At 71.7% G+C, this 56,316-nt stretch carries 48 protein-coding genes (2 of these 48 cut by a window edge); 29 read left to right on the top strand and 19 right to left on the bottom strand.

The window, feature by feature from the left end; all coding sequences use genetic code 11:
- On the bottom strand, window positions 1–847 hold the 5' portion of the coding sequence (locus ACQEU8_RS08120; RefSeq protein ID WP_433098347.1) for an acyl-CoA dehydrogenase family protein. It extends 824 nt beyond the left edge of the window; only the first 847 of its 1,671 coding nucleotides appear in the window; it begins with the start codon at window positions 845–847; the stop codon falls past the left edge of the window.
- A gap of 17 nt (window positions 848–864) precedes the next feature.
- Between ACQEU8_RS08120 and ACQEU8_RS08115 the strand changes: the two genes are divergently transcribed.
- The 4 genes from ACQEU8_RS08115 to ACQEU8_RS08100 all read left to right on the top strand — a co-directional run bounded on the left by ACQEU8_RS08115 (window position 865) and on the right by ACQEU8_RS08100 (window position 6,693).
- Window positions 865–2,058, top strand: a complete 1,194-nt coding sequence (locus tag ACQEU8_RS08115; protein WP_433098345.1) for a YihY/virulence factor BrkB family protein — start codon at window positions 865–867, stop codon at window positions 2,056–2,058.
- A gap of 278 nt (window positions 2,059–2,336) precedes the next feature.
- Window positions 2,337–3,467: a ribosome small subunit-dependent GTPase A gene (gene rsgA, locus ACQEU8_RS08110; protein WP_433098343.1), complete on the top strand. Its 1,131-nt coding sequence runs from the start codon at window positions 2,337–2,339 to the stop codon at window positions 3,465–3,467.
- A gap of 469 nt (window positions 3,468–3,936) precedes the next feature.
- A complete protein-coding gene (locus ACQEU8_RS08105) occupies window positions 3,937–5,115 on the top strand; it encodes an MFS transporter (protein WP_433098341.1) in 1,179 nt (392 codons plus the stop codon).
- Window positions 5,116–5,148: 33 nt separating this feature from the next.
- The gene (locus ACQEU8_RS08100; RefSeq protein ID WP_433098339.1) at window positions 5,149–6,693 is read left to right on the top strand and encodes an Ada metal-binding domain-containing protein; all 1,545 of its coding nucleotides are present in this window, start codon (window positions 5,149–5,151) and stop codon (window positions 6,691–6,693) included.
- Here ACQEU8_RS08100 and ACQEU8_RS08095 read toward each other — a convergent pair.
- On the bottom strand, window positions 6,647–7,066 hold the full coding sequence (locus tag ACQEU8_RS08095; protein WP_433098337.1) for a PPOX class F420-dependent oxidoreductase: 420 nt from the start codon (window positions 7,064–7,066) through the stop codon (window positions 6,647–6,649). The two genes, ACQEU8_RS08100 and ACQEU8_RS08095, sit on opposite strands and share 47 nt — an antisense overlap.
- A 143-nt stretch (window positions 7,067–7,209) precedes the next feature.
- Between ACQEU8_RS08095 and ACQEU8_RS08090 the strand changes: the two genes are divergently transcribed.
- On the top strand, window positions 7,210–8,331 hold the full coding sequence (locus ACQEU8_RS08090; protein WP_433098335.1) for a protein phosphatase 2C domain-containing protein: 1,122 nt from the start codon (window positions 7,210–7,212) through the stop codon (window positions 8,329–8,331).
- 9 nt (window positions 8,332–8,340) lie between these two features.
- On the opposite strand, the gene ACQEU8_RS08085 is transcribed toward ACQEU8_RS08090, so the two are convergent.
- On the bottom strand, window positions 8,341–8,715 hold the full coding sequence (locus tag ACQEU8_RS08085) for a MerR family transcriptional regulator (protein WP_433098333.1): 375 nt from the start codon (window positions 8,713–8,715) through the stop codon (window positions 8,341–8,343).
- Window positions 8,716–8,790: 75 nt separating this feature from the next.
- On the opposite strand from ACQEU8_RS08085, the gene ACQEU8_RS08080 reads away from it, so the two are divergent.
- Complete coding sequence (locus tag ACQEU8_RS08080) at window positions 8,791–10,053, top strand: MFS transporter (RefSeq protein ID WP_433098331.1); 1,263 nt, start codon at window positions 8,791–8,793, stop codon at window positions 10,051–10,053.
- A 127-nt stretch (window positions 10,054–10,180) separates the two neighbouring features.
- Here ACQEU8_RS08080 and ACQEU8_RS08075 read toward each other — a convergent pair whose 3' ends face one another.
- Window positions 10,181–11,287: a DUF2637 domain-containing protein gene (locus ACQEU8_RS08075; protein ID WP_433098329.1), complete on the bottom strand. Its 1,107-nt coding sequence runs from the start codon at window positions 11,285–11,287 to the stop codon at window positions 10,181–10,183.
- A 216-nt stretch (window positions 11,288–11,503) separates the two neighbouring features.
- A complete protein-coding gene (locus ACQEU8_RS08070; protein ID WP_433098327.1) occupies window positions 11,504–12,358 on the bottom strand; it encodes a (2Fe-2S)-binding protein in 855 nt (284 codons plus the stop codon).
- A 142-nt stretch (window positions 12,359–12,500) separates the two neighbouring features.
- On the opposite strand from ACQEU8_RS08070, the gene ACQEU8_RS08065 reads away from it, so the two are divergent.
- Window positions 12,501–13,277 carry a GntR family transcriptional regulator gene (locus ACQEU8_RS08065; RefSeq protein ID WP_433098325.1) on the top strand — a complete coding sequence of 259 codons (777 nt, stop codon included), beginning with the start codon at window positions 12,501–12,503 and terminating at the stop codon, window positions 13,275–13,277.
- 73 nt (window positions 13,278–13,350) lie between these two features.
- Here ACQEU8_RS08065 and ACQEU8_RS08060 read toward each other — a convergent pair whose 3' ends face one another.
- Window positions 13,351–14,229 carry a hypothetical protein gene (locus ACQEU8_RS08060; RefSeq protein WP_433098323.1) on the bottom strand — a complete coding sequence of 293 codons (879 nt, stop codon included), beginning with the start codon at window positions 14,227–14,229 and terminating at the stop codon, window positions 13,351–13,353.
- A 312-nt stretch (window positions 14,230–14,541) separates the two neighbouring features.
- Between ACQEU8_RS08060 and ACQEU8_RS08055 the strand changes: the two genes are divergently transcribed.
- From ACQEU8_RS08055 to ACQEU8_RS08040, 4 genes are read left to right on the top strand one after another with little or no spacing between them, the layout of a single operon-like run.
- Complete coding sequence (locus ACQEU8_RS08055) at window positions 14,542–16,227, top strand: hypothetical protein (protein WP_433102519.1); 1,686 nt, start codon at window positions 14,542–14,544, stop codon at window positions 16,225–16,227.
- Entirely contained in the window at window positions 16,145–17,266 is a 1,122-nt protein-coding gene (locus tag ACQEU8_RS08050) for a glycosyltransferase family 4 protein (RefSeq protein WP_433102227.1), read from the top strand. Before ACQEU8_RS08055 ends, ACQEU8_RS08050 begins: the two co-directional genes overlap by 83 nt.
- Window positions 17,260–19,029 (top strand): sensor histidine kinase, encoded by a 1,770-nt coding sequence (locus tag ACQEU8_RS08045; RefSeq protein WP_433098321.1) that lies wholly within the window; start codon window positions 17,260–17,262, stop codon window positions 19,027–19,029. Before ACQEU8_RS08050 ends, ACQEU8_RS08045 begins: the two co-directional genes overlap by 7 nt.
- 24 nt (window positions 19,030–19,053) lie before the next feature.
- Window positions 19,054–19,710: a response regulator transcription factor gene (locus ACQEU8_RS08040; RefSeq protein WP_433098319.1), complete on the top strand. Its 657-nt coding sequence runs from the start codon at window positions 19,054–19,056 to the stop codon at window positions 19,708–19,710.
- Window positions 19,711–19,803: 93 nt separating this feature from the next.
- Here the strand turns inward: ACQEU8_RS08040 and ACQEU8_RS08035 are convergent, their stop codons facing one another.
- Window positions 19,804–21,570 (bottom strand): PucR family transcriptional regulator, encoded by a 1,767-nt coding sequence (locus ACQEU8_RS08035; protein ID WP_433098317.1) that lies wholly within the window; start codon window positions 21,568–21,570, stop codon window positions 19,804–19,806.
- A 372-nt stretch (window positions 21,571–21,942) separates the two neighbouring features.
- Between ACQEU8_RS08035 and ACQEU8_RS08030 the strand changes: the two genes are divergently transcribed.
- The 5 genes from ACQEU8_RS08030 (at window position 21,943) to ACQEU8_RS08010 (ending at window position 28,741) form a co-directional block, all read left to right on the top strand.
- Window positions 21,943–22,848 carry an FAD binding domain-containing protein gene (locus tag ACQEU8_RS08030; RefSeq protein WP_433098315.1) on the top strand — a complete coding sequence of 302 codons (906 nt, stop codon included), beginning with the start codon at window positions 21,943–21,945 and terminating at the stop codon, window positions 22,846–22,848.
- On the top strand, window positions 22,839–23,354 hold the full coding sequence (locus tag ACQEU8_RS08025) for a (2Fe-2S)-binding protein (protein ID WP_433098313.1): 516 nt from the start codon (window positions 22,839–22,841) through the stop codon (window positions 23,352–23,354). The genes ACQEU8_RS08030 and ACQEU8_RS08025 overlap by 10 nt, the downstream gene beginning before the upstream one ends.
- A gap of 1 nt (window position 23,355) precedes the next feature.
- Window positions 23,356–25,752 carry a xanthine dehydrogenase subunit D gene (gene pucD / locus ACQEU8_RS08020; RefSeq protein WP_433098311.1) on the top strand — a complete coding sequence of 799 codons (2,397 nt, stop codon included), beginning with the start codon at window positions 23,356–23,358 and terminating at the stop codon, window positions 25,750–25,752.
- A gap of 245 nt (window positions 25,753–25,997) precedes the next feature.
- A complete protein-coding gene (locus ACQEU8_RS08015) occupies window positions 25,998–27,479 on the top strand; it encodes an NCS2 family permease (protein WP_433098309.1) in 1,482 nt (493 codons plus the stop codon).
- Window positions 27,480–27,577: 98 nt separating this feature from the next.
- The gene (locus ACQEU8_RS08010; protein ID WP_433098307.1) at window positions 27,578–28,741 is read left to right on the top strand and encodes an XdhC family protein; all 1,164 of its coding nucleotides are present in this window, start codon (window positions 27,578–27,580) and stop codon (window positions 28,739–28,741) included.
- Here the strand turns inward: ACQEU8_RS08010 and ACQEU8_RS08005 are convergent.
- Entirely contained in the window at window positions 28,678–29,727 is a 1,050-nt protein-coding gene (locus ACQEU8_RS08005; protein ID WP_433098305.1) for an ArsR/SmtB family transcription factor, read from the bottom strand. The genes ACQEU8_RS08010 and ACQEU8_RS08005 overlap by 64 nt on opposite strands.
- Before the next feature lie 127 nt (window positions 29,728–29,854).
- Between ACQEU8_RS08005 and ACQEU8_RS08000 the strand changes: the two genes are divergently transcribed.
- On the top strand, window positions 29,855–31,771 hold the full coding sequence (locus ACQEU8_RS08000) for a helix-turn-helix domain-containing protein (protein ID WP_433098303.1): 1,917 nt from the start codon (window positions 29,855–29,857) through the stop codon (window positions 31,769–31,771).
- A gap of 66 nt (window positions 31,772–31,837) precedes the next feature.
- Here the strand turns inward: ACQEU8_RS08000 and ACQEU8_RS07995 are convergent, their stop codons facing one another.
- Window positions 31,838–32,869 carry an endonuclease/exonuclease/phosphatase family protein gene (locus tag ACQEU8_RS07995; RefSeq protein WP_433098301.1) on the bottom strand — a complete coding sequence of 344 codons (1,032 nt, stop codon included), beginning with the start codon at window positions 32,867–32,869 and terminating at the stop codon, window positions 31,838–31,840.
- A 124-nt stretch (window positions 32,870–32,993) separates the two neighbouring features.
- Here ACQEU8_RS07995 and ACQEU8_RS07990 point away from each other — a divergent pair, with 124 nt between their 5' ends.
- On the top strand, window positions 32,994–34,676 hold the full coding sequence (locus ACQEU8_RS07990) for an AMP-binding protein (protein ID WP_433098299.1): 1,683 nt from the start codon (window positions 32,994–32,996) through the stop codon (window positions 34,674–34,676).
- Between the two features lie 94 nt (window positions 34,677–34,770).
- Here ACQEU8_RS07990 and ACQEU8_RS07985 read toward each other — a convergent pair whose 3' ends face one another.
- The 5 genes from ACQEU8_RS07985 to ACQEU8_RS07965 form a co-directional block, all read right to left on the bottom strand.
- Window positions 34,771–35,490 (bottom strand): hypothetical protein, encoded by a 720-nt coding sequence (locus tag ACQEU8_RS07985; protein WP_433098297.1) that lies wholly within the window; start codon window positions 35,488–35,490, stop codon window positions 34,771–34,773.
- 272 nt (window positions 35,491–35,762) lie between these two features.
- Window positions 35,763–37,229 carry a catalase gene (locus ACQEU8_RS07980; protein WP_433098295.1) on the bottom strand — a complete coding sequence of 489 codons (1,467 nt, stop codon included), beginning with the start codon at window positions 37,227–37,229 and terminating at the stop codon, window positions 35,763–35,765.
- Window positions 37,230–37,414: 185 nt separating this feature from the next.
- Entirely contained in the window at window positions 37,415–39,193 is a 1,779-nt protein-coding gene (gene gcl / locus ACQEU8_RS07975; protein ID WP_433098293.1) for a glyoxylate carboligase, read from the bottom strand.
- A 103-nt stretch (window positions 39,194–39,296) separates the two neighbouring features.
- Window positions 39,297–40,205: a 2-hydroxy-3-oxopropionate reductase gene (locus ACQEU8_RS07970; RefSeq protein WP_433098291.1), complete on the bottom strand. Its 909-nt coding sequence runs from the start codon at window positions 40,203–40,205 to the stop codon at window positions 39,297–39,299.
- A 110-nt stretch (window positions 40,206–40,315) separates the two neighbouring features.
- Window positions 40,316–41,131: a TIM barrel protein gene (locus ACQEU8_RS07965; protein ID WP_433098289.1), complete on the bottom strand. Its 816-nt coding sequence runs from the start codon at window positions 41,129–41,131 to the stop codon at window positions 40,316–40,318.
- A 474-nt stretch (window positions 41,132–41,605) separates the two neighbouring features.
- On the opposite strand from ACQEU8_RS07965, the gene ACQEU8_RS07960 reads away from it, so the two are divergent.
- From ACQEU8_RS07960 to ACQEU8_RS07925, 8 genes are all read left to right on the top strand, one after another.
- Entirely contained in the window at window positions 41,606–42,511 is a 906-nt protein-coding gene (locus tag ACQEU8_RS07960) for a helix-turn-helix domain-containing protein (RefSeq protein ID WP_433098287.1), read from the top strand.
- Window positions 42,512–42,549: 38 nt separating this feature from the next.
- Entirely contained in the window at window positions 42,550–42,804 is a 255-nt protein-coding gene (locus ACQEU8_RS07955) for a hypothetical protein (protein WP_433098285.1), read from the top strand.
- Window positions 42,804–43,214 (top strand): helix-turn-helix domain-containing protein, encoded by a 411-nt coding sequence (locus ACQEU8_RS07950; RefSeq protein WP_433098283.1) that lies wholly within the window; start codon window positions 42,804–42,806, stop codon window positions 43,212–43,214. Before ACQEU8_RS07955 ends, ACQEU8_RS07950 begins: the two co-directional genes overlap by 1 nt.
- 192 nt (window positions 43,215–43,406) lie before the next feature.
- On the top strand, window positions 43,407–43,922 hold the full coding sequence (gene uraD, locus ACQEU8_RS07945; protein WP_433098281.1) for a 2-oxo-4-hydroxy-4-carboxy-5-ureidoimidazoline decarboxylase: 516 nt from the start codon (window positions 43,407–43,409) through the stop codon (window positions 43,920–43,922).
- Complete coding sequence (locus ACQEU8_RS07940) at window positions 43,919–44,374, top strand: hydroxyisourate hydrolase (protein WP_433098279.1); 456 nt, start codon at window positions 43,919–43,921, stop codon at window positions 44,372–44,374. The genes uraD and ACQEU8_RS07940 overlap by 4 nt, the downstream gene beginning before the upstream one ends.
- A gap of 4 nt (window positions 44,375–44,378) precedes the next feature.
- Window positions 44,379–45,314: a factor-independent urate hydroxylase gene (pucL, locus tag ACQEU8_RS07935; protein ID WP_433098277.1), complete on the top strand. Its 936-nt coding sequence runs from the start codon at window positions 44,379–44,381 to the stop codon at window positions 45,312–45,314.
- 26 nt (window positions 45,315–45,340) lie between these two features.
- Window positions 45,341–46,735 (top strand): 8-oxoguanine deaminase, encoded by a 1,395-nt coding sequence (locus tag ACQEU8_RS07930; protein WP_433098275.1) that lies wholly within the window; start codon window positions 45,341–45,343, stop codon window positions 46,733–46,735.
- A 202-nt stretch (window positions 46,736–46,937) separates the two neighbouring features.
- Entirely contained in the window at window positions 46,938–48,416 is a 1,479-nt protein-coding gene (locus tag ACQEU8_RS07925) for a nucleobase:cation symporter-2 family protein (RefSeq protein ID WP_433098273.1), read from the top strand.
- A 93-nt stretch (window positions 48,417–48,509) separates the two neighbouring features.
- Here ACQEU8_RS07925 and ACQEU8_RS07920 read toward each other — a convergent pair whose 3' ends face one another.
- Both ACQEU8_RS07920 and ACQEU8_RS07915 read right to left on the bottom strand, forming a co-directional pair.
- Window positions 48,510–49,205 carry a helix-turn-helix domain-containing protein gene (locus ACQEU8_RS07920; protein WP_433098271.1) on the bottom strand — a complete coding sequence of 232 codons (696 nt, stop codon included), beginning with the start codon at window positions 49,203–49,205 and terminating at the stop codon, window positions 48,510–48,512.
- A 90-nt stretch (window positions 49,206–49,295) separates the two neighbouring features.
- The gene (locus ACQEU8_RS07915; protein ID WP_433098269.1) at window positions 49,296–50,183 is read right to left on the bottom strand and encodes an NAD(P)-dependent oxidoreductase; all 888 of its coding nucleotides are present in this window, start codon (window positions 50,181–50,183) and stop codon (window positions 49,296–49,298) included.
- Window positions 50,184–50,295: 112 nt separating this feature from the next.
- Between ACQEU8_RS07915 and ACQEU8_RS07910 the strand changes: the two genes are divergently transcribed.
- Window positions 50,296–50,616: a winged helix-turn-helix transcriptional regulator gene (locus ACQEU8_RS07910; protein ID WP_433098267.1), complete on the top strand. Its 321-nt coding sequence runs from the start codon at window positions 50,296–50,298 to the stop codon at window positions 50,614–50,616.
- A 48-nt stretch (window positions 50,617–50,664) separates the two neighbouring features.
- Here ACQEU8_RS07910 and ACQEU8_RS07905 read toward each other — a convergent pair whose 3' ends face one another.
- The gene (locus ACQEU8_RS07905) at window positions 50,665–51,135 is read right to left on the bottom strand and encodes an N-acetyltransferase family protein (RefSeq protein ID WP_433098265.1); all 471 of its coding nucleotides are present in this window, start codon (window positions 51,133–51,135) and stop codon (window positions 50,665–50,667) included.
- 119 nt (window positions 51,136–51,254) lie between these two features.
- On the opposite strand from ACQEU8_RS07905, the gene ACQEU8_RS07900 reads away from it, so the two are divergent.
- Entirely contained in the window at window positions 51,255–52,778 is a 1,524-nt protein-coding gene (locus ACQEU8_RS07900) for a YfcC family protein (protein WP_433098263.1), read from the top strand.
- A 93-nt stretch (window positions 52,779–52,871) separates the two neighbouring features.
- Complete coding sequence (locus tag ACQEU8_RS07895) at window positions 52,872–53,543, top strand: GOLPH3/VPS74 family protein (protein ID WP_433098261.1); 672 nt, start codon at window positions 52,872–52,874, stop codon at window positions 53,541–53,543.
- 120 nt (window positions 53,544–53,663) lie between these two features.
- On the opposite strand, the gene ACQEU8_RS07890 is transcribed toward ACQEU8_RS07895, so the two are convergent.
- Together ACQEU8_RS07890 and aceB are read right to left on the bottom strand one after the other, a co-directional pair.
- Complete coding sequence (locus ACQEU8_RS07890) at window positions 53,664–54,620, bottom strand: hypothetical protein (protein ID WP_433098259.1); 957 nt, start codon at window positions 54,618–54,620, stop codon at window positions 53,664–53,666.
- A gap of 196 nt (window positions 54,621–54,816) precedes the next feature.
- On the bottom strand, window positions 54,817–56,316 hold the 3' portion of the coding sequence (aceB, locus tag ACQEU8_RS07885; protein WP_433098257.1) for a malate synthase A. Its footprint extends 129 nt past the window's final position; 1,500 of the gene's 1,629 nt are visible here — the last part of the coding sequence; its start codon lies off the right edge, out of view — the gene reads right to left on this strand; it ends in the stop codon at window positions 54,817–54,819.

Raw genomic sequence — 56,316 nt, 5'->3', positions numbered from 1 at the left:
AGGTGGTGCCGTCGAACTCCACCTCGCTGGAGGCGTTGGAGCGGTTGCCCAGCTTGTCCTTGAGCCGCTGGATACGGAACGTGTTACGCGTACCGTCCGGCAGCACCCGGGGCACCAGGAAACAGGTGAGCCCCCCGGGCGCCTGCGCCAGCACCAGGAAGACGTCCGACATCGGCGCCGAGCAGAACCACTTGTGGCCGAGGAGCGTGTACTCCCCCTCGCCGGCGCCCTCGCCCGTCAGCGGGACGGCCTCGGTGGTGTTGGCGCGGACATCGCTGCCGCCCTGCTTCTCCGTCATGCCCATCCCGGCGATCGCCCCCAGCTTGGCGCCCGCCGGCCGGTCCAGGCCGTAGTCGTAGGTGTGCGAGCTCAGCCGCGGCTCCCACTCGGCGGCCAGCTCCGGCTCCTTGCGCAGCGCGGGCACGGCCGCGTGCGACATCGAGACCGGGCAGCTGTGCCCCGCCTCCACCTGCGACCACACGTAGAAGCCCGCGGTACGCCGCAGCTGTCCGTCGGGGCGCGACCAGGCGTCCGTCAGCCCCGCGGCCACCGCGTGCTCCATCAGCCGGTGCCAGGCGGGGTGGAAGTCGACCTCGTCGATCCGGTGCCCGTACCGGTCGTGCGTACGCAGCACCGGCGGGTAGTCGTTGGCCTGCCTGCCCCACTCCTGCGCCTGGGCGGAGCCCGCCACTTTGCCCAGCGCGGCCAGCTCGGCGCGGGCCTCCCCGGCGCGCTCGGGGGCGATGTGCCGGGCCACGCCTTCGGCCAGTGCGGGGTCGGCGGAGAAGACGTCGTAGTCGACCAGCGGCGGAGCCTGGTTGGTCACGGTGTGTGTCGAGGGTGGCATACAGATACGTTAAAGAGGTGCGTGCAGTCGAGGAAACCCCTGAGCAGACCGCCGGACGGGCCCCCCGGTGGGCTCCCCGGCGGTCCCACAGCCAGTTCCGCAGGGCGCGGGTGAAGTATCGCGATGTCCCCAAAAGGAGGATGGCGTGGCTGCTGCTCAAGGACACCGTCAACTCGTGCATGGAGTACCGCGTGCTCGGTCTGGCGGCCGAGGCGGCGTTCTTCACGCTGATCTCCATCCCCCCGCTGCTGCTCGGCGTGATCGGCCTGCTGGGTTATCTGGACTGGATCGGCGCCGACACGATCGAGATGATCCGGCGCAACTTCCTGGACGCCTCCGCCACCGTGCTGTCCGACCGGGGCGTCGAGCAGATCGCCCGGCCGCTCATCGACGATGTGATCAGGGGCGGCGGCCCCGATGTGATCTCGCTCGGTTTCGCGCTGGCACTGTGGTCCGGCTCACGCGCCGTGAACGTCTTCATCGACACCATCACCGTGATGTACGGGCTGGACGGGCGGCGCGGCATCGTCAAGACCCGGCTGCTGGCCTTCTTCCTCTACCTCGTGGCGCTGGTGATCGGCGCGGTGGCGCTGCCGCTGATGGTGGCAGGGCCTGACGCGGTGCTGCGGCTGGTGCCGCAGGCGCAATGGGTGGTCAGCGTCTTCTACTGGCCTGTCGTGCTGCTGCTGTCCATCGTCTTCCTGACCACGCTGTACCACGTCTCCGTACCGGTGCGGTCACCCTGGCGGGAGGACATCCCCGGCGCACTGGTGGCGCTCGTGATGTGGGTGCTCGGCAGCTTCCTGCTGCGGCTGTATCTGACGAACACCGTGGAGGGCCCCACCATCTACGGCTCGCTCGCCGCACCCGTCGCCGTGCTGCTGTGGATCGGCGTGTCGGCGTTCGCCGTGCTGGTGGGCGCCGCCGTGAACGCCGCCATCGACCATGTGTGGCCCTCGGTGGCCACGGCCGCCGCGCGGCGCGCCAATGAGCGGCGCCGCGAGGAGGCGGCGGCCGAGGTCGTCGCCGCCGTCGCCGCGCGGCGCCGCCGCATGACGGAGGACGAGGACGCCGACGCCTTCGACCTGGACGCCCCCGCGGAGTTCCCCGAGCGCTGGACCAAGTTCCTGCCGCCGTCGGATGTCCGGGGCCGCCTGCTGCGGCCCCGCGGACACGAGAGGGACGGCGCCGACGACTCCCGCCGCGACTGACCCCTCCCATAGCCGGGTTCTTTTCCCGCCGCGGCCGACGATGCCGCCCGCGAAAATCGATGGCGGCGCGGCACCCCGCAGGGGTACGGTCCAGGCGATCCGCACGGCGGCAAAGAGCCCGCCGTGCCCCGCGACAAGAACGCAAGAACGGAGGTGTGACCGATGGCTGTCTCCGCGCCGGGCGCTGCCCACATCCAGTCCGTCACATCCACCTCCGTGGCCACCGGCTGACCATCTCCCTTTCCGTGCCGGGGCCACCCTTGTGAAGGGTCAACCCCTTGTCGCAGAGCACTTCGCACACATACGACCAGTCGGCGCTGGCCGCGTACGGCTGGGACGCCGACTGGCAGGCCGAGTACGACCGGGTGCTCGCCGACCCGGCCACCGCGGGTCCCGACCCGCTGCCCGGCAGGGTGGTGCGTGTCGACCGGGGCCAGTGCGATCTGGTCACCCCGGTGGGCACCCTCCGCGCCGACACCGAGTTCGTCGTCCCGCGCGACCCCATGCGGGTCGTGTGCACCGGCGACTGGGCCGTCGTCGACGCGGATGGCGCCCCGCCGTACGTACGGACGCTGCTGCCGCGCCGTACCGCCTTCGTCCGCTCCACCTCCTCCAAGCGCTCGGAGGGGCAGGTCCTCGCCGCCAACGTGGACCACGCGTTGATCGCGATCTCCCTCGGAGCGGAGCTGGATCTGGGCCGTATCGAGCGGTTCATCTCCCTGGCGTGGAGCAGCGGGGCCCAGCCGCTGCTCGTCCTCACCAAAATGGACCTCGTACCCGACGAGGCCACCGTCGCGCATCTGGTCGCGGACGCGGAGACCACGGCGCCCGGCGTCCAGGTGCTGCCCGTCAGCGCGGAGACGGGCGAGGGCATCGACATCCTCGCCGCCGTCCTCGCGGGCGGAACCACGGCGCTGCTCGGCCAGTCCGGCGCGGGCAAGTCCACGCTGGCCAACGCGGTGCTGGGACAGCGGACGCAGACGGTGCGGGCCGTCCGCGACCGGGACGGCAAAGGGCGGCACACCACGACCACCCGCAACCTGCTGCCCCTGCCCGCGGCGACCGGCGGCGGCGTCCTCATCGACACCCCGGGGCTGCGGGGCGTCGGCCTGTGGGACGCCGAGGGCGGGCTCGGCCAGGCGTTCTCCGAGATCGAGGAGTTCGCGGCCGACTGCCGGTTCCAGGACTGTGCCCACCAGTACGAGCCCGGCTGCGCGGTCCTGGCCGCCGTCGAGAGCGGCGCTCTGCCCGAACGGCGGCTGGAGAGCTACCGCAAGCTGCTGCGCGAGAACGCCCGTCTGGCAGCCCGTACGGATGCGCGGCTGCGCGCGGAGCAGCGCAGGGTGTTCAAGCAGCGGCAGGCGCTGGGCCGGCACATGATGGAGCGCAAACGCGGGCCGCGCCGCTAGGGATTGCCGCGCGGACTTGGTGCCCCCTCCCGTTGTTTCCGGTGAGGGGGTGCCCCTGCCCGTCTTCCGCGGGCTGCGGGTTGGTTGTGGCTTGTCGCGCAGTTCCCCGCGCCCCTTACGGGGCGCGGTCCCGTTCCCCTGCGCTGCGCTTGGGCAGTCTGCGCCAGGGGCGCAGGGTGGGCAAGCGCAGACTCCATGCGGGGCACGCAAGATCCGTCGGCACCGTTGACGAGGGCGCGTTCGCCCCGCGCCCGTTTTCGTGAGGGCTCGGCGCCCACCCGGTGGCAGCTCGCTTTCGCAGCCGCCGACGGGGAGGGCGAACGCCATGCTGTGGTGGCGGAGTTCACCTGGGGACTGTTGCAACGGCTCCCCGAGGGGCCGGGGGCACCGTAGGCTGGCCCGTATGAAGCGACATTGACGCTCACGGAGCACTGAAAACCACACAGCGCGGGCACGGCTCGCGCGGACGTTGTGCGCCTACACGTTCCTCCGCGATCTCGTCCTGCTGTACCCGGTCTACGCGCTGCTGTTCGCCGAGCACGGGCTGAGCCCGGCGGAGATCTCCTCCCTGTTCGTCATCTGGTCGGTGACGGCGTTCGCCTTGGAGATTCCCTCCGGACTGTGGGCCGATCTCTTCTCCCGCCGTCTGCTGCTGGTGTGCGCGCCGTTGCTGAGTGCGATGGGCTTCGCCCTGTGGACGTTCGTGCCGTCCTACCCGGCCTTCGCCGCCGGGTTCGTGCTGTGGGGAGCGGACTCCGCGCTGCGGTCGGGCACTTGGCAGGCCCTCACATATGAGCAGCTGGCACGGTGCGGGCAGGCGGAGGCGTATCCGGCACTCGTGGGACGGGCACATGCGATGGGCACCTCGGCCGCGCTGCTGGCCGACGTCCTGGCCGCCCCGGTGCTCGCGGCCGCCGGATACTGGGCGGTCGGTATGGCGAGTGTGGCGGCGTGCGTGGTGACCGCGCTGACAGCCCTCACCTTCCCGTCCCGTCGTACGTCCCAGGGCACCGCCGCTGTTCCGGCCGACGGCCACCCGGAGCCGGCCCCCACGCTCCGTACCGTCGCCGCGAGCGCCCTGGCACAGGCGCGCGGTTCACCCGGTGTGGCCCGCGCGGTGGTGCTGACCGCGGTGGTCACCGGGGTCACGGCGCTGGACGAGTATGTGCCATTGCTCGCGCAGGCGACCGGAGCGGCACCGGTGATGCTGCCGCTGCTGGTGGGGCTCGTCTCCGCGGGAGCCGTGGCCGGGGGCTGGCTGGCCGGGCGGGGGGAGCGGTGGGCGGCACCGGTGCTGGCGGCGGGCGCGCTCCTGCTGACGGCAGCGTCCTGTGCGGCAGCGGTGCGCGTCCCGGCGGGGTTCCTCCCGCTGGCAGCCGCGTTCGCCGCGTTCTACTGGGCCGTGGCCCACACCGAGGCCCGCCTCCAAGAACGCGTCGACGACTCCGCCCGTGCGACCGTCACCTCGGTGGCGGGCTTCGGTTCCGAGGTCGTCGCCGTCGCCGTCTACAGCGGCTATGCGGCGGGCTCGGCAGCCGGCGCGGGACCCGCTCCGCTCTTCGCCTGCGCCGCCGTACCGTTCCTGTGCGCCGCGTACGCGCTGCGCCGCGGGAGCGCCCGGCCGACGGCCATGTCCGAATCCCGCTAGCTCTCGGCTGGGCAGCCTCCCACACTGGGAGACGTGACGACAGAAGACAGCAGGTATGAGGCCGTACGCAGCAGGGATGCCCGGTTCGACGGGGTGTTCTTCCTGGGTGTGCGCACCACCGGCATCTACTGCCGGCCGAGCTGCCCGGCGGTGACCCCGAAACGGGAGAACGTCCGCTTCTACCCCACCGCTGCGGCGGCCCAGGCCGCCGGGTTCCGCGCCTGCCGCAGGTGCCGACCGGACGCGGTGCCCGGCTCGGCGGAGTGGAACGTACGGGCCGACCTGGTGGGCCGCGCGATGCGGATGATCTCCGACGGGGTGGTGGACCGTGAGGGCGTCGCGGGCCTGGCCCAGCGGCTCGGCTACAGCCCCCGCCAGGTGCAGCGCCAGCTCACCGCCGAGCTCGGCGCGGGACCCGTGGCGCTCGCGCGGGCCCAGCGGGCGCACACCGCGCGGGTGCTGCTCCAGACGACACCGCTGCCCGTCACCCAGGTCGCGTTCGCGGCGGGCTTCGCGAGTGTGCGGCAGTTCAACGACACGGTCCGCGAGATCTACGCCCGTACACCGAGCGAGCTGCGCGCCGCCTCCGCGCGGGGCGGGCACGGGCCCGCGGGCCGCCCGGAGGTGCGGGAGGCCGTCGCACATGGCGGCGGGGCCGTCGCCGGGGTGCCGCTGCGGCTGGCGTACCGGGGCGGGTACGCCACCGAGCAGGTCTTCGGCTTCCTGGAGCGCCGCGTCGTACCGGGCGTCGAGGAGGTGCTGGGCACGCCCGGCAGCCGCACCTACCGGCGCACCCTGAACCTCCCCTACGGCACCGGCATCGCCGAGGTCGACGAGTGCCCGGCGCGCAGCGGCAAGGGCTGGCTGGAATGCCGGCTGCACCTGGGCGATCTGCGCGATCTGACGACCGCCGTACAGCGCGTGCGGCGCCTCTTCGACCTGGACGCCGACCCGTACGCGGTCGTCGAGCGGCTCGGCGACGACGACGGGGCGCTGGGGCAGCTGGTCGCCCGCACGTCAGGACTGCGCTCACCCGGCGCCGCCGACGCGCACGAGCTGGCGATCCGCGCGGTGCTCGGCCAGCAGGTCACCGTCGGCGCCGCGCGCACGCTGGGCGGCAGGCTCGTCGCGGCCTACGGCAAACCGCTGGCGGCGCCGGACGGCTCGCTCACCCATCTGTTCCCGGACGCGGACGTGCTCGCCGACGCGCCCCTGGGCGAGCTGGGTATGCCCGAGACCCGCCGCCGCACCATCCGCACCGTCGCCGCGGCGCTCGCGGACGGCACCGTCGTGCTCGACCCGGGCGCCGACCGTGCGGAGACGGAACGCGCTCTGCTGGCACTGCCCGGGGTGGGCCCGTGGACGGCGGGCTATATGCGGATGCGAGCCCTGGGCGATCCGGACGTCTTCCTGCCCGGCGACGCGGGTGTCCGGCACGGGCTGGCGCTGATCGGTGCGAGTGCCGCGGAAGCCGAACAGTGGCGCCCCTGGCGGTCCTACGCGCTGCACCACCTGTGGTACGCGACGGGCCTCACTCCTCCTCCAGCCCCCAACTGTGCACCCAGCGCGGGTGAATGACGATCAGCTCCTCGCTGAAGTGCGGGCCCAGATCGTGCGGTCCCTCACGCAGCTCGGCGACACCCCGGATCTCCACGCCGCGCACCCGCCACGGCTGGAAACTGACGATGTCGTCCACGACGAGGGCGAGCCGGGGCTGGGCACGCAGGTTGCGCCACTTCTTCGTCGTACCGAGTGCGTAGCCGCCCACCACGATGGTGCCGTCGTCCTGCGGGAAGAAGCCGACGGGGTTGTTCTGCGGCTGGCCCTTGGGGTCCACCGTCGCCAGTCGCCCCAGCCGCTGGGACGCCAGGAACTCGCGCTCGGCAGCGGTGAACTCCTTGTCGCCCGGGTCGGCCGCGGCGGCGCCGGAAGCAGCTGTCACATGAGTCATGTCAGACAGCGTCACACGCCCCACTCGGCACCGCATCGGATCCTGGTCGGTCCCCACCCCCGACTCGCGGCCTAGGACCACCGTCCGGTGCCGGATCCCGCGTACGCCCTTCCCGCCCGTTCCCTGCGCGGGACAATGAGCGCATGAGTGGACAGGGGGCACAGGACGGAGACCCGCACGGCGACCAACACCGCGACTGGTGGGCCCAGTTGTACGACCCCCATGCGCCCGACACCGGCCGGGCCGGCGCCCGGGACACGCTCGACGAGCGCTACCGCTCGGTGACGCGCACCCTGACCGACACCCGCGCCCCCGAGCCCGCCGCTGCCGAGCCCATGCCCACACCCGGCCGCGAACCCGCGCCCGGCATCCTGCCCGTGGCCGACCCGGGCTCGCTGGGGGAGTTGGTGCCGGACACGGTGGTGGAGGGGACGCGGTACGGTCGCGCCGCGCTGCGGGCGGTGTCCGTACGCGGGGAGCGGGCGCGACGGGCGGGGGAGTTGCGGACGGATGCGCTGCTGGCCGTACGGATCGGGGCAGGAGAGGAGGGGCTGGTGCTGGTCGCCGTCGCGGCAGGTGCCCGGTCGGGTCCCGGCGGACACCGGGCCGCGCGCGAGGCGTGTCACTCGATCGGGGCTGCCATCGGCCGCAGCAGCGCGCGGCTGGCGGACGACATCCGTACGGGCCGCAACAGCGCGCTCCAGCCCGGTCTGCACCGGCTGACGGACCGCACGTTCGGCAGACTGCGCGCCCAGGCCGCGGCGCTGGGCCTGGCCCCCGAGCAGTACACCGCCGACCTGAGGTGTCTGTTGCTGCCCGCCGACCCGGACTGCCGTACCCGGGTGTTCTTCGGCGCCGGCGGGGGCGGGCTCCTCCGGCTGCGGGACGGTGCCTGGCAGGACATCGAGCCACCGGCCACCATGTCGCCCGCGCCGGAGGCACGTTCGGTGATCGACCGCGATCCGGCAGCGGGCGCGGCCGCTGCTCGGGACGGCTTCACCCCGGCTGAGCCGCCCGAGCCGGCCCGTACGGAGCCGTTCCGCTTCCGCTCCTGCGCCGCGCGGCCCGGCGAAGTGCTGCTGATGTGCAGCCCCGGCCTGGCCGAACCGCTGCACGCCGAGCCGCCCTTCGCGGACCGGCTCGCCGCTCGCTGGGGGAACCCGGAGGCGGAGCCGCCCGGGCTCGCGGCGTACCTCGCCGACCTCCAGCACGCCGTCGAGGGGTGCGAGGGTGACCGGACGGCGGTCACCGTGTGGGAGCGCTGACCGGCGGGGTCACGCTCCCTGCGCGCGGGTGGCCCGTACTGCGTCGAGGTACTCGGCGATGGCGTCCCGGTTGCGGGTCAGGCACTCCACGCGTGCCGTCATCCGCTCCAGTTGGTCTTCCAGGGTGGCGAGCATTTCGGGGGTGGCGTCCCGGAAATGGATCACCCGGGGCTTGTCGAGGCAGGGCAGGATCTGTTTGATGATCCGGGTGGGCAGCCCCGCGTCGAGCAGTCCCCGGATCTGGAGCACGCGGTCGACGAACCGTTCGTCGTAGTCGCGGTAGCCGTTCGGGCAGCGGTCGGCGGCGATGAGCCCCTGCTCCTCGTAGTAGCGCAGCAGCCGCCGAGGCGTTCCGGTACGTTCCGAGAGCTCCCCGATCCGCATGTGGCCGCCCTCACCTCCGCTCGACCCGTTCCGGCTTGACGTTCACATCAATGTGAGGGTTCGAGCATACCCGTCATGCGAACCGACACCGCGCGCACGGCGCGCTCCAAGCCCGGCTCCACGCCCGCACCTTCCGCCGCCTCCCCCGGGACCGGGCCAGGCGAGCGGCGCGGACTTCCGCTCGCCGCCCTGCTGGCGCTGGCCACAGCCGTCTTCATCACCAGCCTCACCGAGACGCTGCCCGCGGGGCTGCTGCCCGCGATGAGCGGCGACCTCGGCGTCAGCGAGTCCGCCATGGGCCAGACGGTCACCATCTACGCCATCGGCACGGCCCTCACGGCCATCCCGCTGACCGCGTTCACCGCCGGATGGCGGCGCAAACGGCTGCTGTTGACGGCGATGGCGGGCTTCGCCGCGGCGAACACCGTCACGGCCGTCTCCACCGACTACACGCTCACCATGGCCGCACGCTTCGTCGCGGGGGTGGCCGCCGGGCTCGCCTGGGCGCTGCTGGCCGGATACGCGCGCCGTCTGGTGGCCCCGCACCTGGGCGGCCGGGCCATCGCGATCGCCATGGCGGGCATTCCGGTGGCGCTCTCGCTGGGCGTCCCGGCCGGTACCTTCCTGGGCCAGACGCTCGGCTGGCGGATCGCCTTCTGGACCATGACGGCGCTCACCGTCGTACTGCTGGCCTGGATCACGGCTGCCGTCCCCGACCACCCCGGGCAGCGGCCCGAGGCGCGTACGCCCATGCTGTGCGTCCTGCGCATACCCGGTGTGGCACCCGTGCTGACCGTCACGCTCGGCTACGTACTGGCTCACACGGTGCTCTACACCTACATCGCCGCGTTCCTCGGCCACGCGGGACTGGGCGGTTCGGTCGACCGGGTCCTGCTGGTCTTCGGAGCCGCGTCCCTGGTGAGCATCTGGTTCGTCGGCGCGCACATCGGCCGCAGGCTGCGTGCCCTGACGCTCGGAGGCGTGCTCCTGGTCGCCGTCGCGGCGGCGGTACTCGCGGTGGCGGCCGACAGCACGCCGCTCGTCTACGGAGCGGTCACCCTGTGGGGGCTCGGCTGGGGAGGGGCGCCGACGCTGCTCCAGACGGCCGTCGGGGAGGCGGGCGGTGAGTCGGCGGACGCCGCGCAGGCGATGCTCGTCACGCTGTGGAACGCCGCCATGGCTGGTGGCGGCGTCGTCGGCGGGGTACTGCTGGACGCCCTGGGTGCGGAGGCGTTCCCGTGGAGCGTGCTGGTGCTGATGCTGCCGGTGCTGGCCTTGGTACTCGCGGCCCGGTCGCACGCCTTCCCCGCCACCCGGCGCACTGCCGCTGCCGGTTGAGACCGCAACGCGTGAACTGCCTTAGACAGCCGGTGCGGTACGGGGCGCCATGACACGCGCCCTCGTACCGCACCGGTCAGCTGTCAGCCGTGCAGCCGTCAGATGTCAGCCATGCAGCCGTCAGCCCTCAACCGAACTGCCGCTCGATCTCGGCCAGTTTCTCCTCCAGGCTGTCGAGTCGCGGACTGGCGGCGTTCTTCTCGCTGCCGCCGTCCCGGCCGAGGTCACTGCGGCCGACAGCGCTGTCGTCACCGACGGCCTGCAACGCGGGCCTGCCGCGCGGTACGGACGAACTGCTCACCGCGGGCAGCTCGCCGCCGTGTTCGCCCGCGGTGACCGGAGCGGCGGGCGGGGACGTCGTGGGCGGGCCGAGCTCGACCTCCACATGGGTCCCAGGGCCGCCGCGGCCCATGTTCCAGCGCCGGTGCTGCCGGTTGATGGCCTTGACCCGGGCCCGGTCGAGGCGCTCCTGGTCCTTGCGGCGCAGCCGTTCCTGCTCGCGCTGCCGCCGGTCGTCGCGCACCTCGTCGACGGCCTCGTCCAGCGTCCGTACGCCCTCCAGCAGCATCAGCGACCACGCCCCGAACGTCTCGCGGGGCGCCCGCAGCCAGCGGACGATACGGATCTGCGGCAGCGGGCGGGGCACCAGGCCCTGGTCCCGCAGCGCCGCCCGGCGGGTCTGCTTGAGTGCCCGGTCGAACAGGATCGCCGCCGAGAGCGACATCCCGGCGAAGAACTGCGGCGCTCCGTCGTGCTCCGCGCCGCGTGGCGCGTGCACCCAGTTGAACCACGCCGCGGCCCCCGCGAAGATCCACACCAGCAGCCGCGACCCCAGCGAGGCGTCGCCGTGGCTGGCCTCGCGTACGGCGATCACGGCGGAGAACATCGCGGCGCCGTCCAGCCCGAACGGGACCAGATACTCCCAGCCGCCGCTCAGTCCCAGGTTCTGCCTGCCGAAGCCGACCAGCCCGTGGAAGGAGAGGGCGGCGGCCACGCCGGCGCAGCAGAAGAGCAGCAGATACGCGGCTGTCGCGTACAGGGTCTCTTTCCGGCGCCGCCGCTCCTCCATGCGCTCCCAGGAGTCGGGCTGTCCCAGCGTGGTGGCTGCGGCGTCGCCCTCGGCGGAAGAGCTGTGGCGGCGCGAACGCGCCATCACCAGCACCGCGGTCAGAGTGCCGACGAGCAGCACGGCGCTCGGCAGCACCCAGTTCAGCGATATGTCGGTCAGTCTCATCGGCTGTGCCCCTTGCCGCGCGGTACCGCGGGGCGCGCACGTCGCGGACGCCGCGTACGGGCCCGTACGTACGCGAGGCGGTGCCGCGCTCGCGCTCTGGCTTGCTTCGTGTTGACGAGCATCCTTACGGCAGTGCGGCACCCATCCGAGGGGTTTCAAGGGAAGAGAACGCTAAAAGGGGGCACCGGTGTCCGACAGGGGCAGAAGGGGTCGAACTTACTGGCGGACAGCAGCCATTCGCTCGATACGTTCCGCGTCACACGTTCGGGGACAGGTGACGCAGGTGTCCTCGGGGCGGAGGGTGTAGAAGAAGCAGCAGCTCGCCCGGTCGCGGGTGGTGAGCGCCGAACCGTCGGGCGCCGTCAGCCGGCGGAAACGAGCCCCCTGGGCGAAGGGTTCGAGTGAGCCGGGGAGCAACAGTTCGGCCTCCGCCATCGCGCGCGGCTCCTCGCCCAGCAGATGGCCCAGATACCAGAGTCCTTCGGTGATCTCGTCGGTCGCCATCCCCCACAGCGCCCGGGAACCGCGCCGCAGTCGTGGCCTGAACCCCTCCAGTACGGGCGCGAGATGGGCGGCGACCGCGTCCCGGACCTCGGCGCGCAGGGCCTCCTCGTCGGGCACCACACGCGCGCCCGGCGCGGCCGCCGCCGGGTCGTCCGGCAGGCACGCGAACTCCTCGATACGGACCGCCAGCCGCCCCGACGAACGCTGGAAGGCCACCGCCTCCACGGGCAGCCGTGGCACGCGCCGCTGGAGGAACCAGGGGATGGTGACCAGCAGGCAGACGGGCCAGGCGTAACGGTGCAGTCCGAAGCCGGCGACGACATCCGGTCGGCCCTGCTGTCCGTAGTCCCGCAGGATCTGCTCCTCGTCCCAGGCGAGGAACGCGTCGAGCGCGTCGCCGCCGGCCGCGAGAGCGCTCGCGCGCACCCAGCCGGGGCCCTCGGGAAGGGGTTCACAAGCCGTGGTCTCGGTCACACCCAGCGCGGGGAACACCTCGGTCAGCCGCGCGTACGCCGCATGGAAAGGGGAGACGTCAGAGGCTACGGAAGCGAGGGTGGGCACGGCCATGAGGACCACCGAATCGACGATCGTTAGCAGGTAAGCCTTACCTTAGCTGATTGTGTCCGAGGTTTGATCTCGTGTCGCGTCCGCCTAGGGTGCACGGCAGCCTGCACTGGCGAAGACATGTACGGAGAGTGCTGGGGGCCCTATGGAGCAGAGTCGAGCGGAGTCGCGTACGGCGCCGACCGGCGTTCCGCCGACCGCCGTCCCGGCAGTGGGCCCCTCCGTGCCGTCCGCGCGCGGCGCCAGGAAGCGGGCGGAAGCGGCCGTCCGCGGTGAGCACACCCACAGCGAGCCCCCGGCCCCCAAGGTCGTCCCGCAGCGCCACTGCGTACGGGACCAGATCCTCGAAGCCCTCCGTGCCGCGCTGCTCTCCGGTGAACTCGCGCCGGGCGAGGTCTACTCCGCGCCCGCGCTCGCGGAACGCTTCGGCGTCTCGCCGACCCCCGTACGGGAGGCCATGCAACTGCTGGTGAGCGAGGGCGCCGTCGAGACGGTGCCCAACAGGGGCTTCCGGGTGGCCCGGCACAGCCCCCGAGACCTGGCCGAACTCACCGAGGTCCGGGCCCTGCTGGAGGTACCGGCCGTGCTGGCCCTCGCCCGTACCCAGCCCGCCGAACAGTGGGCTCAGCTGCGGCCGCTCGCCGACGACACCTGGCAGGCGGCAGCGTGCGGGGACCACACCGCCTACGCCGAGACCGACCGCGCCTTCCACCGCGCGCTGCTGGAGCTGACCGGCAACCGGCAGCTCGTCACGGTCGCCGAGGACGTACAGCGCCGCGCACACCTGTCGGCTCTCCGTGCGTCACCCGCACCCCGCACCACCGATCTGCTCGCCGAGGCGGCCGACCATCTCGCCCTGCTGGACGCGTTGACGGCCCAGGACTTCCCCGCCGTCGAACGGCTGGTCCGCGGGCACTTCTGAACCGGCTTTGGTGCCGCTGCTTATCGGTGGCCGTGTCGGTGGCAGTCGGCACTCCCGCGGCGGGCAGCCCGGGTCAGGCCTCGCCGGGTGTCGCGGCGCCGCCATCGGGACCGTCGCCGCTCGCCGCCCCGCCGGGCAGCCGGCCGGCGAGCCAGGTGGGGACGCCGCCCAGCAGCCGGAACAGCCGTCCGGCCTCCTCGCGCAGCCGGGTGGCCTCCGGCTCCGGCTGTACGTCGGCGAGCGAGGCCAGGGCGGGTGCCATACCGACGAGAAAGCCCAGTTCCTCGCGCAGCCGCAGCGACTCGGCGAACCCATGGCGGGCTTCGGCCAGTTCTCCCTCGCGCGCCGCGAGTCCCGCCAGGTGCCGCCACGTCGAGGAGCACAGCAGCAGGTCCCCGCGTGCGGTCGCGCCCGCGTGCGCCCTGCGGTACGCGGCGCGCGCCGACTCCGGGGTGTCGCTCAGGTTCTCGGCCAGCAGTCCGCGCCGGAAGTCCAGCAGGGCGCGGCCCGGGGCGTTGGGCTCCAGCAGCGCCGCGGCCCGGCCGAGCGCGGCCCGCGCCTCGTCGGTCCGGTCGCGTACGCCCAGCACGGTGGCCGCGTAGGCGAGTTGACCGCGCTCACAGGCCGCAGCGCCGCGATCGTCGTCCACCTGGGCGACCGCCTCGGCGACACGCAGCGCGTCCTCCGCCGCCGCCCAGCCGTCGGCCGTGTACATGCACCGCTCGACGAACAGCGCGGCCCGGCCCACGGCCGCCTGCGGATATGCGTCGGCGTACGGATCCAGCAGCGCTGCCGCGTCCTCCCAGCAGCCGCGTGACCGCAGCCGCCATACGGCCCGGCCCAGCGGGCTGTCGGGGTCCATCGCCGGGGGTCGGCCCTCGCGCTCCAAGGGGCCTTCGGGGCCTGTGTGGCCCGTGGGGCCTTTGGGATCCAGCTGTTCCGAACGTGACATGGCGGTGTCCGCCACAGTGCCCTCCCCAAGCGCGCCGTCGAGCCGGATGTGATCGCATCACAGCACGGGTTGAGCCGCCGGGCCAAGAGGCTGGTGTGAATCAGTTCACAAAGTTTTACCGGGGACGGCCTCCTGCCAAGGCGAGCGGGTCGGCCCCAACTGCCGCCCACGGCCTCGCCGTCGGGGCGGACGGGCTGTCCGCACGGCGGCGGGACAGCTGGTGGGGTAGAGCTGGCTCTACCCCTCTGGCACTACCCGAAGTCGGTATCTGGCTGTAGTGATCTTGGCCGTGATCAGCGGTTCGCTGGAGAGGTGAACAGGACCGCCGCACGTCGCACCCCATACGCCGCCCCCGCCCTCTGGACCGTCTGCGCCGTCTTCGCCGCCCTCACCGCGGCCGTGACCTCGCTCCCGCCGCACCGCGTGTGGGGCGTGTTCGCGGCGGGCGGCTACGCGGCGCTGGCCCTGGCGTCGGCAATGGCCGCTCGGCGCACCGCGCCTGCCGCTTCCACAGCGCAGGCTGCGGCATGCCGGGCCGGCCCGCCGCGACGCGGCCCGACGCCGCTGCTGACCGGCGGACTTCCGCTCCTCGGCTGCGCGTCGGCGGCTGTGGCGCCGCTGCTCGTGCTCGCGTTCACAGGCGGTGCCCAGGAAGAGGTGCACGTCGTCCACCGCGCGGGCGCCCGCCTGCTGACAGGCGGCACCCCCTACCTGAGCCCCGACCAACTGGTCGGCGCCGACTACACCGCCTACAACCCGTATCTGCCCGGCATGGCGCTCTTCGGCGTGCCGCACCGGCTCGTGGGGCTGGACGCCAGATTCGGCTTCGCCGCCGTCTTCCTCGTCACCCTCGCCCTCAGCCTCCGGATCGCCACGAGCCGGTCGATCGGTCACCGCACGGCGGTGCTGACGGCTTCACCCCTGATCGCGCTGCCCATGGCGGTCGGCGGGGACGACCTGCCGGTGCTCGGCCTCGTCTGCCTCGGTCTGGCGCTGGCCGGGCGCCGAGGGGACGGAGCAGCGGGCTGGGCGGGGCTCGTCCTCGGCGCGGCGTGCACGCTCAAGGCGACGGCGTGGCCCGCGCTGCCGGTCGCCGCGGCGCTCCTCGCCGTACGCGCGGGTCGCCCCGCGGTGCTGCGGCTCGCCGGTGGTGCCGCGCCCGTACTGGCGGCCGGGCTTGTGCTGCCCGCGCTGGTCGACGGTGCGGGCCTGACGGCCAACGCGATCCGCTATCCGCTCGGCCTCGCGGAAGCCGCGTCCCCGGCAGCCGCCCCGCTGCCGGGCAGGCTGCTCGCCACCCTGGGCCCCGCCGGGCACCTCTGCGCCGTCGCGGGACTGGTGCTGGCCGCCCTGCTGATAGCCGGCTCGCTGCTGCTGCGGCCACCCAGGGACGCGAGTGCTGCGGCGCTCCGGCTCGCGCTGGGCCTGCTGGTGGCGATGGCGCTGCTGCCCGCTTCCCGCTTCGGCTACGCCGTCTACCCCGCCGTACTCGCCCTGTGGGCGCACTGGAGGACCTTCGATGCCCGACGACCCGAACCCGCTCAGCCCCGACAACGGCCCGTCGCCGGACGCCTGCTCCGCCTCCCGGGCGGACCCGCAGCCGCAGCAGGCCGGGCCGCCGCACACCCGGCCGGCCACGCGGCCGGGCCGACGGGCGGTCGGCTCGCCGCCGCAGCCGCGTCCGCAGCCACCAGCCCGCCCGGGACCCCGCGCCGCACCGGGATCCCGCGCCACACCTGGGCCCGGTTCGCCCTCCGGGCCGGACGCCTCATGGGATCGGGACGACACCTCATGGGAGCGGGACAACGCCTCGCGGGGTCGGGACGACGCCTCACGGGGTCGGGACGACGCCTCATGGGATCGGGACAACAAGGGCCGGAGCCGGAATGGGAACCGGGGGCGGGGCCGCACGCTGATCGTGACGAACGACTATCCCCCGCGCAGGGGCGGGATCGAGACGTTCGTCCACGAAATCGCGCGCCGGTTCCCACCCGATGAGGTGGTCGTCTACACGTCGGCCCAGCCCGGCTCGGACGCCTTCGACGCCGCCCAGCCGTTTCCCGTCATCCGGGACCGGGCCCGCACGCTGTTGCCGACGCGGCGTACGGCGGAGACGGCCCGGGCGCTGGCCTTCCGCTACGGGTGCGACCGGGTGTGGTTCGGCGCGGCGGCCCCGCTCGGGCTGCTCGCGGGACGGCTCGGACTGCCCTCGGTCGCCACGACACACGGGCACGAGATGTGGTGGGCCGCGCTCCCGGGCACGCGATGGGTGCTGCGCCGGATCGGCGCAACCGTCGGCACGGTCACCCACCTCACCGCGCATTCCCGGGCCCGCATGGCACGCGCCCTCGGCCCCCGTGCCCGTACGGCCCGCCTGGTGCCCGGCGTTGACGCGGCGCTGTTCCGTCCGGGCGGCCAGGAGCAGGCGGCGGAGTTGCGGCGCCAACTCGGCCTGGGGCAGGGGCCGTTGATCCTCAGCGTCTCGCGGCTCGTACGCCGCAAGGGGCAGGGCACCCTGATCCGCGCCATGCCCCGCGTGCGGGCCGTCGTGCCGGGGGCGACGCTGCTGATCGTCGGCTCCGGACCGTACGAGCGGGCGCTGCGCCGGTTGGCGCGGCGGCTGCCGGGGCTGCCGGAAGGCGCGGTCGTCTTCGCGGGCTCCCGGGCGCACGGCGAACTGCCGCCCTACTACGCGGCAGCCGACGTGTTCGCCATGCCCTGCCGCACCCGGCGCCTCGGACTGGAGGCCGAGGGCCTGGGCATCGTCTGTCTTGAGGCCGCTGCTGCCGGACTGCCGGTGCTCGTGGGGGAGTCGGGCGGCGCGCCGGAGACCGTCAGGGACGGGGAGACCGGCCATGTGGTCGACGGGCGCGACGTGCACGCCGTCGCCCAGCGCCTTACGGAGCTGCTCAACGCTCCGCGGACGGCCGCCGCGATGGGTGCGGAAGGCCGCGCCTGGGCCGAGGCGGAGTGGAGCTGGGACGCCTCGGCCCGTCAGCTGCGCGGCCTGCTGTCCCATACGGTCGACACGTGGTGAGCAGCGACATGACAGCGGCGGAGCCCCCGGCGGATGGGGCTGGGACGGTGATCGAGTACGGGCCCGAGCCTGGCGGTAGTGGCAGGCGCAGCGGCAGCGGCGCGTCGCCCGGTGGCGGGAACGGGGACGGGGACGGTGCCGGTGCGGATGTCGATGCCGACAACGGCGCCGAGGTCGACGTCGATGCCAGCGACGGTGCCGCTGTCGCTGCTGGCGGCGGTCTCGGTGTCGGCAACGGTGCCGCTACAGGCGCCGGCGACGGTCTCGGTGTCGGCAAGGGTGCCGGTGCCGATGCCGATGTGGGCGACGGTGCCGCTGTCGGCCACGGCGCCGATGCTGGCGCCGATGCCGACGACAGCGCCGATATCGGCGACGCTGCCGTCCCCGGGGGAAGCCGGTTGTTCGTCGAGGAGGGCAAGAAGGCTGCCGCCATCGGAGGCGTGTGGCAGGCGTTGGCGGGTGGGCCCGGGGGGTTCCTGGGGTCGTTGTGGCCGCTGCGTGCGCTGGGCTATCTGTTGGCGGGCGGAGTGCTGGGGCTCGGCTGGCTCTTTCTCGCCGTGGGGCTGGTGGTGGTGGGGATTCTGCTGCTGCCCACCGGTATCGGGGTGGTCGCCCTGCTGTGCGTACCGGTGTCCGCCGCCGGGCTCGCCGGGCTGGAGCGGCGGCGGTTGCGTTGGCTGGACCCGCGGGACGCGCCGTCGCCGCACGAGGAACCGTCCGACGCGGTGTCCGATGAGGAGGGCGGCAACGCCGCGCGGCGCGCGCTGCGCAGACTGTGGCGGCGCACCAAGTCGCCCGCCACCTGGGTGGAGTTCGGCTTCGCGGTGCCCAACGCGGTGCTGTCGCTGCTGGATCTGCTGGTGGTGCTGGTGGGGCTCGGCCTGGTCGCCAGCCAGCCGTTCGCCCTGTTCACCGTGTTGGGCGGGGACCAGGTGATGTACGGGGAGGGCATCGTGCTGACGGAGCCCGGCCAGGTGGCGCCGTGGCTCCTGCTGACGCCGGTCCTCGCCGCGCTCGCCTGCTATCTGTTCGCGGGGCTGGCCGGAATGCGGGCGGCGCTCGCCCGTGCCGTACTGGTGGGGCCGCGCCGGGAGAAGGAGTTGGACGCGCGGCTGACGGAGGTGACGGCGTCCCGCGCCCGGCTGGCCGACGCGTTCGAGGTGGAGCGCCGCCGTATCGAGCGCGATCTGCACGACGGCGCGCAGCAGCGGCTGACCGGCCTGATCATGACGTTGGGCCTCGCCAAGCTGGATGCCGACCCGGCGCTCGTCGCCAAGGCGCAGGAGGAGGCGCGCGCCGTACTGGCCGAGCTGCGGGACCTCGTACGCGGCATACATCCCTCCGTGCTCACCGACCGGGGCCTGGGCGCGGCGGTCGAGGCGCTGGCCGAGCGCTCGCCGATACCCGTACGGGTGGAGTCGCGGCTCGGTTCCCGGCGCCCTGCCGAGGCGCTGGAGGTCGCCGCGTACTTCGCCGTCACCGAGGCGCTGACCAACGTGGCCAAGCACAGCGGGGCTTCGCACGCGACAGTGTCGATAACGGGCGGGCAGGCGCTGACGGTCGAGGTCCGCGACGACGGCAGGGGCGGCGCCGATCCGGATCGGGGTACGGGCCTGACGGGGCTCGCGGACCGGCTCGCGGTGCACGGCGGAAGGCTGCGCCTCTCCAGCCCGCCGGGCGGTCCTACGGTGCTGCGGATGGAGCTGCCGTGGACTCAGGTGCAGGATGTGCGGGGTGTGCAGGACACGCGGGGGACGATGTGAGGGCGAGGGGCGGGGGAAACGCGTATGCGACTGGTGATCGCCGAGGATTCCGTACTGCTGCGTGAGGGGCTGAGCCAGATTCTCGCGCGCTTCGGCCATGAGGTGTGCGCGGGCGTCGGCGACGCACCGGCGCTGCTGGAGGCCGTGGCCGAGCACGCGCCGGACTGCGTGGTCACGGATGTGCGGATGCCGCCCGGGCTGCGGGACGAGGGACTGCGGGCCGCCCTCGAACTGCGCACCGAGCGCCCCGCGTTGCCGGTACTGGTGCTGTCGCAGTACGTCGAGAACTCCTACGCCGCCGATCTGCTGGCCACCGGCGACGGCGTCGGATATCTGCTCAAGGACCGGGTCGGCGAGATCACCGAGTTCATCGAGGCGCTGGAGCGGGTGGCCGCGGGCGGCACCGCTGTCGACCCGGAGGTGGTCCGCCGCCTGCTGGCCCCGGACCGCGAACCTGCCGAGCTGCGGCGGCTGACGGCCCGCGAGCGGGAGGTGCTGGCCGCCATGGCGGAGGGGCGGTCCAACGGTGGTATCGCCCGCGCGCTGGTGATCAGTGAGGCCGCGGTCGTCAAACACGTTCGGTCCATCCTCACCAAGCTGGATCTGCCGCCTGCGCCTGATGACCATCGCAGGGTGCTTGCCGTCCTCGCGTATTTGCGCCGCCCCAGGGCCTTTCGGTGAGGGGGTGCCCCTGCTCGACGCTTGCGGACTGCGGGTGGGTTGTGGCTTGTCGCGCCGTTCCCCGCGCCCCTTACGGGGCGCTCGGGTACCCCCTCAACTCATCCGCAGCGCCAGGAAGAAGTCCAGCTTGTCCTCCAGGCGGGACAGGTCGCGGCCGGTGAGCTGTTCGATCCGGCTGACGCGGTAGCGCAGCGTGTTGACGTGCAGGTGGAGGCGGCCGGCGCAGCGGGTCCAGGAGCCGTCAGAGGAGAGGAACGCCTCCAGGGTGGGCACCAGTTCGGCGCGGTGCTTGCGGTCGTACTCGCGCAGCGGGTCCAGCAGCCGGGCGGTGAAGGCGCGGCGGACGTCGTCGGGAACGAACGGCAGCAGCAGCACATGCGAGGCCAGCTCCTCGTGCCCGGCGGCGCGGACCGCGCCCGGGCGCGCGGCGGCGACCCGGCGCGCGTGCCGGGCCTCCTCCAGGGCGCCCCGCAGCCCCTCGGCGGAGTGCACGGCGGCGCTCACACCGATCGTCAGCCGTCCGTCGTCCGCGAGGGCGCGCCCCAGCGGCTCGCTGACCTCGGCCAGCAGCGAGTCGGCGTGCAGCCCTTCCCCGCCGCGTGCCCCGGCGAGCCCGGCGGGCTCGTGCTCCTCACCGGCCGGTGCCGTACGCGCGGCCTGCTCGGCTCCGCCCTCGGGACGCTCGGCAGCTTCGGCGGCCTCGGGGCTCTCCGGCCACTCCCCGGTCAGCGGCACCAGGGCGACCGCCTCACCGTCCACATGGGCCACAGCGAGCCGGTCCGAGCCGTCCGGACCCGTCGTACGCGGGTCGACCAGCAGCTCTTCCAGCAGGGACTGGGCAATCGCCCCGCCGTCGAGGGCACGGGCCGGGTCGGGCTCGTCCCAGTCGACGCGGGCCACGATCACCTGCCAGGCGGGCGCCGTGCCCTGCCCCGGGAGCAGTACGGGGGCCGCCACCCGCAGCCGGGCGGCGATCTCCGAGGGCGGCGCACCGGTCTGCACCAGCTCCAGCACCTCCTGCGCCAGCCTGCGCCGCACCATGCGGGCGGCGTCGCGTCTGTCGCGTTCGACGGCGATGAGCTGGGTGACGCCGTGCAGCAGGTCGAGGCGTTCGGCGGGCCAGTCGCCGGTGTCGGCCGCCACGGCCAGCAGCCAGTCGGACAGGACGGTACGTCGCGGGTCGCCCGCGCCGCGGGTGACGGCGAAGAGGGAGTAGGCCGTGCCTTCGTCGGCCGTCCGGTGCGGGCTGCGCCGCCCGCTGCGGACAGCTGCCATATGGGCGCCGGCCAGCCGGGCGGCGGTGGCGTGCGGCAGCGTCGGTCCCTCGCTGGGCCCGGCGATCTGGCGGCCGGTGGGGGAGAGCACCCAGGCGGCCAGGTCCAGGTCGGAGCCGAGCAGGTCGAGCACCACGTCGGGGCCGCCGCCCGCGGGCCCCGAGGACATCAGCCGCCGGTGCCGGTCCACCACGGCGGCCAGGTCGCCGGCGCGCTCGGTGGAGACCTGGCGGACCACATGCTCGGTGATGGTGGCGAAGGCGACGGACTCGGCGACGGCGAACAGCGGCAGCCGGTGCCGTGCGCAGGCGTCGACCAAGTCCTGGGGGACGGTGCCGAGCTCCGCCTCACCGGCGGCCAGCCCGGCGACCCCCGCGCCGGCCAGGATCTGCACGAACGACTCGGAGTCCTCGGGGGCGTGCCGCCACGCCAGGCCCGTCAGCACCAGCTCGCCGCCGGACAGATAGCGGCTGGGGTCGCGCAGGTCGGTGGTCATGACGCCGCGCACCGTACGGTCCAGCTCGTCCTCGCCGCCGAGGAGGCTCAGGCCCAGCGAGTCGTTCTCCAGGAGCGCGCGCAGCCGCATCGTCTCGTCGCCTGCCGTTCGTTTGTCGTGATCGTGCGAAGGGTTCGGGTCCGGATGAGTGGGTGATGTGAAGAGGCGTGGCCATGTCACAGCGGGTGACCGGGGCATTGCCGCAGCGGAGTGACCGGGAAGAAACCGTGAGGTTAATGGTTCCCGGCCTTCGTTTGAATCTACAAGACCGGGTGGCCGACCAGCCAAACGCTTCATGTTTTCGGTGACTGCACCGGGGCGGGTACCTGTCGGTGTACTGACCGCATCCCCTCGACCACCTCCCACCTCCCATCGCACCACTCCAGATCGCAGTCCGTGTCACCACCCCCCTTCAGCACCTCTATCAGCACCCCCCGATCCAGTACACCGAGAAGAGACACCATGGAGTTCCTGCGCCCGGCCAGTTGGGAGGAGGCGCTCGCCGCGAAGGCGGAGCACCCCTCAGCCGTGCCCATCGCGGGCGGCACCGATGTCATGGTCGAGATCAACTTCGATCACCGCCGCCCCACCCATCTCATGGATCTGAACCGGGTCCGTGAGCTGCACGAGTGGGAGGTCGGCGACGAGACCGTCCGGCTCGGCGCCTCCGTGCCCTACTCGAAGATCATCGACGAGCTCGCCCACGAGCTGCCGGGCCTCGCACTGGCTTCGCACACCGTCGGCTCCCCGCAGATCCGCAACCGGGGCAGCGTCGGCGGCAACCTCGGCGCCGCCTCCCCCGCAGGGGACTCGCACCCCGCGCTGCTCGCAGCGGGTGCCGAGGTCGAGGCCGAGTCGGTGCGGGGCACCCGGTTCATCCCCGTCGAGGAGTTCTACACCGGCGTGAAGCGCAACGCCCTCGCCGAGGACGAGCTGATCAGATCCGTCCACATCAAGAAGGCCGACGGGCCCCAGCAGTTCTCGAAGGTCGGCACCCGCAACGCCATGGTCATCGCCGTATGCGCCTTCGGCATCGCGCTGCACCCCGAGACCCGCACCGTCAAGACCGGCATCGGCTCCGCCGCGCCGACCCCGCTGCGGGCCCGCGCCGCCGAGGACTTCCTGAACGCGGCGCTGGAGGAGGGCGGCCTCTGGGACAACGGCAGGACCATCCCGCCGTCCGTGGCCCGCGAGTTCGCCGACCTCTGCTCCGGCGCCTGCAACCCGATCGACGACGTGCGCGGCAGCGCCGCCTACCGCCGCCGCGCGGTGGGCGTCATGGCCCGCCGCACGCTGGGCTGGACCTGGGAGAGCTACCGCGCCACCGGGAACGGCCGCACCACCGAAGGAGGCGCCCAATGCGCGTGACATTCACCGTCAACGGACGGCGGCACGAGGCCGACGACGTGTGGGAGGGCGAGTCCCTGCTGTACGTGCTGCGCGAGCGGATGGGGCTGCCCGGCTCCAAGAACGCCTGTGAACAGGGCGAATGCGGCTCCTGTACGGTCCGCCTGGACGGCGAGCCGGTCTGTGCCTGTCTGGTGGCCGCCGGCCAGGCCGAGGGCCGCGAGGTCGTCACCGTGGAGGGGCTCGCCGAGTACGCGCGGGACCGGGACGGCTCCGAGCAGACCGGGGACCTGGCCCCTGTCCAGCAGGCGTTCATCGACGCCGGCGCCGTGCAGTGCGGCTTCTGCACCCCGGGCCTGCTGGTCGCCGCCGACGAGCTGATCGAGCGCAACCCGCAGCCCTCCGACGCGGACATCCGGGAGGCGCTCTCGGGCAATCTGTGCCGCTGTACCGGCTACGAGAAGATCATGGACGCCGTCCGACTCGCCGCCGCTCGCGCCGACGACAGTGCGCAGGAGGTGGTCTGAGGTGGCCCCCGCGACGGGGCAGCCCACCGGCACCCCCACCAAGCTGGACCAGGGAGTCGGCACCAAGGCCGGGGTCGGTGACTCCCCGCTGCGGCCCGACGGCACCCTGAAGGTGACCGGCGAGTTCGCCTACTCCTCGGACATGTGGCACGAGGACATGCTGTGGGGCTGCACCCTGCGCAGCCCGCACGCGCATGCCGAGATCGTCTCCATCGACATCAGCGAGGCGCTCAAGCAGGCGGGTGTGCACGCCGTGCTCACCTACGAGGACCTCCCGACCGAGGTGAAGAACTACGGCCTGGAGATCCAGGACACCCCCGTCCTCGCCCACGGCCGGGTCCGCCACCACGGCGAGCCGGTCGCGCTGGTGGCGGCCGACCACCCGGAGACGGCACGCCGCGCCGCCGCCAAGATCAAGGTCGAGTACCGGGAGCTGCCGGTCGTCCACGACGAGGCCTCCGCGGTGGCCGAGGACGCTCCGCTGCTCCACCCGGGCCGCGACGACCACCACGCCGGGCACGTCCCGCACCCCAACATCGTGCACCGCCAGCCGATCGTGCGCGGTGACGCGAAGGCCGCGGCCGAGCGTGCCGACGTGATCGTCACCGGCGAGTACGAGGTCGGCATGCAGGACCAGGCGTTCCTCGGCCCAGAGTCCGGACTGGCCGTGCCCGCCGAGGACGGCGGTGTGGACCTCTACATCGCCACCCAGTGGCTGCACTCGGACCTGCGGCAGATCGCCCCCGTCCTCGGGCTGCCCGAGGAGAAGGTACGGATGACGCTCTCCGGCGTCGGCGGAGCCTTCGGCGGCCGCGAGGACCTGTCCATGCAGATCCACGCCTGCCTGCTGGCGCTGGTCACCGGCAAGCCCGTCAAGATCGTCTACAACCGCTTCGAATCGTTCTTCGGGCATGTGCACCGGCACCCGGCGAAGCTGTGGTACGAGCACGGCGCCACCCGCGACGGCAAGCTCACCCATATGAAGTGCCGCATCGTGCTGGACGGCGGCGCGTACGCCTCGGCGTCCCCTGCGGTGGTCGGCAACGCGGCCTCGCTCAGCGTCGGCCCGTACGTCGTCGACGACGTCGAGATCGAGGCGGTGGCGCTCTACACCAACAACCCGCCCTGCGGCGCGATGCGCGGCTTCGGCGCGGTCCAGGCGTGCTTCGCGTACGAGGCGCAGATGGACAAGCTCGCCGCCGAACTGGGCATGGACCCGGTCGAGTTGCGGCAGCGCAACGCCATGTCCCAGGGCACGCTGCTGCCCACGGGGCAGGCGGTGGACTCCCCGGCGCCGGTTGCCGAGCTGCTGCGCCGGGTCAAGGCCATGCCGATGCCGATGGAGGCGCAGTGGGAGACCGTCGGCGGTGAGCCCGATGTACGGGCGCTGCCCGGCGGACTGTCCAACACCACGCACGGCGAGGGCGTCGTACGAGGTGTCGGCTACGCCGTCGGCATCAAGAACGTCGGCTTCTCCGAGGGCTTCGACGACTACTCCACGGCGCGGGTGCGGCTGGAGGTCGTCGGCGGCGAACCGGTGGCGCTGGTGCACACGGCGATGGCCGAGGTGGGCCAGGGCGGTATCACCGTGCACGCCCAGATCGCCCGCACCGAGCTGGGCGTCACCCAGGTGACGATCCACCCCGCCGACACCCAGGTCGGCTCGGCCGGCTCCACCTCCGCCTCCCGGCAGACGTATGTGACCGGCGGCGCCGTGAAGCATGTCTGCGAACTGGTCCGCGAGAAGGTGCTGGAGCGCGGCCGGGAACGGTTCGGCACCTACCACCCCGCGTGGGCGACGGCCGAACTGCTGCTGGAGGGCGGCAAGGTCGTCACCGATGGCGGCGAGGTGCTGGCCTCGCTGGTCGATGTGCTCGGTGACGAGCCCGTCGAGGCCGAGGACGAGTGGCGGCACCGGCCGACCGAGGCCTTCGACCTGAAGACCGGACAGGGCTTCGGCCACGTCCAGTACTCCTTCGCCGCGCACCGCGCGGTAGTTGAGGTCGACACCGAGCTCGGCCTGGTCAAGGTCATCGAACTGGCTTGCGCACAGGATGTGGGCAAGGCGATGAACCCGCAGGCCGTGGTGGGCCAGATCCAGGGCGGCACCACGCAGGGGCTCGGTCTCGCCGTGATGGAGGAGATCGTGGTCGACCCCAAGGCCAAGGTCCGCAACCCCTCCTTCACGGACTATCTGATCCCCACGATTCTGGACACGCCGACCATCCCGGTCGACGTGCTGGAGCTCGCCGACGAGCACGCCCCGTACGGATTGCGGGGCGCCGGTGAGGCACCGACTCTCTCGTCGACGCCCGCCGTCATGGCGGCCGTCCGGGCCGCCACCGGGCGCGCGTTGCCGCGGGTTCCGGTGCGACCGGAGCACATCGTCGACGTGTGAGATTTCCCCGACCCCGCCCTCCCCGAGACCGGGGGCTCCGGCCCCCGGACCCCCCACCAGGGGCCCCCACCCCCTGGACCCCCGTTGCCCGCCCGTTCGCCCCGTTCCAGGGCGCCCGTGCGGGGATGAGAAACGGGCCGGGGCGGGGCCGGGGGAAAGGCAAGACGCGGGCCGTCCCCCGGGTCGTGCTTCCCAAATCCTCGGCGTCTGCCGGGGTGCCCCTATGAACCTTGGGAGTCAGCACAATGACCCAGTCCAAAGTAGGGCCGACGACGACGCCGGAGGATGCGGGTCCTGGGTCCCGTATCCCCGCGGGTCGCTCGTGGCTCGACAGGTACTTCCACATCTCCGAGAGAGGGTCGACCTACGGCCAGGAGATACGTGGCGGTGTCACCACCTTCATGGCGATGGCGTACATCGTCCTGCTCAACCCCGTCATCCTCTCCGTGCCCGACGCCGCCGGGCACAAGCTGGACGGCGGGCAGGTCACCACGGCGACGGCGCTGGCCGCCGCGGTGACCACCCTGGTGATGGGCTTCATCGGCAACGTGCCGCTGGCCCTGGCGGCGGGACTGAGCGTCTCGGCCGTGATGTCGTTCCAGGTCGTCCCCGAGATGACCTGGGGCAACGCCTGGGCGATGTGTCTCATCTACGGCGCCGTGATCATCCTGCTGGTGGTCACCGGGCTCCGCGAGCTCATCATGAACGCGATCCCGCTGGCGCTGAAACACGCGATCACCATGGGCATCGGGCTGTTCGTCTGCCTGATCGGGCTGGTCCAGGCCGGCTTCGTCACCTCGATGGCCGGGCCCGGCGGCGTTCCGGGTGCCAAGCCCATCCAGCTCGGCACCGCGGACATGCTCACCGGCTGGCCGGTGCTGTGCTTCGCCGTCACCGTGCTGCTGATCTTCGCGCTCCAGGTACGCAAGGTGCCCGGCGCGATCCTCATCGGCATCGTCGGCGGCACCGTCCTGGCCGCGCTGGTGCACCAGTTCGCCGGTCTCGACAAGAAGGACTGGGGCGGCAGGAACGCCCCGGAGATCACCGGCTCGGTGGTCAGCTCGCCCGACTTCGGGCTGCTGGGCACCGTCTCGTTCAACGGACTGGGTGACGTCGGCGGCATCACCATCGGCGTCATCGTCTTCACCCTCGTCCTGGCCGGGTTCTTCGACGCCATCGGCACCATCATCGGCATCGGCCAGCAGGCCGGGCTCGCCGACGCGCAGGGCCGGATGCCGGGGCTGAACAAGGCGCTGACCATCGACGGTGCGGGCGGCGTGGCCGGCGGTCTGGCCGGCGCCTCGGGCCAGACCGTGTTCGTGGAGTCCACGGCGGGCGTCGGCGACGGTGCCCGTACCGGCCTGGCCAGCGTCGTCACCGGCCTCGGCTTCGCACTCTGTCTGTTCTTCACGCCCCTCGCGCAGGTGATCCCTCCGCAGGTGGCGGCCGCGGCGCTCGTCGTCATCGGCTCGATGATGATGACCAACGCCATGCACATCGACTGGACCGACCCGGCCACGTCGATCCCGGTCTTCCTGACCACCGTGCTGATGCCGTTCACGTACTCCATCACGGCCGGTATCGGCGCCGGTGTCATCGCCTACGTTCTGATCAAGGCCGTCCAGGGAAAGTTCCGCGAGCCCGGATGGTTGATGTGGGTACTGGGACTTGTCTTCCTGGCCTACTTCGCGCTGAACCCGATCGAGCAGTGGCTGGGGGTCAAGTAGCCACCTGACGCTGCTCTCCCTGTCAGGCGGGAGCGGGTGCGGTCCCCTGGCCGTTCCCGCTCCCACCTGGTAGTCATCACCGCCGAGGAGACAATCAGATGCTGGACATCGCCGCTGAGCTGCACCGCTGGTGCCAGGAGGGACGGGACTTCGCCGTCGCCACCGTGGTCGGCGTCAGCAACAGCGCCCCGCGACAGGTGGGCGCCGCGCTGGCCGTGGACGCGGACGGCGAGGCCGTCGGCAGCGTGAGCGGCGGCTGCGTCGAGGGCGCCGTCTACGAGCTGTGCCAGGAGGCACTGGAGTCGGGCCACAGCGTCCGCCAGACCTTCGGCTACAGCGACGAGGACGCCTTCGCCGTCGGCCTGACCTGCGGCGGCATCATCGACATCCTGGTGACCCCGGCCCGGGCCGGCTCGGCGGCCCGCGAGGCGTTCGCCGCGGCGGCGGCCGAGGCCACCGAGGGCCGCACGGCCGCGCTCGTACGGATCGTGGCGGGCCCGGACGAACTGCTGGGCGGCGCCCTGTGGCTGGACGCCGACGGACAGCGGCACGGCGCACTGGGCGGAGCGCCCGAGCTGGACGCCACCGCCGTGGCCGAGGGCGGGGCACTGCTGGCCGCGGGCCGCACCGCGACCGTCACCGTCGGCGCCGACGGCAGCATGTGCGGGCAGCCGGTGACCCTGCTGGTGGAATCCAGCGTCCCGCCGCCGCGGATGCTGGTCTTCGGCGCCATCGACTTCGCCGCCGCGCTGGTACGGATCGGCAAGTTCCTCGGCTACCACGTGACGGTGTGCGACGCGCGGCCCGTCTTTGCCACGGCCCGCCGCTTCCCCGAGGCCGACGAGGTCGTCGTCGACTGGCCGCACCGCTATCTCGACTCCCAGGACGTCGACGCCCGTACGGTCGTCTGCGTACTGACCCATGACGCCAAATTCGACGTGCCGCTGCTGGAGCGGGCGCTGCGGCTGCCGGTGGCCTACGTCGGCGCGATGGGCTCGCGCCGCACCCACCGCGACCGGCTGCAGCGGCTCCGCGAGGCGGGCCTGACCTCCCTCGAACTCGCCGCGCTGCGCTCGCCGATCGGCCTCGACCTGGGCGCCCGCACCCCGGAGGAGACGGCGCTGTCCATCGCCGCGGAGATCGTCGCCTCCCGGCACGGCGGCAGCGGGGTGCCGCTCAACGGGGCGCACACCCCCATTCACCACGACAGCGGCCCTGTCACCGCGTCGAGCACGGGCGGCGTGCACAGGGCCGCCGGCTGACCCGGCCCGGCGGGACGCCGCGCGGCCCCGCCCGCACGGTCACCCAGCAAGGCCAGCCCCACGAAGGTGAGCGCGTGCCGCACGGTGTTGCGGCGTCTGCTGCTGGAGACCAGCCCCGCGCCCCGCAGCACCGCGGCGTGCTCGCTCGCGGAGGAGAGGGACACGCCCGCACGCCGCGCCAGTTCACTGGTGCTGCAACCGCCGAGCAGCGACTGGAGCACAGCCGCTCTGGTGTGCCCGAGTAGCCGCGCCAGATGCTCCGGTGACACGTCCTGGCCTTCGGGTCTACGCGCCGGATACACCAGGACGGGCGGCAGCTCGGGGTCCGCGAGCGCGACCGGCGTACGGCGGCAGAAGTAGGAGGGGATGAGCAGCAGCCCACGCCCTTCGAGGTGGATCTCCACCGTGGCCGGGTAGTCGGTCTCCAGCACCGGAGGCCGCCACCGGATGACCGGCTCGAACGTGCGGAGCATCTCCTCGGTGCCGTGCAGCCACTGCGTCCGGCACCGCCCCATGCGGTCGGCCTCCACCTGGGAGACGATCCGCGGCCACCAGGGCTCCAGTGCGAGGTCCCGGTAGTCCCGCAGCGCATCCCCCAGCCTGCCCAGCGCCCGCGCTCCGCCCTCGCCGACGGCACTCGCCCAGTCGCTGAGCGGCGGGGCCGACCGGGCCAGCACGCCGACCTGCGTACGCAGTTGGCTCCGGGGCGTGGCGAGCACCGCCTCCACGCCTTCCTCGAAACCCGCTGCCCCGGCGGCCGGTGTCAGGAAGTCGGGAAAGTACCCCCGTGCGGGCACCAGCGGCAGCAGCCGCCGCAGCGGCTCCGTACTGTCGCGCCACACCTGCCCCCGCCACTCCGACAGGACGGCGTCCGGCCGGGTGTCCCGCAGTCTGTGCAGGCTCAGTACCGATTCCCACAGCGGATCGGGTCCGTCGGCGACCCGGGTGCGGGCCAGATCCCCCGCGGCGAAGTGCAGGCGCAACATATGTCCCCCCGATGTTCCGGATGTGCGTCCAGAGGTGACCTTGCGGGATACCTGACGCGGGGGCAACAACCGGCGGGGAAGTGGGACAAAGGGACAAGAACCCTGCCGCCACCTGCACAGATCCGGCATGCTGGGACGGCTCGGTACGGCGCTGGACGCCCCGGGCGCAGGGGAGGGAGCCATGACGGTGGGCAGGGACGGGGCCGAGTTGGCGGAGTTGCTGGAGGGGCTGAAACAACGCAGCGGACGTAGCTACGCCGCACTCGCGCACCGCACCGGGCTCGGCCGCTCGACGGTGCACCGCTACTGCCTCGGTACGACCGTCCCCCGCACCTTCGGCGCCGTCGAGAAGGTGGCCCGCGTCTGCGGAGCCGACCGTACGGAACTGGACCGGCTCTACCGCGCCTGGTGCCAGGCCGTCGACGCGGAGCGCGGTGGCGCGGCGGGGGACGCGGGAGCGGAGGACGCTGGCGCGAGCGAGCACCCTGGGGAGGTGGACGCTCCGGAACCGCAGGGCGGTCGGGCAGCGGCGGAGGGCTCGGCAGCTGCAGAGCGTTCGGCTCCGGCGGAGGGCTCGGCAGTCGCGGAGCGCTCGGCTCCGCTGGACGGCTCGGCAGCTGCCGAGCGTTCGGCTCCGGTGCCCGGCCCGGCGGCCTCCGGCGCGGCCCGATCCGTCGTGCCGCGTACGTACTTCTGGCTGCGCGTGGTGGCGCTGCTGCTCGGCTTTCTGATCCCCTCCGCCGCCGTCACCGTCCCCTACCGCGACGGAGCGGGCAGCGGAACCCCGAGTAGTTCGCCGGATCCCGGGGTTACCGGCGGCGGACAACAGCAGGACGCCAGGGGGCAGGACGTCAAAGGGCCCGACTGGACCACCGCACCGAAGCGGGTGCCCAGCGCCTTCTACGGCGTCAACCTCAGCTACGACACCGCGGAGATGCCCGGCTTCCGCGTCGGGTCCGTACGGCTGTGGCACTCCGGCACCCGGTGGTCCCAGTTGGAGCCACAGCGCGGCAAGTACCGGTGGCGGACGCTGGACCGGCTGGTCGACGCCGCTGAGCGCAAGCGGCTGCCCGTGCTGCTCACCCTGGGCGGTACCCCGCCCTGGGCGGCGCCGGAGGGCCGCAGATCGCTGTTCGCCGACGCGCGCTCCGCACCTCCCGACAAGCTCGCCGACTGGGACCGGTTCATCAAGGCGCTCGCCACCCGCTACCGCGGCCGGATCGAGGCGTACGAGCTGTGGGACTACCCCAGCCACCGGGGCACATGGAGCGGTTCGGTGGAGACGCTGGCCGGGATGGTCGAGCGCGCCGCGCGGATCATTCGCCGTACCGACCCCGAGGCGCAGCGGATCTGCCCCTCCTTCGGTTCGCTGTGGGAGAAGCGCGGCCGCGACCTGCTGCGGAAGTTCGCACGTACGGGCGCGTACGAGCACTGCGAGGCCGCCGCGCTCAAGCTGCCCCCGCGCAGGGCGGACGGCCCGCCGGAGGAGATGGTGACGCTCGTCAAACGGGTGCAGCGGCTCCTGTACAGCGAGGGCCTGGGCCGTGTCGCCCTGTGGAACACCGGACCCGATATCGACGTCGCCCTCAGGAAGCACCTGGACGTGCGCCGGGCCAACAACTACGCGGTGCGCTTCTACCTCGTGGGCCTCTACCTCAAGGACCAGGCGCTGGAGCGGATGTACTTCTACAGCTGGGGCAGCTCCGAGGTGCCCCTCGTGGTGGAGGTCGCGGGGGGTCCGCCGACGGAGGCGGGGCGGCGCATCGGGCGGTTGCAGGGGTGGCTGAAGGGCGCCCGCATCACCTCGTGCGGGAGCGGCGCCGCGATGGGGCTCGCCGCGGGCGCCTACACCTGCCGCTTCGTACGGAAGGGCAGCGAACTGCACGTCTACTGGACGACGCGGGGCCAGGGCCGGGTCCGGCTGGCCGAGGGCGCCCGGCTGCTGCGCCGGATGGACGGCAGCGAGACCTCCGCGCGCCCGGGCCGTCACCTGGCGATCGGCGAAGAACCCGTGCTGGTCGAACACCGGCCGGAGGACGGCTGATCCGGAGCGGCTCGAACGCCCTGCGCCGCAGGTCTCGCCGCAGTAGCGGCCCGCGTCCGCCGCGGCTCAGAACAGCTTGATGTTCACCAGCAGGGCGCGGTGGTCGGTGCCCCGCAGATCGAGGAACTCGCCGTCCACCGGCAGGAGCGTCTCGCTCAGCAGTATGTGGTCGATCTGCGCGCCCAGCACCGGCGTGGTGCGGGTGGGCCAGGTGGGGGTGCGGGAGTTGCCCAGCATGCGGGCCGCGTCGTGCATACCGGTCTTCAGGATGGCGCGGAAAGCGGCGTGGTCCTGCGAGGAGTTGAAGTCGCCCGCGATCACCGTGGGCAGCTTGCCGCGCGCCGCCGCCACGGCCCGCAGCCGGTCCAGTTCGACCCGCCACGCCGCCGTACTGTCCGGCTTCGGCGGCATCGGATGTGCCACCTGGAGGGCGACCCGCTCGCCGTGCACATCCGCGACGGCCCCGGGCATCGACAGCCGGCCGCGCACCTCGCTGCGGTCGTGCAGCGGATAGATGCTGAGCAGCGCCGAACCCCGCGCGCCCCCGCCGCCGGTGACGATCCGATGCGGATACTCCTCGCGCAGCGCGGGCCCGCGCAGCGCCACCGCGCACCTGGCGTCGCACTCCTGCACCGAGACGATCTGCGGGCGCTCCCTGTGCACCGTCTTCACCAGGTCCGGGGTGGCGGCCCCGTACTTCAGATTGGCCGTCAGCACCCGGAACTGCGCCTTCGCGGGCCTGGCCGCCGTATCGCTGGGCGCGGACGGCCCGTACGGGCGCAGAAACCACCCCGTGCACGCCAGCACCGCCAGCGCCCACAGCAGCACCAGCCACCGGCGGGAGAGGGCGGCGCCCAGCGCCGCGAGCCAGGCCGGGGCGAGAAGCCAGGGCAGGAACGCCAGCAGTTGCGGCACCGGCGTCGGCCCGTCCTCGTCCCCCACCCGGAACGCCAGGGTGACCGTGAGCACGAGCAGGGTCAGTACCGAGAGCGCCGCGATGACGGGATGGCGTGGTCCGCGCCGTCTTCCGTCCGTCGGCACACCGCCGACGGTCGCGTCGTCGTCCCTGTCCTGCCGCGTGCCGGCCCCCGTATACACCTCTCCGATGATGCCGTACCTCCTGTCACTTGCGCGTAAGCCCCCGGCCGGGGGTGGTGCGTGCGCGGGTCGGCGTACACGATGGCTCCCAGCGCCCGCAGCACCCCGCTGAGCAGGAGGAAACATGGTCCCGTCCACGCCCACCGATCAGTTCCGAGCCGCCCGCGACACGCTGCTGCGACACCGGACGGACTACGAGGCCGCACGGGCCGCCTTCAGCTGGCCGCGGCCCGAGCACTTCAACTGGGCGCTGGACTGGTTCGACCACATCGCCGAGGACAACGACCGGCTCGCGCTGCACATCGTGGAGGAGGACGGCACCGAGCAGCGCGTCACCTTCGACCGGATGCGGACCCGCTCCAACCAGGTCGCCAACTGGCTGCGCGGCCGCGGCGTCGCCCCCGGCGACCGGGTCATCGTCATGCTCGGCAACCAGGTCGAGCTGTGGGAGACGCTGCTGGCGCTGATGAAGCTGCGCGCCGTCGTCATCCCCGCGACCCCGCAGCTGGGCCCGCGCGACCTGGCCGACCGCGTCACGCGCGGCGAGGCCCGGCACGTGGTGGTCCGTGCCGAGGACACCGGCAAGTTCGCCGGCTCGGAGGTGCCGGGCGACTACACCCGGATCGCCGTCGGCAGCGGCGGCACCCCCGCGCCGGGCTGGCTGGCCTACGAGGACGCGTACGAGGCGGAGACCGGCTACGACCCGCAGGGAGTCACCCGCGCCGACGACACCCTGCTGCTGTACTTCACCTCCGGTACGACCGCGCTGCCCAAGCTGGTCGAGCACACCCATGTGTCGTATCCCGTCGGGCATCTGGCCACCATGTACTGGATCGGCCTCAAGCCCGGCGACGTCCACCTCAACATCTCCTCGCCCGGCTGGGCCAAGCACGCCTGGTCGAACTTCTTCGCGCCCTGGAACGCCGAGGCGACGATCTTCATCCACAACTACAGCCGGTTCGACGCGGGCCGTCTGATGGCCGAGATGGAACGCGGCGGCGTGACCAGCTTCTGCGCGCCGCCCACGGTCTGGCGCATGCTCATCCAGGCCGACCTCAGCCGGCTGTCCACCGTCCCCCGCGAGGTCGTCGCCGCGGGTGAACCGCTCAACCCCGAGGTCATCGAGCACGTCAGCCGGGTCTGGGGCGTCACCATCCGGGACGGCTTCGGCCAGACCGAGACCGCCGTCCAGGTCGCCAACACCCCGGGCCAGCCCCTCAAGCCCGGCTCCATGGGCCGCCCCACGCCCGGCTTCGACGTCACCCTGGTCGACCCGGTGACAGGGAAGGCCGGCGTCGAGGAGGGCGAGATCTGCCTCGACCTCGCCGCGTCGCCGGTGGGCCTGATGCGCGGCTACCGGGGCGACCCCGAGCGCACCGCGGAGGCGATGGCCGACGGCTACTACCGGACCGGCGACATCGGCTCCCGGGACGCGGACGGCTATCTGACGTACGTCGGGCGGAGCGACGACGTTTTCAAGGCCAGCGACTACAAGATCTCCCCGTTCGAGGTGGAGAGCGTGCTGCTGGAGCACGAGGCGGTGGCGGAGGCCGCCGTGGTCCCGTCGCCGGATCCGGTACGGCTGGCGGTGCCCAAGGCGTACGTGGTCCTGGCGGACGGCTTTCCGGCCGACGGCGAGACCGCCCAACTGCTGTTCGCCCACTGCCGGGAGCGGCTCGCGCCGTACAAGCGGGTGCGGGTGGTGGAGTTCGCGGAGCTGCCCAAGACGATTTCGGGGAAGATCCGTCGTGTGGAGCTCCGCGCTCATGCCGCGGGTGCCTCCGGCTCGGAGTACCGCGACCGGTGAGGGGGTGCCCCTGCCCGTCGCTTGCGGGCTGCGGGTTGCGTTGTGGCTTGTCGCGCAGTTCCCCGCGCCCCTGACGGGGCGCGGTCCCCTGCTGTCATCGCGGCGTACGGATCAAGTGCTCCGCGGCTTCGTTCACCGCCCGCGGCGTGCCCGTCAGGTCGAGGACGAACAGCGGCAGCCGCAACTCGTCGGCGCGGGCGCGCGCCTCCTGTACGTATCCGGCGAGGGCGAAGCACACGGCGATGACCGAGTCGTTGAGGCCGTTGAGCCACACCGTTTCCACGTCCCGCACCCCGACCGGCGAGGTCGACGGGTCGACGTGGGCGACGACGGCGGGGCCCCGCACATCCACCCCGGAGGCGGGCGTCCGCTCGGCGACGCGTATGCCCTCGAAGCCGAGCCACCGCAGGTACTGCGCGGCGGCGAGCTTCGCGTCGTAAGCCGTACGGATGGTGACCGGCCGGAAGGCGGGCCGCGGTACGGGACCGGGCGCCGGAGCAGGGAACTCCGCGGGCGGGCCCTCGGCGGGCGGCGCCGCCGGCACGCCCTTGCGGCCGCGTGCGACGGGCACCCGCAGCGTCGTACCGCAGCCGCAGCCCAACTCGGGCTGCGGCCACTCGTCCTCGCGCCCGCACGCCGGGCACCGTACGGAGATCCAGGAGCCGGCCCAGGTGCGGTGCCGTACCTGGATCGCGGCGGCGGAGGACAGCAGCGGCAGGGCGACCGGTGCGCCGCAGCCGCAGGGGTAGACCGGCGCTGTGTAGCTGTGCTCGCGCCGGCACACGGGGCAGCGCACAAGCACTCTCTCAGCCATCGTTCGGCTCCTGGCACGGTGGTCCGGCGGGCACGGCTGCGGCTGCGCGCCCCGATCTCCCCCAATCGTCGCCGATGGCGCGCGTTTTACGAAGGGGCGCGTGCCAGGCCGCCCCAGGTCGTGGGGAGGATGGTATGGATATGCCCCCGCGCGGGACGGCCACCCCTCATCAATCGGACCGTCCCGCACGGGGGCGCGTGCCGGGCCGACCTCCCAATCGGTCCGGTACGCCGCTCACCGCGGGGTCGCGTGCGCGCCCGCGGAGCAGGGCGTCAGCCCTCCTGCAACTCGCGCACCGCCGCCTCCACACGGCGCCCGTAGTCGGGGTCCGCGGCGCTGAAGTGGGCGATGTTCTTCTCGATGACATCCTCACGGGAGACCTGCGAGAGGCCGCCCGCGATGTTGGCGACCAGCCGGCCCTTCTCCTCCTCGGACATCAGCCGGAAGAGCTCGCCGGCCTGGAAGAAGTCGTCGTCCTTGGCGTGCTGCGGCGCCTCGTGGGTGCCCCAGTAGCCGGTCACCGGGCGTGGCGCGGACAGCGGGACGCCGGTCTCGGCGGGGCCGTCGTAGGAGTTCGGCTCGTAGTTCTTGGCGTACCGGTCGTAGGCGTTGGTGGCCATGAAGCCGTCCCGGCCGTAGTTGTTCGCCCGGGTGGCCTTGGGCGCGTTGACCGGCAGCTGGGTGTGGTTGACGCCCAGCCGGTAGCGGTGCGCGTCGGCGTAGGCGAACAGCCGGCCCTGGAGCATCTTGTCCGGCGAGGGGCCGATGCCCGGCACGAAGTTGTTGGGCGAGAACGCGGACTGCTCGACCTCGGCGAAGACGTTGTCCGGGTTGCGGTCCAGCACCAGGCGGCCCACGCGCTGGAGCGGGTAGTCCTTGTGCGGCCACACCTTGGTCAGGTCGAACGGGTTGAAGCGGTAGTCGGCCGCCTCGTCCGCGGGCATGATCTGCACATACAGCGTCCAGGACGGGAAGACGCCGCGCTCGATGGACTGGAGCAGGTCCGTCTGGTGGCTGTTGGGGTCCTTGCCGGCCAGCTCGGCGCCCTGCTCGCTGGACAGGCAGCGGATGCCCTGGTTCGTCTTGAAGTGGTACTTGACATAGAAGACTTCGCCCTCGGCGTTGGTCCACTGGTAGGTGTGCGAGCCGTAGCCGTTCATGTGCCGGTACGAGGCGGGGATGCCGCGGTCGCCCATCAGCCAGGTGATCTGGTGGGTCGCCTCGGGGGAGTGGGCCCAGAAGTCCCAGACGTTGTCCGGCTCCTGCTTGCCGGTGAACGGGTCGCGCTTCTGCGAGTGGATGAAGTCGGGGAACTTCAGCGGGTCCTTGATGAAGAAGACCGGGGTGTTGTTGCCGACGAGGTCGTAGTTGCCCTCCTCGGTGTAGAACTTGAGCGCGAAGCCGCGCGGGTCACGCGCCGCGTCGGGGCCGCCGAGGTTGTCGGCGACGGTGGAGAACCGGATGAACGTCTCGGTGCGGCGGCCGACCTCGCCGAGGAAGTGGGCGCGGGTGTAGTCGGTGACGTCGTCGGTCACCTCGAAGTAGCCGTAGGCGCCGGAGCCGCGGGCGTGCACCACACGCTCCGGGATCCGCTCCCGGTTGAACCGCGCCAGCTTCTCCAGCAGGTGCTGGTCCTGGAGGAGGAGCGGGCCACCGATGCCGGCGGAGGTGGAGTTCTGGTTGTCGGCGACGGGCGCGCCCGCCTCGGTGGTCAGCGTGGGCTTCGACGACTTCGACATGGACGACCTTCCTGGGGCGTGATTCACGGAAAACAGTTTCCGCATCTTGGAGCGTAAGGACGCCCCACCGGGGCGTCAACAGTTTGTTGAAAGCTTGGTTTCCCCGCGCCCCAAAGGGGCGCGGGGAACTGCGCGAGCAACCCGAACGAGCCCGCAGCCGGCGGACGGCGTGCAGGGGCACCCCCTCAGCCCAGCGGCACCGTCGCCGTCGGCGCGTGCGCAGGCTCCGCGGCCAGCTCCTCGAACTCATTCACAGAAGCGATGTCACTCCCGCTCATCGAGATATTGGTGATCCGCTCCAGGATCGCCTCCACCACGACGGGCACCCGATACTCCGCGGCGAGCTTCTTCGCCTCCTCGAACGCGGGCAGCAACTGGTCCGGCTCGGTGACGCGCAGCGCCTTGCAGCCCAGGCCCTCGGCGACCTTGACGTGGTCGACGCCGTAGCCGCCCAGCTCGGGTGTGTTGATGTTCTCGAACTCCAGGTTGACCTGGAAGTCCATGTCGAAGTTGCGCTGAGCCTGCCGGATCAGGCCGAGGTAGGAGTTGTTGACCAGCACATGCACATAGGGGATGTGGTGCTGGGCGCCGACGGCCAGTTCCTCGATCATGAACTGGAAGTCATAGTCACCCGACAGCGCGACGACGCTTGCTTCCGGGTCCGCTTTGGCGACACCCAGCGCGGCCGGCACGGTCCAGCCCAGCGGGCCGGCCTGCCCGCAGTTGATCCAGTGCCGCGGCCGGTAGACGTGCAGGAACTGCGCGCCCGCGATCTGCGAGAGGCCGATGGTCGACACGTACCGCGTCTCAGGACCGAAGGCCCGGTTCATCTCCTCGTACACCCGCTGCGGCTTGAGCGGCACATTGTCGAAGTGCGTACGGCGCTGCAGCGACCCCTTGCGCTCCCGTGCCGCGGCCGACCACTTCGACAGGTCCTTCAGTTTTCCGGCCTGCGCGCGCTCCTTGGCGACCTCGACGAAGAGGGTCAGCGCCGCGTGCGCGTCCGAGACGATGCTGAAGTCCGGCGGGAAGATCTTGCCGATCTGCGTCGGCTCGATGTCCACGTGGACGAACTTCCGGCCCTCGGTGTAGGTGGACAGCGCGCCGGTGTGCCGGTTGGCCCAGCGGTTGCCGATGCCGAGGACGAAGTCGGACTCCAGGAAGGTGGCGTTGCCGTAGCGGTGCGAGGTCTGGAGGCCGACCATGCCCGCGTGCAGCGGATGGTCGTCACCGATCGCGCCCCAGCCCATCAGCGTGGGCACGACGGGGATGCCGGTCAGTTCGGCGAACTCCACCAGCAGTTCGGAGGCGTCCGCGCTGATGATGCCGCCGCCCGCCACGAGCAGCGGACGGTCGGCGGCCGCCAGCATGTCCATGGCCTTCTCGACCTGCTTGCGGGTCGCGGCCGGCTTGTGCGGGACCAGCGGCTCATACAGGTCCGGGTCGAACTCGATCTCCGTCTGCTGGACATCGACCGGCAGATCGATCAGGACCGGGCCAGGACGTCCCGAACGCATCAGGTGGAACGCCTCCTGGAAGACGCCGGGAACCTGCGCGGCCTCCTTGACGGTGGTGGCCTTCTTGGTGACCGGCTTCGCGATGGAGGCGATGTCGACCGCCTGGAAGTCCTCCTTCTCGATCACGGCGACCGGTGCCTGTCCTGTGATGCACAGGATCGGGGTCGAGTCGCCGATCGCCGAGTAGAGGCCGGTGATCATGTCGGTGCCGGCCGGTCCCGAGGTGCCGATGCACACCCCGATGTTGCCGGGCGCAGTACGGGTGTAGCCCTCGGCCATGTGCGAGGCACCCTCGACGTGGCGGGCGAGCGTGTGCTCGATGCCGCCCGCGGCACGCAGCGCCGCGTAGAACGGGTTGATCGCCGCACCCGGCACGCCGAAAGCGGTGTCCACACCCTCGCGTTTGAGGATCTCAACTGCCGCGCGGGCAGCGGTCATACGAGCCATCGAACTCTCCTGGTTCGGAGCGGGTGGTGTCCGGGCGGCGGCGCCTGGGCGCGACAGGACAGTGTCGACGCCGCCGCCCGGAGTCTGTGGTGAGGGCCGGCCCTCAGCCGGCGTCGGGGTTCTCGCCCGACAGCCGCTTGACGCCGCGCACCAGCGCGGAGTGGTCGAGCCCGCCGTCGCCCTGCGCCCGCAGCGCCTGGACGAGCTGGGCGACCAGCGCACCGGCGGGCACGGCCGCGCCGACCGCGCGGGCGGCGTCGGTCACGATGCCCATGTCCTTGTGGTGCAGGTCGATCTTGAAGCCGGGCTTGTAGTTGCCCGCCAGGATGCTGTCCTTCTTACGGGTCAGCACCGTGGAGCCGGCCAGACCGCCGTTGAGCACCTCCAGGCCCGCCGCCAGGTCGACGCCGGACTTCTGGAGGAAGACCACGGCCTCGGCCACGGCCTGGATGTTGACGGCGACGATCAGCTGGTTGGCGGCCTTCACGGTCTGACCGGAGCCGGCCGGGCCGCACAGCACGATCGTCTTGCCGAGCGCCTCGAAGATCGGCTTGGCCGCGTCGAAGGTCTCCTGCTCGCCGCCGACCATGATGGACAGCACGGCCTCGATCGCGCCGGCCTCGCCGCCCGAGACGGGGGCGTCCAGCGTCTTGATCCCCTTGGCCTTCGCGGCCTCGGCGACCTCGATGGAGGTCTGCGGGGTGATCGAGGACATGTCGATGAGGGTGCCGCCCTCGCGGAGGTTCTCCAGGACACCGCCCTCGTGCAGGACGACCTGCTCCACGTGGGGGGAGGCCGGGACCATCGTGATGACGACGTCGGCGCCCTTGACCGCCTCCGCGACGGAGTTGGCGCCCTTGCCGCCGTCCTTGACGAACTCCTCGACCTTGTCGGTCTCGAGGGTGTACGCCGTGACGTCGTAGCCGGCCTTGAGCAGGTTCCGGGCCATGGGGGCGCCCATGATGCCGAGGCCGATGAAGCCGATCTTGGTGTTGTCGGCGGTGTAAGCCATGCTGTTGCCTTTCGCAGATCAAGTGTTGGGGCCCGAGTCCCCTGATCCCGTCTGTGGCCGGGGCCTGCGCCCCGGTGAGCGGGGGGCCCTCCGGCCCCCGGCAGGTGCTGTTACTTCAGCCAGCCGAAGGCGGCGGCGCTGCCGTTGTCGCCGGGCTTGTACTCCAGGCCGACGAGCCCGTCGTAGCCGGCCTTGTCCAGTCGGCTGAAGAGGTCGGCGAAGTCCAGGGAGCCGGTGCCCGGGGCGCCGCGGCCGGGGTTGTCGGCGATCTGCACATGGCCGGTCCTGCCGGTGTGCTCGTCGATGACGGCTGCCAGGTCCTCGCCGTTCATGGACAGGTGGTAGAGGTCCATCAGGAAGCGGGCGTTGTCCAGGCCGGTGGCCGCGTTCACCGCGTCGACCACCTCCAGCGCCCGGGGAGCGCTGACGATCGGGCACTTGGGCGACTCGGGGGCATTGAGCGCCTCGACGAGCAGTACGGCACCCACCCGGTCGGCCGCCTGCGCTGCCAGCGCGAGGTTCTCCAGGGCGAGTGCGTCCTGCTCGGCCTCCGTGGCGCCGTCGACGCGGTTGCCGTAGAGGGCGTTGAGCGCCTTGCAGCCGACGGACCGCGCGAAGTCGGCGGTCACCGCGATATTGGCGCGGAACTTCTCCGACTCCTCGCCAGGGACGGAGAGGGCGCCGCGGTCGGGCCCCGGCAGCTGACCGGCGTAGAAGTTCAGCCCGGTGAGCTGCACCTGTGCGTCCTCCAGCGCGCTGCGCAGCGCGTCGAGCTCGGAGCGCTCGGGCACGGGCGCGTCGACCCAGGGCCACCACAGCTCGATCTTGTCGAAGCCCGCGGCGGCAGCCGCCGCCGGGCGCTCCAGGAGGGGCAGCTCGGTGAAGAGGATCGAGGCATTGACGGTGAACCGGTCCGAGGAGACCATCGCGACCGCCCTCCCTTCGTCGTTAATTTTCGTATTGTGGAAGTTGTATTCTGCTCATTGGAAGATTGCGCTGCGGAGGGCAGTCCTGTCAAGAGCCGACCGCGCGAGGGCATGCAAAAGCCCCGGGCTCCGTCGTCGTGACGGAGCCCGGGGCTCGCACCTCGGTGCGCGGCGGTACCGGAGACGCCCCGAAGGGGCGCGCGGAACTCTCACCGGCGCAAAGGCGCACAGGGAGGAGCGGACCGAGATCGGCCGGTGCGAGGCAGTGCAGTTGCTCTCCGTCGCCGGGATCCCTACATTCGGCGTCGTCAACTGCCGTGCCCGGAAGGCTGGTTGTCAGGTTGGTTCGGAGGGGAGTATGGAAGGCTCGCGCCGATGCGGTGCGCGCCCGGCGCGTATTCTCCCGGTACCTGTACCGGACCGGTGCACCGGTGCCAGACTGTTGTGACCGCCCAATCACCCTTGGGAGTCGGAATGCCCGCCATGATGCAGCCGTCCGGTGAACCGTTGCGAGGGGCTGCGCAGGAGCCGTCGAACGGCCCCACGGCGCTGCGGATCATTCTGGGCGTCAAGCTGCGCAGGCTTCGCCAGTCGCTCGACATCTCCCGCGAGGACGCGGGCCGGGCCATCCGCGGCTCGCACGCGAAGATCACGCGGCTGGAGCGCGGACAGGTCGGAGCCAAGGAACGCGACCTGCGGGATCTGCTGACGCTCTACGGCATCCACGACACGGTGGAGCGCGAGGAGTTCTTCGACCTGGCCCGGCAGGCCAACTCCCCCGGCTGGTGGTGCCAGTACTCGGATGTGCTCGAGGACTGGTTCGAGCTGCACCTCGGCCTCGAGGACGCGGCGTCGGTGATCAGGACGTACGAGGTCCAGTTCCTGCCCGGGCTGCTCCAGACCGAGGACTACGCGTTCGCCGTCAGCAGGCTCGGCTACCCGACCACCGAGCCGTCCAAGGTCGCCCGGATCGTGGAGCTGCGCATGGCCAGGCAGCGGCTGCTGCACAGGGCGGATCCGCCGCGGCTGTGGGCGATCGTGGACGAGGCGGTGCTCAGGCGGCCCTTCGGCGGTCCCGAGGTGATGCGCGGACAGCTCGAACACCTGCTGAAGATGATCGAGCTGCCGCATGTGACGCTCCAGGTCGCGCCCTTCGAGGTGACGGCCGCCGCGGCCGGCACCCCGGTGACCCTGCTGCGCTTCGCCGACCCGGACCTGCCGGACAAGGTGTATCTGGAGCACCTGACCAACGCCGTCTATCTGGACAAGCCCTCGGACGTCGACCAGTACACGCTGATCATCGACCGGCTGTGCACCGAGGCCCGCCAGCCGACGGAGACGGCGGCCTTCATCGAGGACCTCCTCGCCGAGCTGCGCTGACCTGCGGCGGGTCCCGTCGGTCTCGGTACTGTGGGCGCATGAAGCGATTGCGAGTGGAGTTCACGACCGAGCCCTTCGATCTGGACGAGGCTCCCCGGCACGCGGTCGTGGCCCGGGAGGTCGTGCAGTCGGCGGCACTGGATGCCGTGGACGTCGGCCCGTTCGGCAACACCGCCGAGGGCTCGGCCGACGAGGTGCTGGACGCCGTCGCCGCGCTGCTGCGCAGTTCGCTCGAGGCCGGGGCGACCCGGGTCTCCCTCCAGGTGAACGTGATCGGGGAGGGCGAGGGCTGATGGGCCAGGACGCATACGCCTCGGGGCCCGTGGAAGAGGGCTCCGTCCCCGGGCATCCGTTCGTCGTCGCGATCAAGCCGCTGGTGGACGCGATGGGCGGCGCGATGGTGCCGCCGCACGAGGCGCAGGGGGACGATGTGGTGCTCGCCTGGGAGGGCGAGGACGTGGTGGCCGTACGGCTGCCGCATCTGTCCGACTCCCTCGACCACATCCTCGCGGAGCTGGAACGCCGGCACGGGGTGCCGCTCGCGGAGCTCGACCGTAAGACCAAGCAGTCGGTGGTGCGGATCCTGGAGACGCGGGGGGCGTTCTCCGTCCGGCACGGCGTGGAGACGGTCGCAAGCGCCCTGGGCGTCAGCCGCTTCACGGTTTACAACTATTTGAACCGGGAGAACGGGCGCTCCAGCTGAGGCTTCGCCTTCCCCGGGGCGGGCGCGCGAGGGGGCGGCTGTGCGGGCACGCTACGGGGCGCCTAAACGACTTCCGCATGGTGGGCTTTCTTTTCCAGGATGTTGAAAAGCCTTCAACAAACTGTTGACGTGGTGTGGCCTGAGGACTTAGCTATTCCCAGCCCGAACAGCACCACGGCCACGGAGGTCCCCGTGACTTCGCGCTCGACGCCAGGTCTCACCTGGTTCAACTCCGCAGCGGACGCCGAGGCGCGCGCCGCGCTCCACGAGGTGTGCGCCGCCCGGAGCTGGGGGAGCGCGCTGCTCGCCCGGCGCCCGTACGACAGCGTCGATGCCCTCTTCGCCGCGAGTGACGAGGCCACCGCAGCCCTCACCGACGAAGGGCTGGACGAGGCCATGTCCGGGCACCCGCCCATCGGCCGACCGAAGCCCGGCGACCCGACCTCGGCCCGCGAGCAGCGGGGCATGGCGGGCGCCTCCGAGGAGCTGAAGGCCGAAATGCTCGCACTGAACCTGGCATACCAGGACAAGTTTGGGCATGTCTTTCTCATCTGCGCCACCGGCAGGAGTGCCGAGGAGATGAGGGACGCCGTGCGTCACCGTATCGACAACACACCGCAACAGGAACGGGAGATCGTGCGGCGGGAGCTGGCGAAGATCAACCGCCTCCGGCTCACCCGCCTCGCGGAAGAAGGAGTCCCGGCATGAGCGACGCGACGAGCACTTCGGTGTCCACGCACATCCTGGACACCAGCCGCGGCCGCCCGGCCGCCGGGGTCGGCGTACGGCTGTCCGTACGCCAGGGTGACGAGCAGGCCGCATGGGTCGCGCACGGGACGTCGAAGACCGACGCCGACGGGCGCTGCAAGGACTTTCCGGCCCTGCCGGAAGGCACCACCCACGTACAGCTGTGGTTCGAGACGGAGCCGTACTTCGCCGACGAGCACCCCTCGGACCCGCACAGCGTGGCAGAGCACAGTTCGAATCCGCGCAGCCAGCGCGAAGCCGCGGAACAGCAGGACGCCCCCCGCGTAAGGGACAGCGCACCAGGCAGCTTCTTTCCCGAGGTCACCATCGTCTTCGCGGTGAACCCGGGCGAGCACTACCACGTGCCGCTGCTGCTCAACCCGTTCGGCTACTCCGTGTACCGAGGGAGCTGACACCATGCCCACGATTCTCGGCCAGAACCAGTACGGCAAGGCAGAGAACCGCGTCGTCAAGATCACGCGGGACGGCGACACACACCACATCAAGGACCTGAATGTCTCCGTCGCCCTCAGCGGCGACCTGGACGACGTCCACTACTCCGGGTCCAACGCCCATGTGCTGCCGACCGACACCACGAAGAACACCGTGTTCGCCTTCGCCAAGGAGCACGGCATCGAGTCGGCGGAGGCGTTCGGCGTCCTACTGGCCCGGCACTTCGTGGACAGCTGCGAGCCGATCGGCAGGGCGCGCATCCGGATCGAGGAGTACGCCTGGGAGCGCATCGAGACCTCCGACGCCAACTCCAAGTTCATCGGCGCCGACGAGGTCAAGCACTCCTTCGTACGCAAGGGCCAGGAGACCCGCACCGCACAGATCACCTTCGACGGCGAGAGCGTCGAGGTGCTGTCGGGGCTGAAGGGCCTGACGGTCCTCAACTCCACCAACTCGGAGTTCTGGGGCTACATCAAGGACCGCTACACCACCCTCAAGGAAGACTACGACCGCATCCTGGCCACCGAGGTCAGCTCCGTGTGGCGGCACAACTGGACCGGTGCGGAGGGGGAGCGGACGCCCAACTGGGACAAGTCCTACGCCCAGACGAAGAAGCACATGCTGCACGCCTTCGCGGAGACCTACTCGCTCTCGCTCCAGCAGACGCTGTACCAGATGGGCGCGCGCGTCATCAACAGCCGCCCCGAGATAGACGAGATCCGCTTCTCGATGCCGAACAAGCACCACTTCAAGGTCGACTTGTCGCCGTTCGACATCAAGAACGAGGCCGCCGACGGCGCTGTGTACTACGCGGCCGACCGGCCGTACGGCCTGATCGAGGCCACGGTCCTCCGCGACGGGGCTACCCCTCGCATACCCGTGGACATGACGAACCTCTAGTTCCAGACACCGAGCGAGGACCCCCCATGGCCGACACCGAAGGAACACCAGGCCGCATCGTCATCGAGAAGTGCGCCATCGCGACCGTCGACGCGGAGGACACCGAGTACGCGACCGGCCACCTGGTCATCAACGGAAACCGGATCGAGTCCCTCGGTCCGGGCGACGCACCCGAGGACCTGGAGAACGTCACGCGCCGGATCGACGGCACGGGCCATCTCCTGACCCCCGGCCTGATCAACACCCACCACCACTTCTACCAGTGGATCACCCGGGGCCTGGCGCAGGACGCCAACCTCTTCAACTGGCTCGTCGCCCTCTACCCCACCTGGGCGCGGATCGACGAGGAGATGGTCTACGCCGCGGCCCGCGGCTCCCTCGGGATGATGGCGCGCGGTGGTGTCACCACCGCGATGGACCACCACTACGTCTTCCCGCGCGGCGCCGGCGACCTCCTCGGCGCCGAGATCCGCGCCGCCGCCGAACTGGGCGTCCGCTTCACCGCGGCCCGCGGTTCGATGGACCGCGGGGTGTCGGACGGCGGCCTCCCGCCGGACTTCGCCGTCGAGACCCTGGAGGGCGCTCTCACCGAGACCGAGCGGGCCATCGACACGTACCACGACGCCTCGTTCGGCTCGATGCTGCACATCGCCGCCGCACCGTGCTCGCCGTTCTCGGTCACCACCGAACTGATGCGGGAGGCCGCCGAGTTGGCCCGCCGCAAGGGCGTACGGCTGCACACGCACGGCTCGGAGACGGCGGAGGAGGAGAAGTTCTGCCACGAGCTGTTCGGCATGGGCCCGACCGACTACTTCGAGTCGGTCGGCTGGCTCGGCGAGGACGTGTGGATGGCTCACTGCGTCCATATGACCGACGAGGACATCGCCGCCTTCGCCCGCACCGGGACGGGCGCGGCGCACTGCCCCTCGTCCAACGCGCGGCTGGCGGCCGGTATCGCCCGGGTGCCGGACATGCTCGACGCGGGCGTGCCGGTCGGCCTCGGCGTGGACGGTACGGCGTCCAATGAGTCGGGTGAGCTGCACACCGAGCTGCGCAACGCGCTGCTCATCAACCGCCTCGGCCCGCACCGGGAGGACGCGCTGACCGTGCGCAAGGCCCTGCGGCTGGGCACCTACGGCGGAGCCCAGGTGCTGGGCCGCGCCCAGGAGACGGGCTCGCTGGAGGCGGGCAAGCTCGCCGACGTCGTGCTGTGGAAGCTGGACGGCATCGGGCACTCCTCCATCGCCGACCCGGTCGCCGCGCTCGTGCTGGGCGCCGCGGCCCCGGTCACCCTCTCCCTGGTCAACGGCCGGCCGGTGGTCGAGGACGGCCATCTGCTGCGCGCCGACGAGGACGAGATCGCCCGCGACGCGCGGGACGAGGCGCGCCGCCTCGCGCGGATCGCGGCGGACGCGGGCTGACCCTGGCCGCCAGGCCCCTTGGACACCGGCCGGGAGGGACGGCTCCCGGCCGGTTCGGCCCCACCCCGCTCCGGATTCCTGTCATGTTCCGAACATTTCATGGGCGCACTCATCACATAACTGATCAGCAGCACCACCTTGCACACCGCAACACCTCCGGAAACCGTGTGCCGCACGGCGCCGAAAACGACAGGAGGACCCCGTGGCGAAGACGCCCAGGTTCACCAAGCAAGGAAAGACGGCGGACGCCAGTGGGCGCGAACGGGGCCAGGACGTGCGCGATCCCGCGCAATCCAAGCACCCGGTCGACCAGGGCATGCCGCCGCTGAAGCTGTTCACCACCGGCCTTCAGCATGTGGCCGCGATGTACGCGGGGGTGGTCGCGCCGCCGCTCGTCATCGGCGCCGCCGTGGGCCTCTCGCCGACCGAACTGACGTTCCTGACCGGCGCCAGCCTCTTCATGGCCGGTATCGCCACCCTGCTGCAGACCCTCGGCTTCTGGAAGATCGGCGCCCGGCTGCCGTTCGTCAACGGGGTCACCTTCGCCACCGTCGCGCCCATGCTGGCGATCAACAAATCCGAGGGACCGGCGGACGCGCTGCCGGTCATATTCGGCGCGACGATGGTCGCCGCCGCACTCGGCTTCCTCGTAGCCCCGTTCTTCAGCAAGCTCGTCCGCTTCTTCCCGCCCGTCGTCACCGGCAGCGTCATCACCCTCATCGGTGTCTCGCTGATGCCCGTCGCCTTCAACTGGGCGCAGGGCGGCAACCCGAAGGATCCGCACTACGGCGACTTCGGCAACATCGGCATGGCGGGCGCCACGCTGCTGGTCGTGCTGCTGCTGCGCCGGTTCACCACCGGCTTCCTCAAGCAGATAGCCGTGCTCATCGGCCTCGTCGTCGGCACACTGATCGCGATACCCGTCGGCATCACCGACTTCACCGCGGTGAAGGAGGCCGACATCGTCGGCTTCCCCACCCCCTTCCACTTCGGTGCCCCGCAGTTCGCGATCGCCGCCATCGTCTCCATGTGCGTGGTGATGCTGGTCTCGATGACCGAGTCCACCGCCGACATGCTGGCGCTGGGCGAGGTCGTGGACCGCCCCTCCGGGGAGAAGACCATCGCTGCCGGCCTGCGCGCCGACACCCTCGGCTCCTTCGTCAGCCCCTTCTTCAACGGCTTCATGTGCAGCGCCTTCGCACAGAACATCGGCCTCGTGGCGATGACCCGGATACGCAGCCGCTTCGTGGTCGCCACCGGGGGCGGCATCCTCATCGTCATGGGCCTGTGTCCCATCGCGGCAAGCCTGGTCGCGGCCGTACCGCAGCCGGTGCTGGGCGGGGCCGGGGTCGTGCTGTTCGGCTCCGTCGCCGCCAGCGGTATCCAGACGCTGCTCAAGGCGGACCTCGGCAAGGACAACAACGTCCTCATCGTCGGCACCGCGCTGGCCGTTGGCATCATCCCCATCGCGGCGCCGGACTTCTACCACGCGTTCCCCGAGAGCGCGAAGATCATCCTCGACTCCGGTATCTCCACCGGGTGCGTCACCGCCGTCGTCCTCAACCTCGTCTTCAACCACCTCGGTCGCTCCCGCCGCGACGAGGAAGTGGTCGCCCACCCCATGGAACCCGGCGAGGGCATCCCCCACCAGCGCCTCGCGGCGAGCCCCGCCGCCGACTGAGCGCACACCCACTCCGACGCCGCCTGCCCTCGTCCCTCCCGTATGCGGAGGGGCGAGGGCAGGCGCCGTGGCAGCTCTGGAGAGTGGGGGTCGTCAGCCCTCGATGGCCTGCCAGAAGTGGGCGAGGATCTCGTCCAGGAAGGCGCGCCCCGCGTCGCGCGAGGACGCGGAGGCGGGCTGGCCCCAGCCGAGCGACGCGGCGGTCGTCGACTGGTACGCCGCGTTCAGGGCACGCAGCCCCTCCGCGATGTACTCCCGCGGCAGCGGAACCAGCTCGCAGACGGCTCCGACATGGGCCTGCCACCGCGTCGTAGCGGCCTTCCGCAGCAGCTGCGCCAACTCCTCGTCACGGCCGGTGAACTCGATCAGCGCGGGCACCGGCAGCCGCAGCACCTGAGCCAGCGCCTCGGCCTGCCGGGCGTCCCCGGTCCACTCGCCGGTCTCCTCGACGTGGGCGTACTCCTGAGGCGTCATACCGATCTCACGCGCGACATCGGTGTGCGAGACACCGCGCGCCAGCCGGTACTCGCGCAGCGTCCCGGGGCTGCCCATCAGATCGGCAGCCGAGCACCACAGCGCTCCCGCGAGTGCGGAGAGTTGCTGTTCGTCGGGTGCGGCGATCCCGGCCTCCCACGCCGCGACCGTACGCGCCTCGATGTCCATGCCGTACGCGGCACGCATCCCGTACGCGACGTCTTCGGGCGACAGCCGCAGCCCTTCGCGCAGCCGCCGCGCGGCCACGCCGTCGAACGAACTGCCTGCCTGCCCCCGTGACGTGCCGTAGTGCATCGGGACACCGTAAGGATCCGGACAACCGGCTGCCTACCGTGCGTTCAGCTGAAGCTCAGGCTCGTAGAAACCTCTATCAAAAGGGACACCTCACCGCTGTCGCAGTGCGTCCACCAGCCCCGCCAGACCCTCGTCGCCGTGTCCGTGCGCGACCCGCTCTCTCATGGACGCCATGAAGGGGGCGAGGAGTTCCCCACGTACGCCTTGTTCTTCGGCGGTGGCCTCCAGGGTGGCGTTCCCGGTGGTCATCATGGCGAGGTTGGAGACGACTCCCTCCGTGTAGTCGCCGCTCTCCAGCTGATGTGCCATACCGTCCGCCATGTCGGCCATGGCGCGCAGCCAGTCCGTCAGCATCCCGGCGAACGCCGTGGGCTTCACGTCCTGCTCCGGCCGCATGAGCGCGAAGGCGTGGGTGATCCCGGCGAACATCCCCGTCATGGCGCTCAGCAGCGCCACATCGTGCAGCGCCGCATGCCCGGGATCGGTACCGACGTAGCGGGCGCCCACCGGGACGCCCAGCGTGGCTCGGTGCTGCTCGAACAGTGCGTGGTCGCCGCTGTAGAAGACGTAACCGCCGGCCTCGGGTACGCCGATCATCGGGGGCACGGCCATGATTCCGCCGTCCAGGAAGCGCGCCGAGCGCTGCTGTGCCCAACGGGCGCGCTCCCTGGCCTGGGCGGGAGTGCTGGTGGTGAGGTTGACGATGTCCTTGCCGGCCAGTTCGGCCGCTGCCAGCGCCTCGCCGACGGAGGCGTCGTCGAGCAGGCAGACGACGACGAGATCGGCAGCCGCCACCGCCTCGGCCACGGTCGGCGCGACGTGCGCGCCCTCCGCGACGAGGGGTTCGGCCTTGGCGGGGGTGCGGTTCCAGACGGTGAGGGGGTGCCCGGCGGCGAGCCAGCTGCGGGCCAGCGCCGTGCCCATGTCGCCGAGTCCGAGCAGGGTGAGCGGGGTCGGAGAAGCGTTCTCTGTGGTCATGGGCACCAGGCTCGTACCGTGCCGGACCATGATCAAGTACGCACTGTTTTGTACGTGGTTACCGTAAAGTGAGTGGTCGGCCGGGGGCCTTGACGAGGCGGGGGAGGCAGCCATGACCAGGCGCGGAACGTATGTGTGCGGCATCGACGCCGCGATCGATGTGGTCGGCGGCAAGTGGAAGGTGCTCGTCCTGTGGGCGCTGGCACAGCAGCCGTGCCGCTTCGGCGAACTGCGGCGGGGCATTCCCGGGGTCACCGAGAAGGTGCTCGCCTCGCATCTGCGGGAGTTGGAGGCGGACGGGATCGTCTGCCGGGAGGAGTCGTACGAGGGCGCGGTGCGGCGGGTGACTTATGAGTTGACGCCGCTGGGGGTCTCCCTCAATGAGGCGTTGGAGCCGCTGGGTGCGTGGGGGCGCGAACATCTGCTGAGCTGAGCGGGGTGCATATGTCACAGGCCCGCGCCCCTTCGGTGCGCGTCCCCCTCAGGCGCCGAGCGTCTTCAAGGCATCGTCCGTCAGGCGGTAGACCGTCCACTCGTCCTGAGGGCGGGCGCCCAGCGACTCGTAGAAGGCGATGGAGGGGGCGTTCCAGTTGAGGACCGACCACTCAAGGCGCTCGTAGCCGTGCTCGACGCATAGCCGGGCGAGCTCCGTCAGCAGGGCCTTGCCGTAGCCGCCGCCGCGTGCGGTGGGGCGTACGTACAGGTCTTCCAGATAGATGCCGTGCACACCGCGCCAGGTGGAGAAGTTGAGGAACCACACGGCGAAGCCCACCGGGTTGCCGTCGGCGTCCTCGGCGATGTGCGCGTACGCTGCCGGGTGCTCGCCGAACAGCGCCTCGCGCAACTGTTCCTCGGTCGCCCGGGCCTCCTCCAGCGCCCGCTCGTACTCGGCGAGCTCGCGGATCATGGCGTGGATGACGGGGACGTCGGCGGGGACTGCGCTGCGAATCATGGCCACAGCGTATGCGGAGTGTTCCGGAAGGGCGCGGGGGACCGTGCTGCCCGGTCTTTCGTCATGTGCCCGTTATGCTGCGGTTTGCCCGGTAGCTGACCGAGGAAGGGGCACGCGGCATGCCGACCGAGGCCGAGTCCCGCGAGGCCGAGCAGCAGCGCGGTTTCACCTTCCCGAGCGCGCTCACGGTGCTGGTGATCGTCACCCTGCTCGTCTGGGTGGTGGCGTTCTTCGTCCCCTCCGGCAGCTACGAGCGCGAGGCCGACGGCGCGCCCCGGCAGGGCACCTACCACCGCGAGCCGTCCGGTCTGAGCCTGCTGGAGCGGTTCACCGAGCTGTTCCTCTCCCCGGTCAACGGTCTCTACGGCGTACAGGACAGCCGGACGGGGCAGATCGGCCCCGATCTCGTCGGCGAACTCTACGGCGCCGCCGGGGTGTTCTTCTTCGTACTGGCCATCGGCGCCTTCATCACCGTCGTCTTCGCCACCGGCGCCATGGACCGCGGCATCGGCCGCCTCGCGCACCGGCTGCGCGACCGGGGTGCGCTGCTGATCGTCGGCGTGATGCTGGTCTTCTCGCTGCTGGGCACCGTGGAGGGATTCGCGGAGGAGACGCTGGGCTTCTACGGGCTGATCGTGCCGCTGATGCTCGCGCTGGGGTACGACCGGATGGTGGCGGTCGGCACCATCATCCTGGGCGCCGGGATCGGGGTGCTGTGCTCGACCGTCAACCCCTTCTCGACGGGCGTGGCCTCCTCCGCCGCCGACATCTCGCTCGGCGACGGCATCGCCCTGCGCGCGCTGATGTGGCTGGTGCTGACGGCCGTCACCATCGGCTACGTCGTACGGTACGCGCGCCGTGTGCGGGACCACCCCGAACGCTCACTGTCCGGCTACCTGCCCGGCGACCGGGCACAGGCCACCGTGCGGAACGACGCGGACGAGCCGCCCGAGCTGACCGGGCTGCACAAACTCGTCCTGGTGACGGTCGTCCTCGTCTTCGCCTTCATGATCTTCGCCGTGATCCCCTGGGCGAGCGCGCTGACCGGGGAGGCCGACGCCGCACCGTACGGGTGGGAACTGGGCTGGTCCTTCCCGGAGTTGGGGGCGCTGTTCATCTGCGCGGCGATCCTGGTGGGGCTGCTGGCGCGGATGGGGGAGCAGCGGTTCATCAGCACGTTCGTCCAGGGGGTCGGGGAGTTCGTCTCGCCCGCGCTGGTGATCGTGCTGGCCCGCGGAGTGACGGCGATCATGAACAACGCGAAGGTCACCGACACCCTGCTGCACTCCGTCGAGGGAGCGGTCAGCGGGGTGCCCTCGGCGCTCTTCACCGTGATGATCTTCATCGTCAACCTCCCCCTCGCCTTCCTCATCCCCTCCACCTCCGGGCATGCCACCCTGGCGATGCCGATCCTGGCGCCGCTCGCCGACTTCGCCGGCGTCTCCCGCGCGGTCGTCGTCACCGCCTGGCAGGCGGCCAGCGGCTGGATGAATCTGTGGGTGCCCACCACCGCCGTCATCATGGGCGGCATCTCCCTCGCCAAGGTCGGCTACGACCGGTATCTGCGCTTCGCCGCCCCGCTGTTGGGCCTCCTCGCGCTGTTGATCACCGGCTTTGTGGCGCTGGGCGCGGTACTGACATAGCCGGTGGTCAGGTTTGCCCCGTTCGAACGTGGGCAGCGGAATCCGGATGAGTACGGGGACGCGTGATGTACGGGGACGGGTGAAGGGGGACTCATGCCGGTCACACTGGGTGAGGAAGTGACGTTGCTGGCGCTGGACGACGACTCCGGCGCAGCCAAGGGCCGTGCTGCCGCGGGGTGGGCCGTCGCGGGCGGCATCCTGCTGGACCTCACGCTGGCCGGGCGGGTGGCCGTGGTCGACGACCGGCTCACCGTGACCGACCCCGCGCCGACGGGCGACGCACTGCTGGACGGCCGCCTCGCGAAGATCGCCGAGTGGGCCGAGCGTGACGACAAGAGCAAGGTCGGCGACTGGCTCGCCAAGGACCAGCCCAAGGCGCTCGACGCCGCCGTGGAACGCCTCTGCGAACGGGGCGTCGTCACCGAGCACAAGCGCCGCACGCTCGGTATCTTCACCACCCGCCGCTACCCCGAGGTGGACGGCTCGGCCGAACGCGAGCTACGGCACCGGCTGGAGGACGTCGTCCGCTACGGCGCGGAACCGGACGAGCGCACCACAGGGCTGATCGCCCTGCTGCACGCCGCCCAGCTCCACGAGGTGGCCTTCCCCGGCGTTCCCCGCAAGCAGGTCGCCCCGCGGATGGAGGCCATCGCCGAGGGCCAGTGGGTGACCGAGGACATCCGCGAGGCCATCAAGCACATGGAGGCAGTCCTCGTCGCCGTGATGACGGCCACCACGGTGGCGACAACGGTGGCCACCATGTGAGGCACGTCAGTGCTTCCTGCCCCGCGGCGGCTGCGCGAGGGCTCCCCGCCGGCGGCCGTGCGAGCTTCCCGCCGGCGGCTGCGCGGGGCTTCTCGTAGGCGGTCGCGGGGTGCCCTGCCCTCAGCGCTCGCAGAAGCGGGCTGTTCGCAGGGCGCCGCCCGCGTTCTCGTCGTCCGTGCCCAGGACGCCCTGGCGGGAGTTGGGGAAGCAGGCGAGGGCCTCGATCTTGTGGCTGTTGAACTTCCCGAGCAACTGCGGGTCCTTGGCGAGGTGCAGGGCGACGTGCCCGGACCGGCTGAAGGACACCTTCCCGGCGTTGTAGACGGCCGAGTCGAACGGACCGTCGTCGCCCGGGTCCGAGGCGGCGCTGACCAGCAGGGAGCCGGTTCCGCCGAGCTTCAGATCGGAGGCGTGCCGTACGTCCTGGGACGGGTACGGGACCCGCAGTTCCCGCTTGGTGACGGCGCCGAACGTGGTCCCGCCGTGCTCGTCGGCGAAGACCCGCGCGGCGTAGAGGGTGGCGGGGCGGTCGTCCTGCCCGCGGTCGGCCCAGACCGCGGCGAGCTTGCCGCCCCGGGAAGTCAGCGCGAAGTTCTCGAAGTTGTCGCCCTCACCGATGTCCGGCAGCGTGAATGTGTCCCGCACATGCGCCGTACCGTCGGCCACGTCGAAGCGGTAGCCGACGCCCTCGCTCGCCACGGCGACGTACGAACCGGGATGGCCGGGCACCTTGTCGAGGGCCTCCAGGTCCACCGGCGTGCGACTGCCCCGCCAGTCGAGCGTCCGCACCCGCGCCTTCTCGCCGGGCCGGTGGGTGACCTTGGCCAGCCGGTTCTCACCGGGCTTCTTGTTGTCCCGCACGATCAGCGCGTCGTAGCCGCCGTCGCTGTGCCTGCTGGTGGTCACCAGCCCGCTGACGCCGGAGGTGATGCCGGTCCCGGTGGAGACCCAGCCGTCGGAGGTTGCCGCTTCCGGCGCGGTGGGTGCGCCCGCCTGGGCGGAGGCGGCTACTGCCACCCCGGCGCCGAGAGCGGCGGCTCCGGCGATGCAGGTGCGGATCAGCGACGGGCGGTGCATATGTGTTCCTCTCCGGTGGGGCCGGTGTACGGCTCCTGCCCGCGCCACCTGGTGACGCGGGCAGGAGCGAATCGGCCGGACGCTAGTCGCCAAGAGGAGCCGCTGCAACCGTCATTCAACGTTTTGTCAACATGCGGAACGGGCGGTGACAGCGGGCCCACCGCCCCGTCACCGCCCGCCGATGCACCGTTGGGACTCAGCCGCGCAGGATCTCGTACGCGGGAGTGGTCAGGAAGTCCTCGTACGTCTCGTCGAGGGCCACCCGCAGCAGCAGGTCGTGGGCCTCCTGCCAGCGGCCCGCCGCGAAGGCGTTTTCGCCGATCTCCGCGCGGATCGCGGCGAGTTCGTCCGCCGCGACCTGCCGCGCCAGCTCGGCGGTGACCTGCTGACCGGTGTCCAGCACGACGCCCGCGTTGATCCACTGCCAGATCTGGGAACGGGAGATCTCCGCCGTCGCCGCGTCCTCCATCAGGTTGAAGATGGCCACCGCGCCCAGGCCGCGCAGCCACGCCTCGATGTAGCGGATGCCCACCTGCACGGCGTTCCGCAGGCCCTCGAACGTCGGACGGGCCTCCAGCGAGTCGACGGCGATCAGATCGCCGGCCTTGACGTCGACGTCCTCGCGCAGCCGCTCCTTCTGGTTCGGACGCTCGCCCAATACGGCGTCGAACGAGGCCTTGGCCACCGGCACCAGGTCGGGGTGCGCCACCCAGGAGCCGTCGAAGCCGTCCCGGGCCTCACGGTCCTTGTCGGCCCTGACCTTCTCGAAGGCGACCTCGTTGACCTTCGGGTCCTTGCGGGAGGGGATGAAAGCGGCCATGCCACCGATGGCGTGGGCCCCGCGCTTGTGGCAGGTGCGCACCAGCAGCTCGGTGTACGCGCGCATGAACGGCGCGGTCATCGTCACCGCGTTGCGGTCCGGCAGCACGAAACGCGAGCCCGCGTCGCGGAAGTTCTTGACGATGGAGAAGAGGTAGTCCCAGCGGCCCGCGTTCAGCCCGGCGGCGTGGTCGCGCAGCTCGTAGAGGATCTCCTCCATCTCGTAGGCCGCGGTGATCGTCTCGATCAGTACGGTGGCGCGGACGGTGCCCTGCGGGATGCCGCAGTAGTCCTGCGCGAAGACGAACACCTCGTTCCACAGCCGCGCTTCCAGATGCGACTCGGTCTTGGGCAGATAGAAGTACGGGCCCTTGCCCAGGTCGAGCAGCCGCTGCGCGTTGTGGAAGAAGTAGAGCCCGAAGTCGACCAGCGCGCCGGGCACCGGCTGTCCGTCGCAGACCAGGTGCCGCTCGTCCATGTGCCAGCCGCGCGGCCGGACGACGACCGTGGCCAGCTCCTCGGCGGGACGCAGGGCGTAGCTCTTGCCGCTGCGCTCGTCGGTGAAGTCGATCCGCCGCTCGTAGGCGTCGGTCAGATTGAGCTGGCCGCCGATCACGTTCTCCCACGTGGGCGCCGAGGCGTCCTCGAAGTCGGCGAGCCACACCTTCGCGCCGGAGTTGAGGGCGTTGATCGTCATCTTCCGGTCGGTGGGACCGGTGATCTCGACCCTGCGGTCCAGCAGCGCGGGCGGGCAGTCGGCCACCTTCCAGTCGCCCTCGCGCACGTGTGCGGTCTCCGGGAGGAAGTCCAGCGTGCTGGTACGCGCGATCTCGGCGCGCTTCTCGGCGCGGCGCGCCAGCAGCTCGTCCCGGCGCGG

Source organism: Streptomyces sp. CA-250714 (assembly GCF_050936705.1).
Lineage (GTDB): Bacteria > Actinomycetota > Actinomycetes > Streptomycetales > Streptomycetaceae > Streptomyces.
Note: the sequence above shows the minus strand (reverse complement) of the source record. Positions and strands in the feature narration are given on the sequence as shown.

What these genes read in the sequence shown, in the direction of transcription:
- ACQEU8_RS08040 (WP_433098319.1), top strand. Translation starts at nt 19,054, where the DNA reads ATGCGACTGGTGATCGCCGAGGATTCCGTACTGCTGCGTGAGGGGCTG.
- ACQEU8_RS07960 (WP_433098287.1), top strand. Translation starts at nt 41,606, where the DNA reads ATGCCCGCCATGATGCAGCCGTCCGGTGAACCGTTGCGAGGGGCTGCG.
- gcl (WP_433098293.1), bottom strand. Translation starts at nt 39,193, where the DNA reads ATGGCTCGTATGACCGCTGCCCGCGCGGCAGTTGAGATCCTCAAACGC.
- ACQEU8_RS08035 (WP_433098317.1), bottom strand. Translation starts at nt 21,570, where the DNA reads ATGCGGCTGCGCGCGCTCCTGGAGAACGACTCGCTGGGCCTGAGCCTC.
- ACQEU8_RS08060 (WP_433098323.1), bottom strand. Translation starts at nt 14,229, where the DNA reads ATGTCACGTTCGGAACAGCTGGATCCCAAAGGCCCCACGGGCCACACA.
- ACQEU8_RS07900 (WP_433098263.1), top strand. Translation starts at nt 51,255, where the DNA reads ATGCCGACCGAGGCCGAGTCCCGCGAGGCCGAGCAGCAGCGCGGTTTC.
- ACQEU8_RS08015 (WP_433098309.1), top strand. Translation starts at nt 25,998, where the DNA reads ATGACCCAGTCCAAAGTAGGGCCGACGACGACGCCGGAGGATGCGGGT.
- ACQEU8_RS07930 (WP_433098275.1), top strand. Translation starts at nt 45,341, where the DNA reads ATGGCCGACACCGAAGGAACACCAGGCCGCATCGTCATCGAGAAGTGC.
- ACQEU8_RS07905 (WP_433098265.1), bottom strand. Translation starts at nt 51,135, where the DNA reads ATGATTCGCAGCGCAGTCCCCGCCGACGTCCCCGTCATCCACGCCATG.
- ACQEU8_RS08025 (WP_433098313.1), top strand. Translation starts at nt 22,839, where the DNA reads ATGCGCGTGACATTCACCGTCAACGGACGGCGGCACGAGGCCGACGAC.
- ACQEU8_RS07990 (WP_433098299.1), top strand. Translation starts at nt 32,994, where the DNA reads ATGGTCCCGTCCACGCCCACCGATCAGTTCCGAGCCGCCCGCGACACG.
- ACQEU8_RS08085 (WP_433098333.1), bottom strand. Translation starts at nt 8,715, where the DNA reads ATGCGGATCGGGGAGCTCTCGGAACGTACCGGAACGCCTCGGCGGCTG.
- ACQEU8_RS07940 (WP_433098279.1), top strand. Translation starts at nt 43,919, where the DNA reads ATGAGCGACGCGACGAGCACTTCGGTGTCCACGCACATCCTGGACACC.
- ACQEU8_RS07950 (WP_433098283.1), top strand. Translation starts at nt 42,804, where the DNA reads ATGGGCCAGGACGCATACGCCTCGGGGCCCGTGGAAGAGGGCTCCGTC.
- ACQEU8_RS07980 (WP_433098295.1), bottom strand. Translation starts at nt 37,229, where the DNA reads ATGTCGAAGTCGTCGAAGCCCACGCTGACCACCGAGGCGGGCGCGCCC.
- ACQEU8_RS07965 (WP_433098289.1), bottom strand. Translation starts at nt 41,131, where the DNA reads ATGGTCTCCTCGGACCGGTTCACCGTCAATGCCTCGATCCTCTTCACC.
- ACQEU8_RS07970 (WP_433098291.1), bottom strand. Translation starts at nt 40,205, where the DNA reads ATGGCTTACACCGCCGACAACACCAAGATCGGCTTCATCGGCCTCGGC.
- ACQEU8_RS07915 (WP_433098269.1), bottom strand. Translation starts at nt 50,183, where the DNA reads ATGACCACAGAGAACGCTTCTCCGACCCCGCTCACCCTGCTCGGACTC.
- ACQEU8_RS07895 (WP_433098261.1), top strand. Translation starts at nt 52,872, where the DNA reads ATGCCGGTCACACTGGGTGAGGAAGTGACGTTGCTGGCGCTGGACGAC.
- ACQEU8_RS08080 (WP_433098331.1), top strand. Translation starts at nt 8,791, where the DNA reads ATGCGAACCGACACCGCGCGCACGGCGCGCTCCAAGCCCGGCTCCACG.
- ACQEU8_RS08075 (WP_433098329.1), bottom strand. Translation starts at nt 11,287, where the DNA reads ATGAGACTGACCGACATATCGCTGAACTGGGTGCTGCCGAGCGCCGTG.
- ACQEU8_RS07955 (WP_433098285.1), top strand. Translation starts at nt 42,550, where the DNA reads ATGAAGCGATTGCGAGTGGAGTTCACGACCGAGCCCTTCGATCTGGAC.
- ACQEU8_RS08010 (WP_433098307.1), top strand. Translation starts at nt 27,578, where the DNA reads ATGCTGGACATCGCCGCTGAGCTGCACCGCTGGTGCCAGGAGGGACGG.
- ACQEU8_RS08070 (WP_433098327.1), bottom strand. Translation starts at nt 12,358, where the DNA reads ATGGCCGTGCCCACCCTCGCTTCCGTAGCCTCTGACGTCTCCCCTTTC.
- ACQEU8_RS07890 (WP_433098259.1), bottom strand. Translation starts at nt 54,620, where the DNA reads ATGCACCGCCCGTCGCTGATCCGCACCTGCATCGCCGGAGCCGCCGCT.
- ACQEU8_RS08095 (WP_433098337.1), bottom strand. Translation starts at nt 7,066, where the DNA reads ATGACTCATGTGACAGCTGCTTCCGGCGCCGCCGCGGCCGACCCGGGC.
- ACQEU8_RS08005 (WP_433098305.1), bottom strand. Translation starts at nt 29,727, where the DNA reads ATGTTGCGCCTGCACTTCGCCGCGGGGGATCTGGCCCGCACCCGGGTC.
- ACQEU8_RS08065 (WP_433098325.1), top strand. Translation starts at nt 12,501, where the DNA reads ATGGAGCAGAGTCGAGCGGAGTCGCGTACGGCGCCGACCGGCGTTCCG.
- ACQEU8_RS08090 (WP_433098335.1), top strand. Translation starts at nt 7,210, where the DNA reads ATGAGTGGACAGGGGGCACAGGACGGAGACCCGCACGGCGACCAACAC.
- pucL (WP_433098277.1), top strand. Translation starts at nt 44,379, where the DNA reads ATGCCCACGATTCTCGGCCAGAACCAGTACGGCAAGGCAGAGAACCGC.
- ACQEU8_RS07910 (WP_433098267.1), top strand. Translation starts at nt 50,296, where the DNA reads ATGACCAGGCGCGGAACGTATGTGTGCGGCATCGACGCCGCGATCGAT.
- ACQEU8_RS07985 (WP_433098297.1), bottom strand. Translation starts at nt 35,490, where the DNA reads ATGGCTGAGAGAGTGCTTGTGCGCTGCCCCGTGTGCCGGCGCGAGCAC.
- ACQEU8_RS07920 (WP_433098271.1), bottom strand. Translation starts at nt 49,205, where the DNA reads ATGCACTACGGCACGTCACGGGGGCAGGCAGGCAGTTCGTTCGACGGC.
- ACQEU8_RS08030 (WP_433098315.1), top strand. Translation starts at nt 21,943, where the DNA reads ATGGAGTTCCTGCGCCCGGCCAGTTGGGAGGAGGCGCTCGCCGCGAAG.
- ACQEU8_RS08000 (WP_433098303.1), top strand. Translation starts at nt 29,855, where the DNA reads ATGCTGGGACGGCTCGGTACGGCGCTGGACGCCCCGGGCGCAGGGGAG.